The following is a 57,671-nucleotide window of genomic DNA, read 5'->3' as shown; positions in this document are numbered from 1 at the left end:
AGTCGGCGAGACCATCATCGAACATATCAGTCGTTTAAGAATTGAATACGCTTGTAAAATGCTGGTCGAGACCGACCTTTCCATTTACCAAATCGGTGAAAAATGCGGTTTTCAGGATTATTTCTACTTCACACGAATATTTAAGCGGCATCTCAAAATGACACCTACGCAATATAGGGAACAAAGCAATGAAGACATTTAAGAGATTATCCATCCGTACTCAGGTTTTGCTATTCGGGTTGTTTATTGTTGCCATTATCCCAATCATTGTCTCTAGGGTATACCAACTATCAAGTGAGACCATCATTAATCAAAATACGCAATACAATACGGAGCTGGTCTCCCTCCTCAAGCAACGGATTTCTAACAACTATGCCAACGTTTCTTCCATGATGATGAATGTAGGATACGATTCGACCGTCCAAAAGTTCCTAGTCGAGAATGATAAGCTTCGAGGCTACGACCTATCCCAAAAGGTAGAGGGGCTATTGAGTATCGCGCGAAATATGAATACGGACATTTTAGATATTATTGTTATCGGTAGCTCTAACACACGTATTTCATTAGCGGGAAGAACCAAATATGCTGTCGATCTTATGAAGACGGCTGGGGATGATGGAATCGTTCATTATCGCGGATACAGTCCTCCAGACAAGGTCATCGACAAGAGAAAATTACTGTTCGGGATGAACATCTTTGCTTCAGGTGACACGTCCCTATATGGCGAAAAAATTGGCTACATCGCAGTTATTGTGGATATGAAGGCTATTCAAACTGAAATTTCAGAGTACCCTCGATTAGTCGGAACCAGCTTTTTTATGATGGATGATAAAGGGCTGATTTACTCAAATAGTGATGAGCCGGAGGACATGCTCCAGCAGTTTCAAACTCGGGCAACTGGAAGGGATGGAGAGTCAATCGTCGAAACAGTTAACGGAAAGAAATATGCAATTCAGTCCTTTATCTTACCGGAGATCTCTGGAAAAATTATAACCGCTGTTCCTGTCCATAATTTAATGAAAGAACTGGAGAAATTAAAGAAGGTCAGCTATGCTCTTCTAGCATTAATCTTATTGGTCGTCTCTATTCCCTACTCTGTACTCATGATGAATCTCTTAAGACCGTTGTCTAGGCTTATGCGCTATATGAATCAATTAAAAGGCGGAAGTCTTGGAATATTGAACAACAAGGTCGATTTAAAAGGCTATGCTGAAATTGAAATCATCTCTCGACAGTTCAACGATATGACAACGCGGATTCACGATTTGACGGACCAATTAATCGATGCAAACACCCAGCTTTACCAGACAGATCTGGAAAAGCAACGTGCCGAATACTCGTATTTGCAAAGTCAAATTAATCCCCATTTCTTAAGCAATACTTTAGACACAATCAAAGGCGTTGCGATCGTAAAAGGAAATCGGGAAATCTACGAAATGACTACCGCCTTAAGCACAATGCTCAAGTACAGCATCAAAGGCAAAGAGGAGGTAACTCTTGGGGAAGAGCTGAAAATCGCAGAATCTTGTGTGAGGATTTACCAAGGCCGTTTCCCTGACAAGTTCAGTTACAAGCTGTTCTGTCCACATGAATGGTTACACATTCCCGTACCTAAAATGATCCTTCAGCCTATTGTCGAAAATGCGCTTGGTCATGGACTTGAGGCTCAAGGTCAGGGAGTCTTGCTGATCACAGTAGAGAAAAGCGAAGCTGGACTGCTTGAAATCGCTGTAGAAGATAATGGTGTAGGCATCGTTGCTGCGAGACTGGAACAGCTAACCGAGCTGCTGGCTGGTAAGAACATAGAGTCCGGTGATCATATCGGGCTCCTAAACGTCAATAACCGTCTAAATCTTAAGTACGGTGATCCCTGCGGCGTTCTGCTGTATAGTAAGGAAGGTAGCGGGACGAAGACCGTTTTGAGGCTTCCTGGGGCTTTAATTAATCAGCAAGAAGCCAGAGAATAAAAAAAGGAGGTTGCCCATTCAGGGGCAGCCTCCTTCTCAGTTATCTTTCTTTCCTCATTCAAAGGGATAACGTTAAGCATCCTGTGAGGATGAGCTCACATACTCTTTCGCATGATAGGGTCCACCTTCCATAAGTACCGTCCATAATGGATCAATATCACAGTCCATGGAGCTCATCATGTTGTCATGCCATTCATTCAACAGATAGACAGCCTTCATACAAATGTCTTTACGCACTTCGGCGAGATTATGTTGTTCGTAAGAATCATGCTTCAAATCAAACAACATTTCTTTCGGAAATCCATGGTGTCCGTCATGATAGGTGCGTATATATAACCAATCCTCAAATCGGATGCTGCGTTGACACACATGCGCGCATTGTGAGATTACGAGATACTCACGCCCTCCTGATTGTCCCTCCAGAATGGTATCAGCATAACTTTCACCATCCCAAGAAGGGGCCCCTTTTAAATTCAGAAGGCTTGCTAATGTCGGTCCGAGATCAAGATGATAATGTAGCCCATCCTCCACTATTCCTTTCTTGCCGCCTGGCCAGCGAATAATCATCGGAATGCGGCAAGTCGCCTCGTCTGCCGTACCGTGCTCGGAGTAAATCCCTAGCTCGCCCAGGCTCTCTCCGTGATCCGCTGAGATCAAGATAGCTGTATCTTCCATCACGCCAAGTTCTCTCAGCTTAGAAAATACTTTCCCTAGATGCTCGTCCAGATACTTAACTCCAGCATCATAGTTGTCAAAGATAACTCGCAGGTCATCACGATTCTCTATCTCCTGATTGTGCCTGAAATGCTGTTGATAATGCGATTTCGCGAGCGCATTCATATCTTCGATACTGTGCTGTCCCTTCTTCTTTCGGTGAAGCTCAAACACATCTTTAGTGATCCACTCGGGTAAAGCATCCTTCTCAAACGGATTACCATAGCTCCGGGGTGTACGATAAGGTGTATGAGGATCCCAAAAATTCAGGTGCAGAAACCAATTCTCGGACTCCCCATTATCCTCAAGCCATTTAAGTGCCACTGGAAGCACCTGCTCTGCCGTCTCATGCCCCCTTCCACCAACATTGAACACTTCTTGAAAACCGGCATTAAAGGTCCAGGCCGAGTGCCGTTCGGCGAAGGTGCTGATCGACGCGGTTTTCATGGCCGCTTGACTTAATATAGCGGGAAGACTCTCCATTCCCAGCCGGTCATTAAATTCGCGTTTTGCCCCTTCTCTACGCATATCAGCAGCGGTCCCGCCATGTCCTACAATTCCATTATGAATGCCAAATCGTCCCGACATTAAAGCAGAACGGGACGGTAGACACGGTGCATCTGAACAATAGTAGTTGGTAAAGGTGACACCTTCTTTAGCGATTGAATCGATATTCGGGGAGGTATTCCGATGATAGCCATAACATCCCAGATGGTCCGGGCGAAGCGAATCCAAATCCAAATACAAGATTCTCATGAGTTATACCCTGCCTTTCCTTTTAATCGAAATGGTTACGCATCGATTCGGGCAGTTCAGAATGATCTGCTCATGCTTATAGAGTAAATGAACATGGAAAGCTCCGCTATGGAGTAGCGATGTTTGTTTTTGTATATTCGATACTTTTCCGGTACTCTGCCGGCCCCTTGCCGTATTCGCCACGAAATACCTTGCTGAAGTGTGAAGCATCATAATAACCACATCTCTGAGAGATATGCTCGATGGTATAATCCGTATATTCTAGCATTTGTTTAGCTTGCTGCAGCCGCAATTTTCGAAGCATTTGCATGGGTGTCAGTTTATATATTTTCTGAAATGCCCGGCTAAAATAAACAGGATTCATATGATAGAGCTTGGAAAGCTCCTCTCTACTAATCTCCTGATCAAGTCTCTCCTCCATATATTGCAACGCCTCGTTAAAGCGGTCCGTGACATAGGGATCTCGTGATGAGCGGCGCCCGCCAAGCTTAGTGCTCTCCATAATTTCATAAAGGAGAAAAAATGCCAATGAACCGACCTGAAAATTTCTGAAATCCTCCTCCTCCTGTAACCACAGGCTTCGCAGCTCGTCAAACCTTCGCTCATATTCGCTTTGATCCCGAATCCGAATCACCTTGCCTAGCGGGAATAACTTGAAGAAGTCATCTCCGTCTCGCACCTTTGCGTTAATATTAAACAGATAATGTACGCCTTCCATGTTGGAGATCACATTAAAAGGCTCATTAGGACGGTGGATCATCACGTCACCGGCAGAAGCAACATATTCTCCCTCGGAGGATGTCGTCAATACCTCACCTTTTTGGATATAAGAGACGGTATAACAAGACTGGACGTAATCGAATAAGACCCGCTTCTGATATTGAATTTTTATGACGTCCAGCACGGTGATATCAAACTGACTATGAATGATAGAGGACAAAGAAGTTCCTCCTTCTAATGTAGTAGTTTTTATGTATTCTCAACCGGTATAATCAGCCGCACATCGAAAGCCAATATTTCCTGCAGAGCTGTCTGGTGTATTTTTGCTCCTGGCCGCCACCCGATAACGGTTACAATAAGATTTATGGCACAAATACGATCCTCCGCGCATCGACCTTGCTACACCACTTACCGGGCCTTTCGGATTCACGGATTCGGAAGTTAAATGATAGGCCTTAGTAAACCAATCCTCGCACCATTCCCACACGTTTCCTGACATATTATAAAGACCATATCCGTTAGGTAGATAGGATTTCACAGGTGCCGTACCTGCATAACCGTCGCTGGCATGATTTTTATCAGGGAACTTTCCTTGCCAAATATTGCAGCGATGCTCACCGCCCGGTTTTAATTCGTCCCCCCAAGGATATTGTTTCTGAACTAGGCCTCCTCGTGCAGCATACTCCCACTCCGCTTCCGTCGGCAGACGTTTCCCAGCCCAATGACAATATGCATCAGCATCATGCCATGATATGTGGATCACCGGATGATCAAGGCGTTCATCTACATGGGAATCCGGACCTTCCGGATGACACCAATTCGCTCCCTCTACCACCCACCACCAGGGAGTTTGAGTAGCTACTTGGGTCACCTTTTTCCCTGTCTCCATGGAAACAAAAGAATGAAACACATAAGACCAACCGAAACGTTCCGCATCTGTAACATAGTTTGTTTCCTTGATAAAAGCAGCAAACTGCTTATTCGTAACTGCCGTTGCATCAATCAAAAAGGGAGATAAGGTAACATTCCTAGCAGGCCCTTCTCCATCTGCGGGGAACCCTTCTTTGTCATCCGTCCCCATAAGAAAAGTGCCTCCAGGAATAAGGATCATGTCCGAGAAATCTTTATCCCCTTCTGATCTTTGGATAGTTGTTTTCTCCTTACAAACATCGATGGAACCTTGTTTCTCGACTTGATTTCGACTAGCTGAACAGCAAGCCCGTATATTCTCTGACATGAATGACCTCCAATCTGGGATCGTCCCGGCTCTGTCTAAAAAAAAGCTACACCAAGAATGCCAGAGGCAACGATAATGGTGAGCGGATGCAGCTTATATTTCATTAAACCATAAAGTGCAGCGAATACAATGATCAACGTGCCAATGGTCTGCCAAGTAATAAAAGCGTATTCCATGCTATTTAAGCCAAAACGAATCGCAGCATAAGCAATCAATCCTGTAATTACTGGACGCAAACCATAAAATAACGTTTTAATCCACTGACTGTCCCTCACTCGATAAAAGAAGATGGAAATAACTATGATGATGATGAATGAGGGCAAAACCATGCCTAAGGTTGACGCAATCGCCCCTTCAATTCCAGCTACACGATATCCAATCAAGGTTGCACTGTTCGTTGCAACAGGGCCCGGTGACATCCCTGCGATGGAAACTACTTCTTGATATTCCCTGTCAGATAACCAACCACCAGCCATAGCTTCATGCTGAATCATCGGAATGATGGCGTACCCTCCCCCAAAGGAGAGCAGTCCAATTTTTATAAAGATAAAAAATAAATTCCAAATCACATCGCTTCCCCCTAGATGTAATACTCCGGATAATTCGATTCTTCATCAGAAGCTTTCAAGGAATCCTTCTCTGTCCGAACTTGGAGCCCTAAGAGCTGTTTGATTGGCATATATACAAAACCGATAATCAATCCAACTGCGATCACGTAAATGGGATTGATCCCGGAAACTAATAAAACAATCGGTATAAGCAACGCCGTAACAGCCGTAGTCTTGTCAAATATAGCGTTCTTGGCCATTCGATATGCTGCTACTAGGATCAAGGCAATAACAGCACCATGAATCCCCTTCATGGCGGCAATAACTTTTGGTTGGTCGGCCATTTGTGAGTAAACGGCGCTAAGCAAACAAACAATGATAAAGGTTGGAATCGTAATCCCAGCGATTGCAGCAATCGCACCCTTCACTCCAGCAAGACGATAACCAATGAATGCTGCCGCATTTACACCTACCCCACCTGGTGCTGCGCCAGCTAAAGATAGAATTTCATCCATCTCCTCTTCAGCCAGCCATTTCCGTTTAGTGGAGATTTCCCGTTCGATCATAGGGATCATCGCATAACCTCCCCCGAAAGTTACGGGACCGATTCGAACAAATACCCAAAACAACTGGAACAATAGACTTATCCTTAGGTCTGTATTCGTCGTCGCATTTGTTTTCATAGTTGTTCTCATGGTTTCCACCCTTATATTTTCTGTCGTAATTTCATTATATCACTTTTTCCCAAAATGGAATTAAGTTTTTTGAACGGTAAAATACAATCTATGGTTTATGCGTTATACTATATTAATGTTAATAAATACAAACTTTATAAAAAACGATCTTACTTGTTCATCCTATATATAGCTTGGAGGTATATCGTGGAAAAGCGCTCGACACACATTCCATCCCCAAAGAAACTCCTATACGACCGAATCGCCGAACAAGGCACAGTTTCCAAGTTAGATCTTCTACAAACATTTTCACTTACCAAAAGCACAATGACCCGAATATTAGATGAAATGACGGAAGAAGGCTTGCTGATAGAATGCGGATTCGGGGAATCTAGCGGAGGCAGAAGACCTATTTTATACCAAATCAATCCTTCCTACGGCTACATCATCGGTTTAGAGATTTCCAGGCTGTATTCTTCCCTTGGTTTATTTGATATGCAAATGAACCCAAAATCAATTGTTCACTGGCGAATGGATCAGGCATTCACACCTGAAAGATTTATGGATCACATAAGTAATCAAATACGCGCCTTCCTTAGAGACCATCAGCTGAAGGACAGTCAAATTATCGGGATAGGAATAGGAGCCGTAGGACCGCTTGACCGAGAAAATGGTTTAATCTTAAAACCGCTACACTTCCCTTCTTCTGGCTGGAACAATCTCCCTATTTGCAAACTGGTGGAGGAACGAACGGGCTTCAAAGCTTTACTCGACAACGGTGCCAATTCCGCACTCCTTGGAGAACGATGGTCCATCCGTCACGCTAACATTCAACATATGCTCTATGTACATGCTGGAGCTGGACTCCGTTATGCGATGATGTCGCATGGAAGTATTGTTCATGGCACGATGGATATGGAAGATGCCATTGGTCAAATGATCATCCAGACAAATGGACCCCGTTTAAATAATGAAGGGAACTATGGAGCTCTGGAAGCATTTGTTTCTGTGCAGGCGCTTGAACAAAGTGCACGCTCAGAGGCAAAAATGGACAACGATCTGATCCTCCAAAGATATAAAGTGGCGCCTGAGAAGCTGACTTATGATGTATTGGTACAAGCCTTTAGAGAGGGTAATCCATATGCGCGTGAATTATTTACTCAAGCCGCCATTCACTTCGGTATTGGCCTCGCCAACGTTATCAACCTGTTTCATCCTGGGACTATTATTCTAGGTGGTGCGCTCATCCACTCTCACGAGTTGTTTTTCCAAACGGCGGTTGAAGTGGCCCAGCGAAACACTTACCGTTATCCTGAATACCAACCTCACTTCTCCCTAGGCACATTAAAAGAAGAAGCTGTGGTGACTGGTGCGGCTATTATGGTGAGAAATCAAATGGTTCTTTAACATAATAAAAAGGTTGTCCCAAAACATTTGCATGATTGTTGGGACAGCCTTTTTTAATTTGAGCTATAGTGGTTGACAGCAACTCTTAAATTTTTTCCCGCTTCCGCAAAGACATGGATCATTTCTACCTGGAAGTGGTTTGGCACTTTTCCTGAACACCAGCATCTGCTCCGATTTAAGTCGGTTTGCTAGCAGTATCATCCGTTCATAGGCATATGAGTAGAACATTTTATAGCTACGGCAGAAATAATCAACCTCAGTACGATCATGAACATCAAGCCAATTCCGGTTGCGCGGGCACCCCCCATTGCAAAAGCTAAGATACTCACACTTATAGCATGATTCATTCATATTGGGTTTCATTAACAAAAAGTCATCATATATGGGGCTGTTAAGCAATGCTTCAAGGTCGGTATGGCCGATATTTCCTAACCTGTGCTCTTCATCAATAAAGAAATCGCAAGGATAGGCATCCCCGTTCGTTTCAAGCACCATCATCTTCGGGCAGCATGAGTTGTGGACGCATAACTCCGCCTCACGATGCATGAATACTAGAAGCATATTCTCAAAAATACGAATGGGAATCTCCGGATATCCCTCGTTGTACCACAGATCAAATGTACGGCATAAAAACGCTCCATATTGTTCAGGTGTAATTCGAAAACGGCCAGGCATATCACTCTTCTGTGAGACAAAATCCATGCAAGGGATAAACTGAATATAAGGAAATTGTTGTTCCTGGTAGAATGCCATCAATGCGTCTGGTTTCATCACATTATCTTCATGAATCACCGTCAGAATACTATAGTCCACTCCCTCGTTCTGTAGATGGCGAATCCCACGCATAACTAGATCATAACTACCTTTCCCCGAACCCGTTATACGATGTGCATTATGAATGGGCTCAGGACCGTCCAAACTAATCCCAACCAAATAGTTGTACCGTTTAAAAAATTTCGCCCATTTCTCATGAATTAGCGTTCCGTTGGTCTGCAGCGCATTACTGATCATCGTATGAGGCGGTGCGTACTTAGCTTGGAGTGAAATCACGCGTTCAAAATATGGAAGTCCGGCTAAGAGCGGTTCCCCTCCCTGCCAAGAGAAAGTCGCTATACCAGATGATCTTTTCATGTACTGAGCGATAAACCGCTCCAGAAGATCCGTATCCATCACTTGGATCGGATGATGAGGTTGTCCCCCTGCTGTACTGTAATAACAATAATCACAGGCTAGATTACAATCCTCTGAGACGGTTTTCCACATGACATGAAGGGTCTCAGACCTCGAGGTCTGTATGCAAGTTGTCATACGATTCTGCCCCTCCTATATAAATATTACCTTTATGAAACCTATTTCCTATTTCTTCAATTAAATCATAGGTATGGACATCAACGATGAGTAAAACATCATAGTTTGTCGAATATCTAGAGATAAAAAAATACACTCCCCATTGTCTGTCGAGACAATGGGGAGTGTATTTTCTTTGAAGATAAATAGAGCATTACCAGACACTGTTTCTTTAATTACGAACGTATTCCTTATTCGCTGTTTCCAACATGGATTTCCAATCCGCAAATGTAGTCTCTCTAACTACATGACGATCAAAAAGTTCATCAGGTATGTCAGCAACATCTTCTTCTGTCTTTACTTGAAAGTTCCCTTTGATTACAAACTCATCGAAACTCTTGCAATTGGAATACTTACTCATAAACGCTTCATTAAACAACTTCTCGAAAGAGATATGATTGGGATCTTCTTGATACGTTTTCTGACCTTGCAACTCATTCATCAATTCTTCCATGGTCATTGGTTTTTGTCTTCTCAAATTACCACTCCTAATTTTCTGTTATAGTTATAGAATATCATGTTAATCCATAAATCACACGAATCCTAAGCTTAACATAATTTTGACTATTTTACCTTTCGATTTTCACTTTAATACGTAAAAAAAAAGATCCTAATCTCAGAATGAAAATATCGGCCATAACAAAAAGCCTCCCTTATACTTATAAGGAAGACTTCTTAATATTATTTCCTCTAGGACAATTTCACCAAGCTGTAGTTTTTCTTACCCTTACGGATAATGATAAACCGGCCGCCAATAGCTTCGCTAGCTGTAACTTCCAGTGCTACGTCGCTAACTTTCTCACCATTCATGGAGATTGCTCCTTTGGTGATATCCTCACGTGCTTGACGCTTGGACGGCTCGATACCGAGATCAACCAACCACTCTACGATATTTTTAGAATCCAGTGTAGTTTCGTAGGTCGGCATTTCCTTGAAGCCTTGCTCGATCTCATCAGCAGTTAGGGATTTGATATCTCCACTGAACAGAGCAGCAGTAATACGTTTAGCCTGCTCCAGCAATTCTTCACCATGCACGAATCTGGTCATTTCTTCAGCAAGTGTTTTTTGTGCTTCGCGTTTATGCGGTTCAGTCTGTACTTTTTCCGCAAGTGCATCAATTTGCTCTTTAGATAGGAATGTAAAGTACTTCAAGTATTTCACAACATCACGGTCATCGGTGTTTGCCCAGAACTGGTAGAACTCAAACGCAGTCGTTTTGTTCGGATCCAGCCAAATTGCTCCTCCAGCTGATTTACCGAATTTCGTACCATCGGCTTTCAGCATAAGCGGGATCGTAAGTCCGAATGCCTTTGCTTCAGGACCTTCTTTTCTACGGATCAGATCCAAACCGCTTGTAATGTTGCCCCACTGATCAGAGCCACCAATTTGCAGTTGAACATCTTCATGCTGGTACAGATGCAGGTAATCTAGGGATTGCAGGATTTGGTAGGAGAATTCCGTAAAGGAAATTCCGCTGTCCAATCTGCTCGCTACAACATCCTTGGCAAGCATTGAATTGATGCTGAAGTTCTTACCATAGTCACGCAAAAACTCGATAACATTGATTTTATGTGTCCAATCGTAGTTGTTCACCATACGAATTTGATTGTCGCCATCAGTTACGAACAGTTTTTTCATTTGTGCGGTAAGCGCATCTACGTTAGCTTGGATTTGCTCCAGCGTCTGCAATGATCGCTCGGATTGTCGTCCACTTGGATCACCGATCGTACCCGTAGCACCGCCAATTAGCATAACCGGACGATGTCCTGCTAGCTGGAATCTTTTGAGCACCATGAATGGAATCAAGTGACCAATATGCATACTGTCACCCGTCGGGTCTACACCGCAGTACACCGAAACGGATTTCTGGTTGGTTAATTCTCTAAGCCCTTCGGCATCGGTTTGTTGATTGATGGCATCGCGCCATTCTAGTTCATCGATAATATTCATTGCCTAACACCCCTTAAATTAGTAGATATCCTATAACGAATCATCAGTCCGCCAAGCGAATATAAGGATAGTTGATGAAGAGAAACTTATAAATCCTTATATTTAAAAACAAAAAAATCGTCCCCTTGTCTATTGTAGACATAGGGACGATTGAATAACCGTGTTACCACCCAGATTGCACCAATGAAACGCTAATGCTAAGACACAGCATTGATGCCACTCGTGACGAGATATCGTTCGCCATTCCGCTCGGTGTTAGCCGAGATACTCCAAAGTGTAATTCGTACTCTTAGTGTGTACCGGGTTTCATCAACCCCCGGCTTTCTGGAACAGGGACTAAGCTACTACTGGGCTTCTTCAACGTATATCGTATATAAGATTACAGCCAGTATAGTGAAATAATTCTTCAATGTCAACATCTTAAGCTGAGAATACTGAGACACACTCCTGCTGTGACGCACTACTAGGCATTGCCTATTTTTTTCTGTTACAATTACGAAAAAAGAGGTGAACAACTCCGTATGCTTGATCCAATCGATAATCATATTTTAGAACGACTAACTCAAAACAGCAGAATTTCCTACACCGATCTAGCTAAAGAAGTTAATTTATCAAGTGTCGCGGTTAAGGATCGTATTGATCGGCTCGTCAATCAAGGAATTATTGAGCAATTCTCAATCGTCATCAACGCAGAAAAATTAGGAAAGAAAATTTCGGCGTATCTAGAGCTTGAAGTGGAGCCTGCCCATTTAAATCATATTGTCAGAGTCCTAAAAGAAAACGAACGCGTAGCCGTACTTTATGAAATGACAGGGCCTTGCATTCTTCACATTCACATTCTAGTTGAGAACCTTGAAGAGATGGAACGGTTTATGCGTGAATCCATCTACTGCCTGGATGGTCTAGTCCGTGTAGAAAACCAAATCTTATTAAAACGCCACAAAAATCAGGATGGTCTAAATATATAAAAAAAGAACCGACTTTATAAAGACGGTTCTTCTCTGGTTTGGATCTTATTTTGTTTATGAAATGATTGCTAATTCGACCTATTCTGTTTTAGATAACTTAGCTTTATAAAATTTCGTGAAATATTCGCTGACCTGAACCTTCTCTTTCACAACTTCTATTGGAGCAACGAGCTTAACGATCTCTCCATTGTACATTCCTGTCGTCGCCCCGACTTTCATCTCTAGTACATTATTATTGTAGCTTATAGTTACTGTCTGAGTAGTCGGCTTCCAGCTCACCTTCGCACCAAAGCTTTCAAAGCTGCTACGTAATCCCACTGCCTTGCGCTCCAAATCACCGAATTGGCCTTTATCGATCAAAGCATGCACACCCCAGTTTCCATCCACCACCTGTGTAATTCCGAAATCCGTGGACACAGACATCAGTGAGTACGCTTCATCCTCGCTCAATTCCATTCCAGCCATTAAAAAATCTTTTGTTTTATGAGCGGCATCCTTCATTGCTTTGTCGATGGACGAGTTTTTGAAGATATCCGTCTGAGCACTAGCCCCCAGCTCCTCCAAATAATTGGCGTAGCTGAAGCCATGCACAACCCATTCGTATTCATTTTCAAGTAATGGGAAACTTAATCCACTCAGTTTTTGGTTAAGCGTTGCTTTTTTATGAAGAATGACTTGTATATCACCAGTAACTGATGTCTCGATCGCAGTTCCGTTAATCTCGGAATCCCCTTGGCCGGCATGCGGGTCACCAATCGACAGTAGCGCACCCGGTACGGATACAGGATAATACATCGTTGCACCTTCAGTAATCCTCCAATCATCAACGTTGCCACCATTGTATGAAGGAGGTACTGAATCTACAATATCCGCTTCTTTAGGCGCCACACCCATCGTGCCGAAGTGGAGACGTACTGGAATCTTTATACCTTTCAATACATCGAAGTTCTTATCAATTGTATTATGGTCTACAATTACACCTGGGTAGTCGATTGTCGGGTGCACTTGACCATCCGGATCGGTTTGCACTGTCCATTTGTAGTTATAAACAGCTGTTGCATAATCCGCCCCACCTTCAGTATCCATCTCATAGATGGTGACCACTTCACGTTTTTTCGGCTCCTCAACCATATCTCCGTATAGATAACCCCAGTTCGCCGCGGCATTCACACCATAGGTTTTACCTGCGTATTTGTCATTTCCATTAGGTCTAAGCTTCATGTCCAGAATCTTCACTTCCAGAACATCCCCTGGCTCAGCGCCTTCTACTGCGATAGGTCCCGTCATAATATGTACGCCTGGTCCACGAAGCGCTTCGTTCTTCTCCCCTTCTATCCAGTGAAAAATATCCTCAACACCCGCATCCCCTTTAATCATCCGATCGTAATCATCACCGGAATGATGAGTAATGGCCTCGACTGTTACAATATCTCCCGATTGTACCGTTAAAGCTGGATCACCTTTACCAATATTCCCCCAGCGAACAGTCTCCGAATTCGCCTTTAGAACATGCGTTTTCGGTTTATACGCACTTTCCGAGATGTCAGCAAAAATAACACCAACTGACGATCCAGCTAACAAAACCACCGATAAAATGACACTGACCTTCAGAAATGTTTGTCTTTTCATAGTAAAATCCTCCTCAACTCAATTCAATGTTATATTTCATAACATTTTGTGTTTTTGAGTATAACAGAAGAATTCCAGATTAACAATATAAATATTTATACGCTTCTAGGTTTAAATAATAAATCAGAACTATTATATATCTTTAATTATCCAACCCTCCTTCTTCGGTACAATAAAAAAACGCCAACACTTATTAGCTAATTAGCCATAGTGTTTGACGTTTATCTTCCATTCTAAGCAGCACTTCATTTTCAACGTAGAGCAGTAATACTCCTTGTAGCCCGAGTTACAATCCGTTTCGTTTCCTTGGAATCCGAAGAAATTAACCACCTCTCACTAAGCTGTTCCACCCAGTCTGGATTACTTTTACTCGCATCGTTCAACCAATTACTTACAGAATCCTGAACGTATTTTGACGGATCTGACTTAAGTGGTTCTAATAATGGAAGTGCTATTGCTGGGTTTTCTTTTAGCGCAGTAATATGCTTCGCCCATACCCCATGTGGCCGCGTCAATTCGATTGCATATCTCCTTATGTTCGTATCTTGATCATGAACCCAGCTCTCTAAGAACTTAATGGAATCATCCAATTCTGCAATGACCGATTCCCTTAAAGCCATCCATGAAATCTCACGTACCCCAAAATGATCATCCGCTGCAAATGGACGGATATCCATTAGCTTTTGCGATAGACTTAAAGATTGATTTAGACCGATCATATAGGCAGCCCAACAGCGGACACTATCGGAACGATGCTGCGCTAAAGCTGAGAATACTTGGACTTGTTCCAACTCTGATTTGCACTCCAATACCTGTTGCCACTCCCGTGCGATAGCCGGTATGAGCTTCATGATTTTCTTTTCCGATGAATCGCCAAGCCTTTGTAAAATTGGTTCGGATTCCTGTCCAAAACCTAGCTCGTCCAGCACATTTTCCAACAAAACCATATGGTCCACAGCAAGCCATTCCGTTAAATTTACAGTCTGTAATTGTCCTTTATGCAACAGTCCTACAACATCAGCAGGAATATCGCTAACTTTTCTAGCTCCCTTCCTATGCTCCATATAAATCTTCCCTTCACCTATGATTTTAAAGGCTTGGATAACCTTCTTCTTATATCTAGGATACGGATATTTCTAACCATAAAGATGTAATCTCATTTACAACTCATAATCTTTATAAATTTCTTTCCAAAATCTTATCATGGTGGATACGTATAGTTCTGAACCCAGTCTGAAGCACCTCAGCTTTTACCAATTCTTGCAATGCCACAGTAACCGCTTCTCTGCTCGCACCAATCAAATTGGCGATTTCTTGATGTGATAGTGGAACATTGATTTTATAATAATTATTCTCACTTTTAACGCCTAGTTGATCCGATAGCTTTAAAAGAACGCACAATATTTTATCATGCAGATTTCCGATGGCTAGGTTTTGAGTTAACTGACTCATACTTTTTATACGATCGCTCAATACTTGCATTAATGACATCAAAAATCTAGGTCGAGTAGCTACGAATTCTTCAAATCTTACAGGATCAATTGTACAGATATGACACTCTTCCATGGCTTCAATGTAATGATCTTTGGTTCCAAACGAAATCACGTTCATTTCACCAAAAACATTACCCTCACTCAGAATATCCGAAGTAAATTGCTTCCCATCCGCATTCAATCGGTATAAACGCACCTTTCCTTTTTTCACAAAAAATAATCCTTCAGAGAAGGTTGTCGGTGTCTGGATATATGTATTTTTCGGGACTACTGTTATTCGAGTTAACTCTTCCATTTCCATTAGATCTTCCAGCGCTAACGATTGAAGCAAATTGAATTGAGATAAATAATGAATAGTCTCCATTGCCCCTCCCTTAGATAACGTTATTCGTAATTTTAGTATACCGCACAAAAAAAACCACGTCCTAAGGACGCAGCTTATTCGTTAACGATTACTTGCTTCCCAGCGCGCTACTTCTTCACGAACACGAGGAGCTACTTCCGTTCCCAGCAGTCTAATCGCCTGCATAACATCCTCATGAGGCATTGTACCGTGGGGCATATGTAAAAAGAATCGCGTAATTCCCACATGCTTGCGAAGATGAATGATTTTGTTCGCAACGGTTTCTGGATCACCTACGTACAGAGCGCCATCAAAGCTGCATGCCGCATCATAATCGGAACGATGGTATGGCGGTGTCCCTTTTTCCTTCGCCCGCACATTGGTCCGAGCATGCGTTGAAGGGAAAAATTTCTCCAATGCTAACTCATTAGTCTCAGCAATAAACCCGTGTGAGTGTGAGGCAATAGGCAGGCTTGAAAGATCATATCCGGCTTCAGCCGCTGCTTTTTTGTAGAGCTGTACATGCTTCGCATAATCAAGCGGCTGAACATTTCCAATAATAGCTAATACAAAAGGTAAACCTAATGTTCCAGTGCGGATCGCAGACTCTGGACTACCTGCACTCCCAATCCAAATCGGTAACGGATCTTGAACCGGACGCGGGTAAATCCCCAGATTGTTTATGGCTGCTCGATGTTTGCCACTCCAGGTTACTTTTTCTGACTTTTGGATGGCTAATAACAATTCCAGTTTCTCATTAAAGAGTTCTTCATAATCTTTCAGATCATAGCCGAATAAAGGAAAAGACTCTGTAAACGAACCGCGGCCGATCATAATCTCTGCACGTCCATTCGAAATGCCATCTAGCGTTGCAAAATCTTGAAATACACGTACGGGATCTGCTGAAGACAGGATCATCACGGCACTGGTCAACCGAATCTTCGAAGTCAACGATCCAGCTGCCGCTAACACAACCGCAGGTGATGAAGCCGCATAATCATTACGATGATGCTCGCCCACTCCGTATACATCTAGTCCCACCTCTTCAGCAAGTACAATTTCCTCCACTACTTCACGTAGTCGTTCTGCATGACTTATTGTCTCACCCGTTTGGACATCGGGCGTTGTCTCGACAAAGGTACTTATTCCAAGTTCCACTCTCGTTTCCTCCTAAAGTTCTGCACGATGCATTATTCTCTGGATGTAAATGTTTGAATATTCATAATTACATTTAATCAAGAAACCCATTATAATAGGATTCACCGATAATTCCAACTATTTCAGATCCCCTCGATTATTGATCGGTCTGAGGAGCCCTTATTTTAATGGTTTTGTCCATTTTGCGAGATTATCGGACTCAGATGCTGCTTTTTGCTCAAACCCACTACCAAAATGTGTGTTTTTATGGAAATAAGAACTAAACGGTCCGAAACTAGTGCGATGTAAGAGCCAAGACAATATTAAAAGACCACTAATCACCTGAAAAACGGAAGTTTAGTGGTCTATTTTTAACTAGTTCATGTTCCCTATACTCGAGCTTATGGGCTTATCCAGCGGTTTCGGGGGTTTCCTCTGATTGATTCCAATCCCCACTCGACCAAACACAAAGGCTCCGCCTGGAATACGATTCGCTATGTTCATGATGATCGCCGATCCTACCACACATCCGACAAATTGGAGAAGCACACTGAATAGTCCAAGGTTTTGCAACACCAACGAAGAAGGAAGTTTGACGAATAAAGCCAACAACAACGGGTGAAGCAAATATATGCCGAAGGAGTATCTACTGCTCCACTCCAGCACACGCGGCACTTTTTTCAATGAAGAAGCCACTGTGAAGAGTAGTAGAATCATGCTCATGGCGAAAAGTAACATATCAATCCTCTTGGAACTATGTGCCGTAATCCAGCCTTGCCCATTCACGAATAGCACAAACGCGCCTGTTACAACTGGAAGCACGTAGACAGCTAAACGGAACTGTTTTAATTTTTCCCGGAACCAAGCCTCATTTCGCCCCAAGTAATAAGCCATAGTAAAGTAGAAAATCCACCCCGGAGAGAAAACCCAATACAATTTATCCCAAATATATTGAGCAGCTACCGTATCTACGGGTATGGTGAAATTAAAAAAACCTAAGTAAGCCACATTAATAACGAATGACGCAATCAGTATAGATCGTGGAGTGAATTTTTTGGCATGCTTTTGAAATAAGAGGAACAAGGCATAAAACTGAAAGATAATTAGGATAAAGTAGCCATGAAAATCGCCAAGTAACCAATGACGCCAGAGGAAGTACCAAAAAGCCTGAAGAAGCGGAATCCCCTCACTGCTCGCCATATCCAATCCTTTTAACCCTGCGTACAAAGCTCCGAAAAAAAAGTAAGGAAGCAAAATATACTTGATCCGTTTCTCCCAAAATTTCGCGGGAATTCCGTCCGGGTATGCAAAAGACAATACGAATTGCGAGATAAATACGAATACCGGTGTGCCAAATGTAAGCAGCAGACCCACTGACTCTACCCAAGGCGTGTTTCCATCGTCATAGACTCGATATAAAGCATGTAACAGCGCTATACTTAAGCAGGCTATACTACGTAGAACAAACATTTCCGAATTTAATTTTCGTTCCATGGGGATGACCCCTTTCGATATTTGCGATTAATGGTCCACAGCACTGCCTACAGTCAATCGGGCTGCAATCGTCTTCTTGAGTCCCTGGTGAAGATCATGGTGAGGAAACCAGGACATCAACTCGTTTGCTTTGCTATTGTTTAAATAGCTGTGAAGAATATCTCCCGGTCGAGCCTGTTCATAGGTTGTCTGGGATTCCCGGCCTGTAATACCGCCTATCATTTCTACAATCGTATTAATGGAGGTCGCCACCCCACAGCTAATATTTATGATCTGATTATCCGCATTCTCATCTGTACAAGCCGCATTTACAAACGCCTGTGCAACATCCTCAACATAGACAAAATCCCTGGTCTGTTCTCCATCCCCATAAATCACAAGCTCCTTGCCTTGCTTTATGCGATCCAGAAAAATCGAAACGACACCAGCTTCACCATGCGAGCTTTGTCGAGGTCCATATACATTCGCAAGACGAAGAATCGTGTACTTCAGCCCATGCATGCTGGCAAACATCCGAATATAAGACTCAGGAACACTTTTTGATACCCCGTAACAAGATTCTGGATTTAAGGGATGTTTCTCGTCAATGCTCAAATATTCAGGATTACCGTATACAGCGGCCGACGAGGCGTACACGATCTTTTCAACCTGATGCTCCTCACACATCCGCAGGACGTTAAGTGTGCCAACAATATTCACATTCGCATCAAACAATGGATTGCGCTGAGATTCTCTTACGTCAATCTGTGCAGCCAGATGAATGACCACATCCGGTTTCTCACGGATAAAGACTTCACCCAGAGTCTCGTCCCGAATATCGTATGGATATAAAAGTGCGGAAGGATTTCTATAGAATGAGCCGGAAGCACCCGATAAATTATCTACAATTACAGTTTCGATCCCCTCTCTTATAAGCCGGTCAACAACATGTGACCCAATAAAACCAAGCCCCCCAGTTACTAATACCTTCAAATAAAAAACTCCTTTCGCCCTGTAAAGTGCTCTTTGTACCATGCATCTGTAGAAAAGTTCACATAAAATACTTAAGAAGAAACGATGTTGTCATCCTTTATGGACGACAACCGTTACTCGTAGAAATATAAGGATGATTTATAACGTGAAACTTAGCCTTATATTTCAAATCAAAAAATAAAGGAGTGAAGTATATGGCAACCGCACCTATTCCAGATAATTCTGTAACAACGTCCGTTATTGCGGACGGAGCAGTCACTTCTATTAAATTAGATCCTGAAACTAACGGTTACGTGAATGTTCGATCCTATGGAGCTACAGGGAATGGTACCAAAGATGACACCGTCGCAATTCAAAATGCAATTAATGCTGGAAATGCTAAACGCAAGGTTGTTATTTTTCCGCCTGGTGTATATAAAGTCTCTTCCGGCCACATGCGTAACCCTTCAGTTCTAGATTGGTGGTGTCTTCGTATTCCAACCGGAACTAACCTAAGCTTTGAAGCCGGCTCAAAATTGGTGCTTGCCCCTAACCCACCATCAGATACTCGAGTTCTTGTTATGTTAAATGCCTCAAACATCACGATATCCGGCAGCCTCGAAATAGACGGAAGTGCTTCGACTGTTAAAACAGCTGTCAACGATCAACTTCATGGCTTGTTCATTTCTTCTTCGCAAAATATAACGATCGAATCGGTGTACTCTCATGATTGCTATGGTGATAATATTTTTATTGGAGGGACAGAAGATATCCCATCCGTTAATGTGCATATCGGATATGCGTACTGTGAAACGGCTGGTCGAAAAAACTTTGTAGTCCATTTCGTAGACCAGCTTCATGTCAACAGAGCGGTATTAAATAACAGTCGCGGTGGTGCACCTGGGTTTAATGGCGCCAATTCACTCGATGTAGAACCCGACATCTTCAAGGGAACGCGTAGCTTTTATCAGCGATTCGACTCTTTGACAACAATTGGTTTCGGCAATGATATGACAACTGGACTTTCAGATGAGATAACGAAACTCTGGACTCTCGACATCGGTTCACTAGATATGCGTGTAAGTGGATCAGTAAGTCCAGCATTGCTGTCCTATGGATTGACGCTAAAAATCAGCCATTTGTCTATTCGCTCGACGGATCATAAAGCTAATTACGGTATACAAACGATCTATTCACAATTTATTGATATCGGAAGCGCAAAGTTCGATGGAATCGGCGGCCCTGCGATCTACGCTGCGTTTAATGCTGCTGGAGGAAAACCAAGATTGCATATCGGCTCGTTAGGGATGTACGGCTCGGGTTCCACCTTAGCAAGCGGAGTCCGAATCGACGGAGGAGATCTTTATGTGGGGACGATAGATGCACAGGACTTAACGGGCAGTACCTTACAATTATTCACAACAGAGTCTGACGCGATGGTTACTGTCGACAATATGATTGTCCGTAACAGCGGGACCAATCAAGTCGTGCTAGCCTCTTCATATGGTGCAGCTAAGCCCTTCCTGCACCTGAACAATGTAGCAGTGTTTGATACCCGTTCTGTAAAGGTAAAACGCATTCTAGAATTCGAAACATTGGTTGCCATGCAGGGTACTTCTCTTGGTACCTTGTATAATCCGTATGCTTTAACTGAATGGTTCTCTACCTATGGCAACTTCAAACGGGCAGTCCGACTCGTTGGTGGAACATTACTTCCTGCAGTATTTATCGTGGAAGGATCGCCTGAGGGAACGATTACCGCTCCGATTGGCAGTCTGGCTATGCGAACAGATGGTGTAGCGAAAGCCACTTTTTATGTGAAGGAAAGCGGAACCGGTGCTAACGGATGGATTGCTAAGTAATTTTTCAGCGGTTCTGAATACAAGATTCTATCGCATCCATTACGCGTACCAGATCATCATCCGATAAAGAGCTACCGGAAGGTAGACATACACCTTTTGTGAACAATTGATCAGATACACTATGTCCCTCCATGTATGGATAATAGAAGGTGTTCTCGAACAGCGGTTGCAAATGTAATGGTTTCCATACAGGTCTAGCTTCTATATTGTTGAATTCCAGGCACTTTAAGAGTTGATTAGCGGAGAAGCCTGCGATTTCTTCATCAATCGTTAGCGCACTTAACCAGCGTGTACTGCGACAATTTGGCGCTTCCGGCATGAAATGAAGACCCGGAATGGATCCCAATCGATCTGAGTACACTTGAGAAATATATCTACGTCGTTCAACCTTTTCCTCAAGTAGCTCCAGTTGCCCTCGTCCTATGGCTGCCAAAAGGTTACTTAGCCGGTAGTTATAACCCATTTCGGAATGCTGATAGTGTGGAGCAGTGTCACGTGCTTGGGTAGACCAGAAACGGGCTTGATCTAATGCATCGGTATCATCCGACACAAGCATACCTCCACCTGAGGTTGTAATAATTTTATTCCCGTTGAAAGAATAGATTCCGAAGCGGCCCCAAGTACCACTGGCCTTTCCGTGATAAAAGGCACCGAGGGATTCCGCAGCATCTTCTATTAGAGCAATACCGTAACGATTCGCGATTTCTACAATTGGTTCCATGTCTGCGCTCTGTCCGTACAGATTGACAACAACAGCTGCTTTAGGCAGTACCCCTCTATCATTCAAATCCAGGCAGGCCCGCTGAAAGGCTAGTGGACACATATTCCATGTCTCTGGTTCTGAGTCGACGAATACAGGTGTAGCCCCCAAATATAAAATAGGATTGGCACTAGCTACGAACGTGAGCGTCGAACAAATCACGTAATCTCCTTGAGAAACGCCAGCAAGACGTAGTGCGAGATGAATTGCCGCTGTTCCAGAGCTTAACGCAAGTGCACCCTTTGATCCTGTATAGTCGGCCATCTCCCGCTCGAAAGCATCGACTTGTGGTCCGATGGGAGCGATCCAGCCAGAGTGAATTGCATCCTCCAAATAAGCCTGTTCACGTCCACTTACATGCGGTGGGGATAACAAGATTCGTGGTAGAATGCTTGGTTGACGAATACTCATGCCTTGCTCCTTTCTCCATTTGGATGCTTTAATCCAAATGGAATACATATCTTATTGACTTACTTCAGAGCGTGGTCCATGATATTTTGATTCAAGAGAGATGGATGCCGGTAAAGCGGAAAGTAATTCCCCGCAACCCCAGTGTCACAGAGTGCTATCATTCGTTCATACACCTCGGGGAAAAATATTCGCTTACCCAAGTAATAGTCCAGTGGCTCTAGTTGAGTAGCGAATCTTAACTTGAACTGAAACAGCTCGTCATTCCCCTTATATCCCCCACCGAGATGGAATTTTTCGTATCCATTCTCCATCCCCCATACGGCTGCTGCGTGAATGAGAAATTTGGTAGGTGACCACTGCAGATAAGCTCGATCCCAACCGCATAAGTGATAATGCATCCATGGTCGATCAAGGAGTACAATACTTGCCCCTACACTCCTCTCCCCATCCATCGCCTCAAACAGTGTTACCCGTCCGTCTGGCAAACGGCTTGTATCTTCTATAAATTTTTGTGGGAAATAATAAAAGGGATCTGCTTGTAAATCATTTAACGTCCCGTAATATAACTCGATGAAAGGCTCGATCCGATCCTTAAGATCCGACTTTCGAATGGTGAATGGAGCTGACTTTAATTTACGGATATTTCTTTTATGATTGCTGCCATAGTTCTGGATTAGCACTGACTCTGAGCCAACTGTCAAATCCATGTAAACTGTATTCCGATTGAGCTCCGTAGTAAGCCCTTTTTGGTATTCAGTGGCATTGCCTATGAAAGGATGGAATCTTACAAACTCGGTCATGATCTTTTTCTCTCTACAGTAATCTGTGAACGTTTCACTGAATTGTCGGTACAACTCTGTTCGTTCCGCTCCTATTGGCACATTAGATATCGGCCCCCCGTATCCATAAGGTGTGCTGATGTCATACCATTCTCCTTCAAGTCCCAGCTGGATGACTGCGGGAAGATGGCTAATGCAGCGAAGTAAGTAAGGATAAATGATAAGCTTCTCACCCTGCTTAAAAACAAACAGCTCTGCCTGTTGATGATCATCATCCTCAAACAGCCGAAAAAAATCTGCAGAAAAATAGATATCCTTACTATTCATCTGATTCAAATAAGCATCCCATTCTTCAGAATGCGAGCTATTAAGCACAATGAAATCACTCATACGTCACCTCCTAAAAGTTATGTTAGCGTACGCTTCCTTGAGATACTTCGACAAAACTTACTTAGGAAGCATTCGCTGCTAATCCAATATTTTGATCATACGTATACTTTCAGTGCTTAAGCTTAGCGCTGGGTCTCTCTCTCGTAAGAATGCATCGGATGAAAGCAATAACAGCTTTCTCTCTCGGTCAAGGTCGAGTAACACATCGGTTAGTGGATACCCACCGTCCCACTCTCCACTTTGCAGTTGGATGCGAAAATACTGCTCGCCGAGCCGGCCTACAACTGAAGTCTTCTCCTTCGTTCTAATCCTAAATGAAGAAAATCCGTATTTCAGATGATGTGCCTCTGCCATTGGGTAATCATCAATAATGTAAGTCACTTCTTCATCATCTATATCCGCTCCAGCAGCAACAACATCTGCGCTAGCCATTAATGAACGATCCAAATCCCTCACATACCAATAAGTGCGTCCTTCTTCTACAAAGCCAAGGCGAAGGTACCAAGCATGCGCCTGTTCATTCCATGAGAACACATCCAGTACCAACTTCTTAATATCGTCCTTCTTGGCTAATTTCTCGCCGTACGCCATGAGCATTCCGCCAATGCCATCTTTGCGAAACGCCGCATCCACGTTTAAATTATTCAGAACCAATATTTGTTCCATTCTTCGCCATTCCGCGAATCCAATGAGCACTTCTCCAATATAGGCTCCAATCAACAATGTGGCCGAATGACCTCCACATTTACAAGCCGCTTGTAGATATGCTGGATAACCCGTACAAGCAAATATCGTTTGATTGTACACATGCTCCGGTAAGTTGCTCTTCAAGAGCCGGCATGCATGATGTATATCGTCTTCATGCAGCGGTCTAAACTGCACACTCATGCCTGGCCCTCCTTTTTATTCAGCCTATACTCATCCAGAGGCAGGCTATGCCGACCTGGATTGGCTACAACATCATCCTGGCGAATCACCTTCAAGACGGTCTTACATAATATCAGCGCATCAAGTCTGAAACTTAAATTCTCGACATAGGTAACATCATACGAAAGCCGGTCTTTCCACGACGAAGTATTACGTCCTGACACCTGTGCTAATCCCGTAATTCCTGGTCTTACTGAGAAACGCAGCCTCTCCTGTTCAGAATAATATGGGCTATAACGCATGAGTAAGGGTCTTGGACCAATCAGACTCATTTCTCCCTTTACAACATTCACCAATTGTGGTAGTTCATCCAGACTTAGTTTCCGGATGATTCCGCCAAATTTGATATATCGTCGCTCATCTGGTAACGGCTGACCCTGCATGTCATACAGTTCAGCCATGGTCCGAAATTTGTAGATGAAGAAGGGTTTCTCTCCCCGTCCTGGTCGTTGCTGCTTGAACAAGATTGGGCTTCCAAGCTTCATTCGAATCAACAACGCCACCACAGCCATGACTGGACTAAAAATACATAACATAACGATCGCTCCCACAAGATCGAAGCCTCGTTTCATATGGCGATACATGTTAGTACTCCTCCCGCCTTTCTCTTAATCCGTAAAAAGACGTTCCTTAAGTGAGTTCACCTGTTTTAAATCAGCACTCCAGTAGTACACCTTTGTTCCGACTAGCGGATCAGAACCAAAACTGTTGTTACCTGGAATCTGTTCGTATTGAAAGTCCTCAGAAGTAATCCCCTTGAATAACCAAGCTAAGCTGAGTAAATCACTGTCACTGAAGCTTGTATCGATAATGTCCTTCTTTTCATGGAGTAATAATCCCGCCAGATCTGGAAGATGCTCAGGGCTCAACAACTTATTAGCCACAGCTCTAACGATATTGAATTGCTCCTCTTGACGACTAAAGTCACCGTTTGGAGTAGAATACCGCTCCCTAGCAAGGTAGAGTGCATGTACGCCATCCAGATGCTGTTCGCCTTTTTTGATGGTAATCTCTGGGGTTATTGTGACGTCCTGATCGATTACCATGTCGATCCCACCGATTGAATCGATGAAATCACGAACTCCAGAGAAATTCGTCTTGATGTAATGATGAATGGGAATATTCATAAAGTCGCTCACCGCTTGAATGAGCGTCAGCGTTCCTTGCTCATTCCCACCTTTGGACTCACCAACAATATGAGCATGATTAATTTTGGTGTATCCAACATTTTGTACATAAACCCTTGTATCGCGCGGTACAGATACGATGTTCACCTTCCGCTGTTCCGGCATTACATGCACAACCATGATCGTGTCTGCACGCGAGATTTCCCCACCCCACGTATCTGTTCCAATTAATACAACATTAAAGGCTGAAGTTTTTTTATCGGCTGCACCTGGCGATGCTGCTGGTTCTGTCGATGGTAAAACCACGCCGTCCGAATTTGCTGTACTTTTCGGAATCCCATCCGACTGTGTCTTCCCCACAGGCACTACAGAAACTTTCGAGTTAGGTATCGTCAATGGATTAAGGGCAGCCTTTTGAAATCGCTGCTCAGCATTTAACACCCCTCTAATCCAAATGCCACCAACTACAATCACAATCAGAAAACAAATCAGGGCGAATCTTCCAATTCGCCGCATGACTATTTGCTTTCTTGTGAATTCCTTGTCACTCTTACCACGCAAACGCAATTTTTTGTTCCATCTACTCATAAACGACTTCATCACTTAGATCCCCGCATGAACTTCAGATTTGATCCGTTCAAGCTCATGAGTAGCCACCTGTGGTTCTTCCTGAAAGCCCGAATAGCTTGGAATAAGCTGCTTTAATAATTTCTTAATCTGATAACTGCTTGGCACAAATTCGTACCGTTTGCACAAATTCTCCAGAACACCAAGAACCAAATTCAATTCGGATCTGGAAACACTTTGAGGCCGACTGATCATGATGCGATAGTTATTGGTGACCATCAATCCCTCCTCTTCTGTCAGGAGTTCCTCAAATAATTTCTCTCCAGGACGAATGCCCGTGACCACGATAGGGATATCTTTATCGGGTTCTAAGCCCGACAGACGTATTAAATCTCTTGCTAGATCGTATATCCGAACCGGTTTACCCATATCAAGCACGAACACCTCGCCACCTTGTGCCAGTACGCTCGCCTGAATAACCAATTGCACTGCTTCAGGGATCGTCATGAAATACCGCACCATATCCATATGGGTAACCGTAACGGGGCCACCACTCTCAATCTGTCTTTTGAATAACGGAATAACACTCCCCCGACTACCGAGAACATTACCGAAACGGACAGCAGCAAAAACTGTCTTGCTAGATGAATTCTGATCATTAATAATCATTTCTGCCGCTCGCTTCGTAGCTCCCATGACACTTGTTGGATTAACCGCTTTGTCCGATGAGATCAGAATGAACCGCTTAGCACCATATTTGGCACTCGCTTCCGCTACATTCCTTGTTCCGATCACATTGTTCTTTACCGCCTCTACCGGATTCATCTCCATAAGGGGCACATGTTTATGCGCAGCGGCGTGATACACAATCGTAGGTCGGAAATTCTGAAAAACACTATCGATCCGCGACACATCCTGAATATCAGCTATGATGGGTTGAATCTTCTGATCAGGATATAACTGACGTAGCTCTTGTTCAATCAGGTAAATGCTATTCTCACCATGACCAAGCAGCAACATTTCCTTCGGACGATATGCAGCTAGCTGACGGCACAGTTCTGAGCCAATGGAGCCTCCTGCACCCGTGATGAGAATACACTCACTCCCTAAATTCTCACGAATCTCTTCAGTATTAATCTCAACAGGAGTTCTACCCAGCAAATCATTTACGGACACTTCACGGATTCGATTGACCGCCATTTTCCCGTCCAAAATTTCTGTCATACTAGGCATTAGCTTAATCTGTGCTTTTGTTGATTTGCAGATCTCGATAATCTCCATTAAGTCGTTATGTGGCGCTGTCGGAAGGGCAATAATAATGAATGCAATGTCCAGTTGTTTCACGGCCTCGGGAATGAAATTTCGGTTACCCACAATCGGCAGCCCCATTACTTCCAGCTTTTGTTTAGAGGCATCATCATCAATGAAGGCAACGGGATGCATAAATTTGAACCTTGAATGCTTGATATCTTTCGTAACGAGGATTCCTGCTTTACCAGCCCCAACGATTAGAAGATTACCTTCGAAGGCATCCTTCACACCCGTTGTCTCAAATCCATCATTTAGAAGACGTTTAACCATTCGTAACCCAACTATGCCCAGAAACACATAACCCGCTGCAAAATAGATAGAAATCGGTAGTCGATAGGAAGGAATTACTGCATGGGTGGATAGGTTGACAGCAATCACTCCCACGAGGGTTAATACACTCACTTTTAGAAGCTGCAGTAACTCTCTCATTCCGGTGTATCGCCAGATATTGTTATACACTTTGAATCCAAATGAGAAGGCCGCATACACCGCAATGTGAATCAATATTGCCCACGGAAGCATCCACACGTACATCTCAGGGATTTGAAAATCAAACCGAAGTAAAAACACAAGCCACACTGAAGCCGCAATAATCCCTGCATCCAACATGACCAAACGGACGATCCGCATTTTCATCACTTCTTTCTCCCTAATTAACTAAAAATTCATTTACTCGCCTTTTAAGAGTGTGAATATTCAATCCCCCGATAGACTGGCATGCATTTCAGACGGAACCCGCTTTCTTTCCTCCTTGTTTAGCGCTTCTATATAGATCGAGTCCATTTCACGGAGCACAGCAGGCAACCCGTAACGAATGATCCTCTCCTTGTTTGCTTCTCCCATTGCCGTAGTTAATGCTGGATCATCACGTAATTGAGTAAAAGCCTTAGCGGTAGCGGCAATATCACCAACAGGAACCAACATGCCTGTTGACTCATGTTCGATCAAATCATGAATCCCCCGAATATGCGTACCTATAACGGGTTTTCCTACTGCCATCGCCTCCATAATCGCCCGAGGTAGCCCCTCGCGATAAGACACAAGTGCAGCAACATCACATGCTCTGAGTAGATCCGGAATATCTCTACGGTACCCAAGCATATGCACCCGATCGCTGACACCCAGCCGATTAGCAAGTTCCAATAGAGTCTGCTCGAACGGTCCTGTACCCGCAAAAGCCAGATGGATGTTTCCTGCTTGAGACCCCAACTGACCCAGCGCTTCAATCAACTGCTTCTGGTTCTTGTTGGCGTTTAATTCAGCAACGCATAGGATGACAAAGGGAGGTTCATCATGCTCACTCTTCGGCAGATCAAACAGTTGGCGTCGCCTATCTGCCTTCTCCGACGCAGTTTCAGGATGACCCTGTTCACTGCCGTAAACCTGGAGATCAAGTCCTACACCACTCACATAAGTTACCTTTTTCCGTATAGAAAATTTCTGGGCGCGTTCATAATCTTCTCTATTTATGGTGATTAAGACATCTGTCCAGCGAGCCATTAACCTCTCGAGCGGATAATAAAGCATCCAGTTGAGAAGAGGGGCTCCCTTGAAAAAATGAAAACCATGCGCTGTATACAATGTGCAAGGTACACCTGCTTTCTGGGCCGCAATCCGTCCGAGAATCGAAGCGACTGGCGTATGTACATGGATGAACTGGAACCCCTCCTCCTTGAAGCTTTCTGTTAATATCCCTAGCGCCGCCCAGTTCTGCATCTGTAATGGGCTACGCTGAATGGGCACATCATGGCACACGATCCCCTTCTCTTCTAACCGTAATCTCGCTTCCCCGGGCTGCGCGTAAGCATGCACTTCACAACCTTTTTGCTGCAATAACGCCATGTAAGGTAGATGGAAACTCTCAAAATGCCCGAAAATGGAGGCTACAAAAGCAACTCTTACCGGCCTACAGTCTTCAGCAGGTATGCTCCCGGACCTCTTGTTATTGAGCTTGTTGCGCTTGTTGCGCTTGTTCTGTTTGTTGTCGTAGTTTCCTACCCGTTGACTTTTCAGTGCCCTTGGTTCGATATCGCTTCACTCCTTTCCATCCCGTATTCGTTAATCGGATGCAAGCTGCGTTCATAGCCATCATGAACCACCAATATCGCTGGAATAAGGCTTCAATACCCATCGAAAGTCCAATCATCGCTGCGTGAGACAGCAGTAATGCCATAATGATCGGTCTGTTCGCCCTATCTGCCGCGCGATAAGAACGGATCCCAACGATGAAGAACCAGATCATGAATCCGCCGTACACAATTAAGCCCAATAAACCAAATTCTGTCATAAACCAGATCGGAGTATTATGGATAATAATCCGCAGTTCATAGTTATAGCTACCGAGTCCAATCCCTAATAATGGACTTTGAGCGATCCACTCCACAGCCTTCCCGATGATGTCAAGGCGCGACTGAATCTGCGAGGGTCTGCTGGCCATATTCCCAAGCACATCCAGATAAGCTGTACCTTTATACAACAGCAATGCTCCAAACGCGACGCTAAAGCCCATGCCGATCTTGAGAAGCCGGGAAGGATTAGTCAGCAGTAGTGTAAGCAGGACAAGGAACAGACCTATCCATGACGAACGTGAAAAAGTCATTATTATGCCCCCGGCTAAGGTGATCGTCGCTAGCGTACTCCCCCATCCCCTAAGCAGCTTCACCCCGTCTCCACTCGTCATGATATGAATGGCAAAAGCCGTAACTAGTAATCCGCCGTATGCATTCGGATCAATTAGCATCCCGGAAAGGCGACCGTCTTGCACCATAAACGGAACCTTCACTCCACTAAAAAAATCGAACAAAGCGACGCCATTGAAGATCAGCACACTGATCAAAAAAGCTCGTAGCATTTTATATAACCGATCCCAGCTGTCTACAGCCTGAACAAGCATGATGTAAGTCAGCAGTAGGAGTATAAACCCAAAATCTTTTTGCAATAGAGCGTATTGCGTAATGAATCCATTGCGCCAAATGGATACAAATGAAGCGAGGACGAAAATAAACAACATCCCCCAATGCCATGAACTGAACTGCCTCGGGTCCAATTTGAGGTATAAACCTGCTGCAAACAAACCAAGCATTAAGAAAAGGTCAGAGGGTGCGATTCGAAATGCGCCACCGAAATCAATTTGAGCCGGAAGGCAGATGATGTAACCCATAACCGCAAACAGAAATAAATTACGCATGGTGTAGGGTTTCCCTACAACGAGTACAGATGTCATACAAGCCCCTACTTTCCTATGAGAAATTGCCTCTATGCGGCCAATTCCTGTTGTACCTGTTTCCTTGCCTGACGGATTACCAAGAAAAGTACGATCACACTCCCTATCATCTGAACGAATAAGGACAAGCTAGCCCCCACCGCAGCACCTATTACCCCGAAAATAGGCACGAATATTAGACAAGAAAGCCCATTAGTGATCACGGAACACAGAAACAAGGGAATCTGCGCTTTGTACTTCCCGGTAGCCGTTATGGCATACCACAGGTAAGACGTTACAAATACCAATAGGGTAGAAATGAGCAACCAATGAAATAAACCTATCTCAGCAGCCACATCTGGACTGAATAGAAGAGTTAGTAGCTGATGACCAAAGATCCACCCAATCAAACAAGCGATCGCACTAATTCCTATACCCACTGCAATCATTCGACTGAGTAAAGAGATAAACTCCTTATGTCGTCCGCTAGCGTGCCAACGGGCAAGACGTGGTGTTATCGCTTCACCGAGTGCAGTAACAACAACATTGCAGGCAACGATCATGTATGAGAGCGTAGCGTATATGCCTAAGTCATGTTCTCCTTTAAAATATGAAATCGCGTATAGTGGGATATTTGTATTTAGTGACATCAACGCCAGCACCACGCCAAGGGGTGAGCTTACGAGCAGCAAGCCCCATAATCGTCTTTTGTTAAAAAGTGGCCTGAGTGACGTATGCACTCTCGCTTTGCGAGCATCATATCCAATGGTTATTGCTAACCATCCGATAATCATGACTAATAACGCTAGAATGAGACTCTGAGTAGGGATAAATACGAGGGCGAAGACAAGTATGGAGAACAATCCTTTAGCAGCTCTCGAGAAAGAGATTTGATCTAGCCTTTCCTGCTTCTGAACGATTCCCAATAAAATATCGCTGACCGACTCAACAATTCTATACAATCCTATGAAAAATATGACTAAAGCTGTATTCCAATCAGCACCACTAAGGATGCAACAACCTGCTGTAACCGTGAATGCAACTGCAGTTGTCACGAGACGAAGGCCAAAAAAATCTCCAAAAAGATATTTTCCAGATGTATCAACGATCAAGACCGAACGCAGATGCAGATGCGACAGCATGAAGATGGGGGCAGTCACCGCAAGCCCTAACGAATATTGCCCAACGATTTCGGATGAGCCAAATTTATTAAGCAAAATTACAATCACGAATTGAGCGCCTGCGTATGTGATATTTCCGAATAAATAACGAAGAGAAGCAAGTGTCATAATGCGTTAGACCAACCCTGAAGTTGAGGCCCAATCGGCAAAATCTTCACCGCGAATCTTGTAACGTTTGCTACTTTTTCGATAATTCAAAACCGCTCCCAAAATATGTGCTCCTTGCTGCTCAAGGATCTGTTTTGCAGAGTTGGTATGCTTTAAGAGCACTTTCCCGGATTTTACGACTAACAGTACCCCTTCGGTCATCTTTGCCAAGATAAGGGCATCCGAAAAAGGCATTAACACCGAAGAAGAATCGATGACAATCGTATCAAATCTCTCACTAAGCTCTGCAAATAACCTTTTCATTCCTGTTGATCCTAGTAAGTCGGCTGGATTTGGGGAGATCGGACCCGATGTCATTACAGAAAGTCCTTCTGATCCCTCAATAGGGAAAATACAATCATCCACACGGGTTTGATCCACTAGGATACTACTTAATCCGATCCAATTGGGTAGATCGAATGCCTTATGCACCGTTGGTGTACGCAAATCCCCATCGATCAGCAGCACAGTTCTTCCCGTTTCTGCCATCGCTATGGCCAAGTTCATCGCCACTGTTGATTTACCTTCATTCGGAAGTGAGCTTGTAACTAATAAAGATCGAATTTCTCCACCAACTCGGGTATAACGAATATTAGATCGTATCGTTCGGAATTGGTCACCATTAGATGATTTCGGTTGTTCCAGGCAATACAATCTTGGCGTTTTCTTCTTCATGTCTGCTGTCTCCTTCTACTGAATTGGATTTCGTCTTCTCCCGCCGTTTCCGCGGCTTCAATTTTCCCACCGTTCCCAGAAGAGGAAGCTGCAAATCCAACTGAATATTCTTGGCGCTTTTCACAGGTTTCTCCGCCAATTCCCGTAGAATGGAAAATGCGATCCCAGCAATCAATGCAAGTCCGAAAGCAACGACCATATTGAATACTGGCTTGGGTGAGATCGCCTCGAAAGGAACCTTGGCTCGGTCAAGAAGCACAACATTCTCTACCCCCATAATCGCTTGGATGTTCTCATTAAAGGCCTCACCAAAGCCATTCGCGATATTCGTTGCCCGGTTAGCATTAGAATCCGATACAATTACTGTCGTCACGAGTGACTCGCTACTTGTTCTCGTCTTCACTTTTTCTAATAGTTTTTCAGGGGTCATGTTTAATTGCAGTCTTCTAACGACCTCTTCAGCGATTCTACTGCTTCGGATAATTTCTCCGTAAGTGGTTACTAGTTTTTGCCCAGCCATAATGTCATTGATTGCTTTCTGTTGCCTATCCCCTTGAATAAGAATAGAAGCCGTCGCCTCGTATTTCGGTTTCAAGACATAGTAGCTAACGAAGCTAGCAATTCCGACCGCAACAATACATAATACAATGATGAACAGCAGCCTACGTTTCACTAGTTTCAAAATGCTGCCTAGTTCGAATTCCATCGTTCATTTCTCCTAACCGTTAATGTATTTTCCTCTTCTTCAACAAGTGTTTTATTGTATAGTTATATTCTCGTTAGCCCAATATATGTCCAAAAAAAGTTGGGAATTTATAAGCCTTCTTTTAAAAAAACCCACCCGACTCTCTATTAAATCCCAACAGAAATAGGCCGTTTACTAGTATGATTCTACTGGTAGACAGCCTTATATATTCACTTCGTTACTACTACCTAATAATACATCGTGCTAGTTGGGGCTTAAGTAGCACTTTTTTGATCACCTTTCTATAATCCAATTATATGGTTTATCTTCGTATTGAATCTTAATGAAATCTTAACGGATAAATGAGATTTATTATGCATTCAAATCCGCCATTGCTGGAATATGAATTTCTTTGACACAGGAAGCGCTAGAGAGGTTAACGATACATTTCACAATGGAGACTATGTCCTGAACAGGAATTCTTGTGCCGCTATATTCCGCAATCGCTTTGTCTGCGCCATCCTCATAAGGAATTTCTGCTGCCAGCTCACCCGGATTTACACAAGTTACTGCAATGCCATCCTTACGAACATGTTCACGTAATGAATGTGTAATGCCACGCAGACCGAACTTGGAAGCTACAAATGATACCTGGGTGTTATTGGTATGATCCAGTCCTGCTGTGGAGCCAATTAGAATAATTTTCCCTGCTTCCGATTGGCGTAGATTAGGCAGTACAGCCTGTATGCAGGTAATTGTTGAAGTTATATTCACCTTAATAATGTTGGCAATATCACTCGTCTCATCCTTGTCAAAAGTATAGTGATCCTCAAAACCTTCTTTCTCCCAAATACCTACGTTATAAACTAGAACATCAATCTTCTCCGTTTGAATTCCCTTTGATAAGACTTGTGCGGCATCTGCCTGCGATAGATCTACTGCAATCCATACCCGCTGTATGCCATCATTAAGATCCAGACTGCCCGGTCTGCTTCTGGAGACGATCCACACTCGATCACCATACTCAGGTAAACCTTTTACAAATGCATCTCCCAAACCTTTACTTGCCCCCAAAATTAGATAGTTTCTCATACTGTCGCCCTTTCTATATGTATCATTCTATTTTTATATCATAGTACCATCGAAGGACGAGAAGAAGTAAAGTTAAAATTCAGAGTTAGGCAATTAACTTTTAAAAAGCCGCTATCATGGAGTAGTCCATAGATAACGGCTCTTTATTTTAATGTCCAGCGCATATAAGCACGAACTGTGATTGGTACTTAGTGTCCAAAGTTAGCAAGTTGTCGTACAGCTGAAACGTGGCGTTTACATCATCGAAGCAAAATGTTGACTTATTAATGTCTAGTACGGAGCATACGTCCAACTAAATAAAGCATTTGTTTACGTGTGAAAAAACGTGACATTTGAGCTGAAATATAGTTTGTAAATCCTGGGACAGCAAATACTTTTCTAGCTTGAAGCGACCGAAGAGCGACTTGAACCACATTTTCTGGAGTATCTCGTTTCCCTACTGAAGCTTCATCGGCTCCCACAACATTAAAAAATTCTGTTTCAGTAGACCCCGGACATAACGCAAGAAATTGTACTCCCCGTTTCCGATTTTCCTCCCATAGAGCTTGTGTAAATGATAATACAAAAGCTTTTGTCGCTCCATATACAGCCATATTGGGAAGAGGTTGAAATGCTGCTGTTGAAGCAACGTTTATAATCACACCACTTTTTCTTTTTAACATACCTGGCAAAAATAAATGGGTCAGATCTACAACCGCCAAAACATTTAGCATCACCTCTTCATGTTGTCTCGAACCAGATAGTTGTTCAAAAAGCCCATACGTAGCAAAACCTGCATTATTAATCAGAATATCAACGTTCAAACCACGTTCCACACATTGTTGATAGAGCCTGCTAGGAGAACCTTCTTGCGATAAATCAGCAACCATAACCTCCGCTTGAATATGAAATTCTCTTTGTAATTTTTCCGCTAAAGCAATCAATTTATCTTCGGAACGGGCGACTAATATCAAATGACTTCCTTTGGCTGCAAGTTCTCGAGCAAACGCTTCACCTATCCCCGAAGAAGCACCTGTAATTAATGTCCATTTATTTTGAATTGTAATCATGGCTATCATCTCTCCCTTTAATGACCATTTAGAAACAGTGTTTCAATATGAATCATTGTATCCAAGTGAGGTTGCGTTGTCAAATAAAATTCTACATTTAATTATTGGCTATTTCTCTTCTACATCAGTAAAATAAGGTTTAGAAATAACGGCTATTTGAAAAAAGCTAAAGTAAAGTTCTAAGGAAGTGAAACTACATGCAAAAATCGTCCAAAATATCTTCTATAGATGCTCAATCCGTTACAACCTATCCAAAAGCAAAACTACAGCATGCAGAAATATTAAGACTGAATATTATCGAAGCCGCTGCGGCCATTATGCATGAATCCGGACCTGAAGGTGTAACCATTCGCAAGGTTGCTGAAAAAATGGAATGTCCCACAAAAATCATTTATAACTTGTTTGGAAACAAGGAAGGTTTAGCGAAGGAGCTTTTTCTGCAAGGGTGTAAATTGTTGGCCGCTACCTTTCAAGCGGTTCCAAAACAAGACAATCTAAATTTATATCTTCGCGATCTTGGACAAGCGTATTGGGATTTCTCACGGAATTATACCAGCTATTATATGGTTATGTTCGGAGGGGCTTTTAGCGAATTCAAACCGGAGGAGGAAAGTTTACATGCCATCTTTACGGCACTACAACAAGTGGTAGCCCTTATTACAGAAGCCATCGAACAAGGGTTTATTAACGAGAAAGACCCCCTCCTTGTTGTAAACCTGGTGTGGGCGTCATTGCATGGCGTCATTCATCTGCATTTGGGGGGACATATTCAAAATGAAGAAACTGCTAAAACATTGTATGATAGATCAGTATCCAATTTAATTCATACGTTCTTTAGAAGCGATAATTAAAAAAAGAGGATTTTTGCGGCTAATACAAAAAAACGGCATTTCTGCCGTTTTTTCATTTCATATTTACGTCCGACGCATATAAGCACGTACCGTAATAGGTGCAAATATTGCGACGATGACAGCTGCTCCGATCAAAGAGATAGTGAAATCCCAACCTACGGTTCCAAAGTTAGTAAGTTGTCGTACGGCAGAAACGAGATGTGAGATTGGATTGACTTTAACAAACCATTGTAACCAGTTAGGCAGCGTATCGACAGGCACGAAGGCATTAGATAGAAACGTAAGTGGGAACAACACAATCATTGATATCCCCTGTACACTAGAAGCAGTCCGTGCAATCACACCGAAGAAAGCGAAAATCCAGCTAATCGACCAAGCACAAACAATAACCAGAAGCGCAGCGAATGCGACATGTTCCAGACCACCATCAGGACGGTAACCCATAATGTAGCCCATGGTAAATGTAAGCACAGTAGCAATCGTGTATCTAATCGTGTCCGCCAATAAAGCTCCCGCTAACGGAGCTATACGAGCAATTGGCAGTGACTTGAATCGGTCGAACACGCCTTTATCCATGTCCTCACGTAATTGGACGCCAGTAACGATGGAGGTAGTGATTACAGTCTGCACAAGAATACCGGGGATAATAACAGGCAAATAACTTACCACGTCACCAGATATAGCCCCTCCAAAGATATAGGTAAACATCAGCGTGAAAATAATTGGCTGAAGTGTAACGTCGAATAATTGCTCAGGGGTACGTCGAATTTTCAGTATCCCACGGTAAGCCATCGTTAACGAGTTGCGTACAGATTGCCGAAAACTCGTATGGTTTTTCAATGGGCGGTTAACACCCGAATTTATTGTAGTGGTTCTCATACTCTTGCTGCCTCCTTAACATTTGACTCTTGGGACGCTGTTGACGTTTCATCCGTAGCACCATGACCTGTAATCGTTAGGAATACTTCATCAAGCGTCGGTTTCTGCACACTCATCTCAGCCAAGTGAATCCCTTCCTCACGAAGCGCAATAAGTAGGTCTGTAACTAAATCAGCGTCCGCCATTGGTGCCGTTATTTTCCCGGTTTCGTACGATACCACGGACTGAATTTGGAGCACATGTTCCACACGCTGACGTGCTAGTTCAATATCTTTTAGATGTTGAACCTTCAGGTGTAGTGATGTGGTACCCACAGACGCTTTCAAATCATCCGCCGTCCCCTCTGCAACGACTTGCCCACGATCGATAACTGCGATCCGATCAGCCAGTTGATCTGCTTCTTCAAGGTACTGTGTAGTTAGAAGAACCGTTGATCCCGTATTCACCAATCGACGAATGGTATCCCACATCTGTGAACGAGTGCGAGGATCAAGCCCTGTAGTCGGTTCATCCAGGAAAATTAAAGGTGGTTGTGCAATAAGGCTAGCTGCCAAATCCAGACGGCGACGCATACCGCCAGAAAAATTTCGAAGAGGCCGTTTAGCCGCCTCAGTCAGACCAAACTCTTCCAGTAATTCTGTTGCTTTTTTCCGCGACTCTGCGCGCCCAAGCCCTAATAGCCGAGAGAAGATAATAAGATTCTCTGTAGCACTTAATGACTCATCGACTGAGGCATATTGTCCTGTCACACCAATTAATTGCCTAACAATCTGCGACTCCTTCACCACATCATGCCCGAAGATTCGCCCAGTACCTGCATCGGGACGAAGTAAGGTTGCCAGCATCCGAATGACGGTAGTCTTTCCTGCCCCATTCGGACCAAGTACGCCATAGATCGTACCTGCTTTCACGTTCAAATTCACGCCATCCACCGCACGATTGTCACCAAAGGTTTTGACCAGTCCACGCGCCTCGACGGCCCACTCATGATCGTCTGGTGAAATGATCTTGTTCTGTACATGCACCATTGTAATTCCTCCAACGTTTCAGATTATATTGTGATGATAAACGCCATTTATAAACTGAATTTAAACGAAGGTTTAAACTTAGTTAAACTTAGTTAAACTTATCCATTTATTTAGTTGCTAGAAGAACAAACAAAAAAACCGGGCAGCGCGATCCACGCTTACCGGTTTTATCACTTTTCGTCTGAGTCTGCTTCAACATATTCTTTAAGTGCAAACAGTTTATTAGCCCAGTATTGTTCAAAAAAGGTAAGCCAATCTTGAAGCTCCAGTAGAGGCTCTGGCTGAAGCTTGTACCGAGTCTCCCGACCGACTTTCTGACTGCTAACAAGCTGCGCATCGGACAATACTTGTAAATGCTTGTTAACAGCGGTTCGGCTGATCGGGTAGCAGTCCGAGATGGATGCTATGGACATTTCCTTATTAGCAAGCAGCTTTAGCAGACTGCGGCGGGTAGGATCTGCTATCGCTTGAAATACATCATGTCCAGATTCAGCGACTGGCATCTTAAGCCTCGATATAAGCAGGAAGTTTTTCTTGGACGATTTTCTCCCAGCCGCCGTTCATAAAGCCACGAACGATTGGATGCGGTTGACCAAATTCAGTTACCTTTTCAGGGTCCCATCCAGAGTGAATCACGGTGAACTCCGTCTTCCCATCAATTTCTTTCAATTCAAAGGCAAGATGCCAATCCTTCCCCCAATTAAAACCGACACGGTTCGGCTCATCAATCTCCGTAACTTTACACGGGGAATCCCCGAATTGTCCAGCATGTAGAATGAACTCATGGCCTACCACTGGCTCGAATGTACTTGGCATCCACCAGGCAGCTATTCCTTCAGCAGTGGAAACAGCTTTCCATACTTTTTCAATTGGCGCATGGAGTGTAATTGTTTGACGAATATCTTGTAGTGGTCCTTGAGTTTGCATAAATTTCCTCCAAAATTCATTTTAATGTAACACCTTCTGGTTTCATTTTTTATTATAACACCATTTGGTGTTATGTCAATTTGCAGAAACCTTAAGGGAATAGCGGAGGAAAGCCTTAACTAGATCCAAGTATCATTGGCTGCAGTTAATTCGGACTCAGTACCGCCAGTGTTTACTACGATTCTAGGCTCCACCAACATGATATGGCATTCCTTTTCGGCGGAAGGCTTCATCTCGACTCCCTTTGGGAGAATAAACATCTCACCTTTGGAGATTGTAACTAGAACCATCACGGAAATCAATGATCATCTCCCCTTCGATTCAAATTATGATTGGTCTGGTTGCCCTTGCCTATATTATGTTCCTTTTCGTTTCCTTGATGAATACTTCCGTACCCACACTGCCAATTCTAACCTGTGCGTATACACAAGGATCACAAAACTTCCAAACCATACCCATAAGATAGGAGCAGACCTATTACTAATGTACAAAAAAACGGAAAGAAGCAGCATTCCGCTAACTACTTGCACACCATCCGATACAGGTGAATTCCCTCTGCTTTTGAACCAACTGCTGAGCATTTTCAGCACTGCTAAAATGACTGCTAGCGCTAAAGAAGCTTTGAATCCTGTCAATGCACTCCATACCCCAAAGGTTACGGCAATTGCCTTCCCACCTTTTCCTTTAAGAAAGGGAGAGAAGGCATGACCCGCAATGGGAGCTAAGGCTAACGGAATAATGAAATACCCCTGACTATAATGACTTCCCATTACCCATAGAAGTGGTAGATACCCTTTTAAAAAATCCAATATAATCCCCAAAATGCCGAATTTATAGCCTGACGACTTCCATAGATTCAAAGCCCCCGGATTACCGTCGCCAATGTCTTTCAGGTTCTTTTTACGCGCTAGACCAAGCCAATAGGAAAACATAAGAGATCCCGACAAAAATAAACCCGCGACCCACAATATGATCATTAGTCCCTATGGCCTCCCACCTGGATATGCCTTCCTTTCCAGCTTACATGCCTCAGAAAAACAACCTGATAAATCGAATACAGCATGATCAAGATAAAGAAAACAGTTGCCACCACGTGAAATACAGGAATAACGATGCCAAATACACCTACATATTTTATAAAATAAAAGAGCTGGAACATATAAAGGAGATAACCGATCAATAAAGGCATAAACCATGAAGTATTCGCAAAAATAAACACGGTTTCTGAGATGATGAGTCCGATCACCCAAAGCGCGATTGGAATAATTGTCCGCGGACTTATCGTTGAAGTGCTTAAGACAGCCCCTTTACTGAACCCTTCAATTTCACTTTTGATTCCCTTCGGATACATGCGAAACGATACTAAGCCATACCCGATATAATTGGTGATCGGAACACCTGCCGCAATAAATTTTTCTCCTAAAGACAAATCATCCAGCACTTCAGATCTAATGCTTTGATGGCCATTAACTTTTTCATAATCCTGCCTTAATGCTAGAATACACGAGCCGTACAGTCCTTTTTTGGCGTTATTCCTTTCAAAAACTGAGGTGAACGTGAAGATCCCCAGCATATTCATGATTAGAGCGAGCCTCTCAAACAGCTTTTCAGTATGATGAAAAGGAACTACCGAAATGACGCCTTTCGATAGCTCCCTTGCTTTTAATAATGAAGCCAAGGCGTTAGGCTTTAATCGGATATCCGCATCCAAAAAAGCAAAAATATCGCCCGAGGCCTGTAAATATCCATTCCATACTGCCCAGCTCTTACCCGTCCACCCCTCAGGGAGACTGCTGTTCACAATAACCTTAACCCCATAGCTTTCGGCAATTTCTTTGGTCCGATCCTCTGAGAAGTCATCCACCACAATAATTTCATAGGGTGTAAGGGTCTGAGACTGAAGTGAATCGAGCAGATAACGCAAATTATATTCTTCATTCCTTGCAGGAATGATAATGGACAATTTCTCCGGTCCTTGATTAGGATCGTGATAAGTGGTCAAGGTATTTTTTCTGAACAAAATAAAACCAGAGAGACATCCAACGCCTAGAACCATTAACAACCACATTACGGTTCCCCCCTTCTACATCTATATATATGAAGGGTTAGTCCGTAATATATTCAATTCAAATTTAACCTACATTTACTTTAGCTGAGTATTTATTAAGCTTTTCTGTACATAAAAGCATGATGATAGCGAAAAAAACGATCATCGCAGGAAAAATACCCAACGTAAAATTCGAGGCCAGTAAACCGATAAATGGCGGTACCAGCGTGGTACCGGTATAAGCTGTTGCCATCTGAAAGCCCATAATCGACTGGGCATGCTTCTTCCCGAATCGTACAGGGGTTTCATGTAGCATACATGGGAAAATAGGGGCTAAACCCAGACCTATAATCATAAAGCCTACCAGCGAAACTATCGATGGAAGCGGTAATACTAAGAGCACTGTACCAATTAAAGCAATGAGCTGGCCATATCGAATTAGCTGTTTATTACTCATTCTAAACGTAATGAATCCCGTCACCATTCTGCCGAAGGTAATCCCTAGATAAAAAACCGATACCCATGTCGCTGCAGTGGATGCAGGGATGTCTTTGATATTTACTAGAAAGCTACTCCCCCATAACCCCATACTCGTTTCGATGGCAGAATAAAATAAGAAGGTTAACATCGCAAGCTTAACCCCTCTTAGCTTCCAAGGTTTTGTGTTCTCAGCAGCTTGCTCTAGCTCCGGATGATTGAGCTCATGTTCACTATCAGCGTTCAGGTTGCTATTGTTTCCAGCCACTCTATCCCATAAAGGCAGCGTAACGAAGAGAATTACAACTAAGCTCAATTGAATATATGCAACCGTAAGATAACCTTCTCGCCATAGACCTTCACCAGAGATAAAAGACCCCATAATAATCGGACCCAGCGTCGCGCCCACTCCCCAGAAACAATGTAACCAGCTCATATGATGGGCTTTATAGTGCGTAGCAACATAACTGTTTAATCCAGCATCTACAGATCCCGCACCTAAACCGAGTGGAATCGCAGCAACAATTAGCCATACTAACGAAGGTGACCATGCAAAACCAAATAAAGCTACAGCCGTCATAATACAGCTTACAAGGGTCACTTTCCCCGTACCAAAACGTTTAAGGATTGTACCACTCATCAAACTGGAGACAATTGTGCCTACTGCAATAACCATCGAAAGGATACCAGCAGTACCTAATGAGGCATTTAGATCTAATCTCATTACCGGCCATGCGGATCCAAGCAATGAATCTGGCAGTCCTAAACTAATAAATGCTAAATAAATAATAATAAGAAAAAAAGTAGCCATCGTTATCTCCTTAAGGGTTCTAATCTATTTGTTGTGAAACTAATAAACCTAATCCAAGACTTTGTAATCCATTCAGATAATCACGCTTCAAGTCACTTAACGCTAATTCCGGAAGATGTTCCTTAGGAACGTATGTAGCAGTTCGCTCAGCGATTTGATTAAGCATAGCTGGAGCTAATTCATCCTCACAAAAAATAATATAATGCGGATTCAAAATAGAGGTCATAGTAGCCACTAACCGACTAATCGCATCTACTTTATGATCCGGCTGCATGCTTGATCCACCCTGATCTCCAGTTAATGCTTCTATGAAATTTCTATTGTCATACTGGGGCATATATTGAACTTCCCCTGAAAAAAACGTCTTTCCCCGAACAATTTCACCATTAACGGCTATCCCAGCTCCCGGTCCGTTTTTCCCTAAATACAGATACATCAGAGAAATATTCTCCTTCAAATTTCTTTGCGCCATATAACCGATTACAGCGGCATTCATATCATTTTCCACGATTGTCGGGATAGAGAGCTGATCTTCTATATATCTTTTCAAATCTAGATTCTGATATTTCGCATAACCTGGGATCAGAAAAATCTTCCCGTGTTTCACCGCGCCTGGAACACCAATCGCCACAGATTGAATCTTGGGATTGGCTTTTTTTTCACCTTCGATAAGCGAGACCAGTGTACTAACGTCTTCCTCAAGAATACTAGGCAAATCCCCTTCTTTTACAACATCGCCAATGCAATTATAGATCGTATAGTTTGTTTCATTTTTTTCCAAAAAAATAGCCATCCCTAATCGGTAATTCGGATTATAGGCATATCTTATTGCCCTTCTTCCGCCACTAGACTCATCAAGGCCAATGATCGTTACTTCCCCAGTCTCTTCCATCTGCATTAGAAATTTACTGATCGTTGGAAAACTGTATTGTAATCTTTGACTTAACTCCGCCTTCGTAGCCCTTCCTAATTCTAATAATGCTGTTCGAATCTTTCGAATAATTTCAGATTTGAGTTGCTGTGAAGGAAGTCTTTTATCACTTGCCATGGCTCTCCCACCTATAGTCATATACTGACTTATTAAATGCATTTAATAAGTCAGTATGACAATAGCAGGAATACTTCTTAACGACAACATAATTTTTGGATGCGGCCCCTTCTGAAACTCCAACATGAATAAAGGGGCATGAAGCCCCCCCTAATTATCAACAAATTCAAAGCCTTTGCAGGATTCGTTCCCATCTTCCAGGATGGCTTTCATCCAAGTACACAGGCTGAAATCCTAATTTCAAATAAATGCGGATGGCGGGCAGTCTGAAATCATCGGTTTCTAAACATGCCGCCGTTCCCCCTGAATCTCTTATTTTGTGCAAGACAGCTAGACTCACAGCATAGCCGAGACCTTTACCAGAATATTCTGGAAGAACTCCAACCATATGCAAGTACCAGTTCTTATGGTCCTCACTACCCGACTCCCAGGCCGTAGCAGTAGCTACAGGTTGATCCCCGCGGCAAATGAACAACAAGCGATCCGAATATAAGGGTACATGATCACTGATTTTATGAGCAAATTTAACTTCCCTTGTAAAAGAATGGCGTATAAGCTCTTCCCAGTTCCGTTCATCATCCGGCTCGAAATGACGTATTAGATACCCGGCAGGACAGTGAAAAACAGGCAAGTCGGACAACATTTCTTTTTTCATTACAAGTTTGGAAAGGGCCTGATCCACCGTCAATTCCTCACTCTCGTTCTAAAATCAGGAAAGGCTATTGCTTTTCCACCATTCTCTACAGATTCCATAGACAATGTAAACACAGAGCTCCAAGTAACGGCATCATATACGTCCACTGAAGGGGTTCGATCCTCCTGAATGGCAGAAATAAATTCTTCAAGCACCATAAAATCGCCTCCGCCATGTTTCGTCCCAGCGGCATATTCGCCCCATTTCATCCATGTCGGGTGATCATAGAGTGGTTGATAACTGCTTAAAGGCTCCCACATTTCCTCTCCATCCGCTATATTTTTGGGTGAGAGATTCTTGAACCAGATCAAATCCTCTTCGTACTGATGGCGGCCCGTAATATACGCTCCCTCAGTTCCTTGCAGCAAATAATGAGTTTTATTATGCGGTCTAACGGAGGACCAGTCTACACGCAGTTCAATCAGTACACCCTTTTCCGTTTGAATGACCGCAACCGCGCTATCCCCTTGCCGCCAGAATCCCTCCCGTGCTGCTGGGTGATCTTTTCCATAATGCTCTCCGAAATAATATTGTAAGGATCTAGATTTGGAAACAAAAGACGAGACGCTTTTAAATCGATCACCCTCAGGCTTATTGAGGTTAATCCATTGCGCAACTGGACCTATAGAATGTGTCGGATAATTAATCCCGTTATACTGCTGATGTAATTGCCCCCGCCAAGTCAGAGCACCATCCGGATGATGAGTCAAATGACGTAAATCATGGATATATCCGCCTTCCAGATAAGTAATTTCACCGAACATGCCTTGATCCGCCATATGTTTAATCGTCAGATTGGAGCGTGAGAAGCAGTAATTTTCAGACATCATATATTTAAGTCCGGTTTGTTCTACAGTTTCGATAAGCTCCCAAGCTTCCTCTAAAGATTGGATCGAAATCACTTCGCTTAGGACATGCTTACCCGCTTTTAAAGCATCAATAGATTGTCTGGCGTGCAAATGCATGGGGCTTAAGATAAACACTGCATCTATTGCCGAATCTTTCAACATTTCATGATAATCCCGATACGTTCGGATTTCTGGAAATTTCTCTTTCCATTGGTTAAGCACCCACTCATTCAAGTCACAAGTGGCGGTCAGATGTATGCGATCCGATAGAGAGTACAGTGCATTCATAAAACTGGCTCCGCGATTTCCACCTACGATCGCTAATCTTACTGGCTGACGATTCATTGCTGGTCCACCTGCTTTCTATCCATTTGAAGTCGATTGATGATTAGTTCCTGATCTCTTGTCTCCCCTTCAGCCTGCGGATATTTTTCATAATCAAAAATGCTGAAGGTAAATAATGAAGACCATTTACTCAATTGCTCACTTGCCAGATTCACCATCTCTAACCTGATTTCATCTTCAAGCACAGTAAGGATTCGAGCAGCAGGAATATCCAGGATGGAGGCTGTTTGAATGAAATGCCAGTTTTCTTTTCTAACGATAGAATGCACATGATTATGCCCGTTGAAATAGAAACCCACACCTTGCCATTGCTTCAATATCGGCCAAATGTCCAAGCTGGGATCCAGTGACATCATTGGCTCAGTTGATCTAGCCGTCGTATTATACAAGGGATGATGACCGAAGACGAATAGAGGCTTTTCCGATTTCCGCTTCATTTGTGCTTCGAGCCAAGTCAGCTGTTCATCATCAAGCGTTCCGCTCCAATCGTCACGATTTTCCCGTGCGGTATCCAGCAAAATAATGATCGCATTCGTCTCTTCAATAACACTGTATCGCTGCTGCCGAGTGACTGAAAGGATTTCTTCCTTAGGATAAGTGTACGTATCATGATTACCAAGAACATGAAGAAAACGTCTAGAATGCTTGCTGTCCTTAATCTTACCCATGATATAATTAAATTCGCTAAATTCTCCTGCATGCACCATATCTCCCACGGAAATATGATAATCGGCTGGGATGGACAAGAATAGATTCATAAATTGCTCGTAAAAAGCATCTCGTGCCTCTTTAATCAAAACCTTGTTATTTAACAATTCGTCCGGATAATGTAAGTCCCCAATAATCGCCAGCCTCATAAATGCCTCCTCCTAACCTTTAATGCCAGAGCTCATAAAACTACCTATCACTTGCCGCTGGAACAATAAAAATCCAATCATTAAGGGTGCCGATACAATCAACGTAGCCGCGCAGACATCAGACCACTGTGCACCCGATTCCGTGGCTTTTGCGAACATCGCCAAGCCTACGGTTAATAAGCGATTCTCCTCCGAATTGGTTACAATTAGAGGCCACAAGAAATCATTCCAATGAAAGCTGACCGACACAATCGCAAAGGACACATAAATCGGGCGTGACAGTGGGACATAGATTCTTGAAAGAATATGCAGGCGTGAGGCGCCTTCTACCCGGGCAGCTTCATCCAGCTCATAGGGTAATTGCTTGAAGGACTGCCTTAACAGAAACACACCAAATGAGGTGGCAAAGTAAGGTAGCATAATCCCCAGCTTGGTGTCCAGCAGACCCATTTCGTTCAACACCTGATAGTTGGAAAAGATAAGTACATCCGGCGGTACCATAATTTGCACCAAAAATAACATGAATAACAGATCTTTTCCGAAGAATCGTACCCGTGCGAACGCATAAGCAGCCATCGTCATTGTAACTAGCTGCACAGCAAGCACAACACCGCACACAAGCAATGTATTCATAAAAAATCGTATAAAAGGCGCTCCATTCCAGACATGAATCAAATTCTCAAACGTGAAGTCCCAAGACCATCCCGCATCGATAGCGACGTCTTTGGGGAGAAAAGCCGTTCTGACCACCCATAGGAAGGGAATGATCCAAGCCGCGGTAAACGTAAATCCAACCGCATGCCACAGTATCTGCCCGATTCGGCGCTTCGTTCTTTCGGAGTTCAGCATGTGCTCCTCTTCTAAAGCTTTGCGTGTATTCTGCCTTAATACTAAGGGCAGCTTTAGTGGATTATCCTCCATGGATTCCACCTCCTATTCATAATGGATTTTCCGATCCCAGCCAAAAAACTGCAAAGAGGAAATCAGGAGCAGCAGCACAATCATGACCACTGTCATCGATGCGGCCATCCCTTGATCGTAGAAATTAAAGGTGGACTCGTAGATATAATAAAGCAGCAGGTTACTTGCATTATTCGGACCGCCCTTTGTCATAATCCAGAGATGGTCTACCAGCTTAAAAGAATTGGTTATCGCCACAACAGCCACGAACAACGTAGTCGGCATCGTGAGCGGAATTGTGATTCTGCGGATGGAAGTGAATGTACCGACTCCGCTTACTGAAGCAGCTTCATATAAATCCTTGGGAATCTGCTGCATTCCTGCTAAATAAAAAATCATAAAATATCCGGCTTCTTTCCAAATCATCATGATGACTAATGCGCCCATCACCGTATCAGGTGTTCCCAGCAAATTCACAGGCTGATCCGCGATCCATGAAGCCAGTCTGGCAAAGAGCCCAAAATGAGGGGTATACAGAAACAACCAGATGTTCGCCACAGCGATCATCGGGATCATATTCGGATAGAAAAAGGAAAGACGTGCCAGTCCCCGCCCTTTTATCGCCTTGTCGGCAAACAATGCCATCAAGAAAGCCAAAGCTAATGAAGTGGGTACTGTGCCAATGGCGAACCATATATTGTTACTGAACACCTTCATAAAGACATTGTCTTGCAATAGATTAGCGTAATTGTCAAAACCGACGAACAAAGGCTCAGGAGTCGCCAAATTTTTCTCATAAAAGCTAAGCCAGAACGATTTAAACATAGGGTAATAAGTAAACAAGCAAAGAAAGAGCAGCGAAGGCAACACTAGTCCCCAGCCGAATCCGTTTCGTCTAAGCCTCTCACTCCATCCGGCATTCATACCATTCAATCCTTCCATGATTAAGGTTTCTACGATTAATGATTAAAGTAATGACGCCAGAACAAGCTATCGAGCCGTCCTGGCGTATTCCATACCTCAAAGCTTACTTATTGAAGGGAGCAAGTGCCTGTTCTGCTTCTGCTTGAGCCTTTTTAAGTGCACCTGCTGCATCAATCTCTCCTGCCAATGCCGCTTGAATCTGGTTCGTAATTGCCGTCGATACTTTACCATGATTATGAGTGGACAATTCCCGGAACGCATATTCCAATTGATCTCTCGCTACCAATGCTTGCGGGAAATCCGCCGTATACTTCTTCATAGCATCTGTATCGTATGCAGATTTTCTTACACCAACATAACCGGATGAGCTGCTAAAGAGGGCAGCTTGTTCTGAAGCCGTCATGTATTTGGCAAATTCCCAAGCTGCAGCTTGTTTTTCAGGAGATGTGTCCTTGAAAATATACAGGTTACCTCCCCCAGTAGGTGATCCAAATTGCTTTTGTGCGGGTGGGAACGCTACGCCGAATTCGAACTTCGCGTTATTTTTTACATTGGTTAAGTTGCCGCTTGTATGCATCATCATGGCTGTTTTGCCTTGAATGAAATCTGTCGGAACGGTTGCCCAATCAATAACACCTTCCGGCATCGCCTTGTATTTATGGGACAAATCTAACCAGAATTGCAATGCCTCCACATTCTCCGGCGTATCGATCATCGCTTTTTTGCCATCGGAGGACATTATGTTTTGCTTCGGATCGGAAGCATTTTGCCGTGCAAGCATTTGAAACATCCAATACGAATCATCATTGCCCGGAATTTCCAGCCCCACGTGACCGTCTTTGTTCAGCTTCTTAGCATAGGTTACAAGCTCATCCCATGTAGTGGGTGGTTTCTCTGGATCAAGTCCTGCGGCTTTGAACATTTCTTTGTTGTAATACATAACAATCGTGCTCCGCTGAAAAGGCAGGCTGTATGTTTTACCTTCAGACTGTGTATCCTCTACAAAGGCGGGATAAAAATCAGCCATCTGAATATCCGTGTCCTTCGCAATAAAATCATCCAGCGGAATGATTGCATTCATATCGAGCATACTGTACAGCTCTGTTGACATCATGACCGCGACATCCGGTGGCTGTTTGGCCTGCACACCTGCTTGAATTTTCACGGTATTGTCACCGTAATTACCTGTGTACACGGGATTAACCTTAATTTCCGGGTGCTGCTCCATGAATGCACTAGCCATCCCATCGATTACTTTGGTAAGGGGACCACCAACATTAACCGGATAATAAAATGTAATCTCCACCGGCTTAGCGGCTGGAGTCTCTGTGGATTCCGGAGTTGCAGCGATTGCTGTGGGTTGAGCGGTATTTTCTTTGGCTTCAGCCGTACTGTTATTAGATTGTCCGCAGCCCGCTACTGCCAGCATTGAGACGGATAGCAGAGTTAGAATAGTTTTGGTTTGCTTTAGCATTTCTGTTAGCCCCTTTTTTCGCTTGGATTTGAATTAAAATGCATAATGGCGAAAGTTCACACTAATGCGATTCGAGCCTACATCAAGAATATGGAGCTGTGCACCATCAGCGGTAGGCAATACAGCAATTCCTTGGGCTTCAGTACCATTAGGCAGATTGCGATCAAAGGCAACAGATACGTTTCCAGTCTCCGGATCAATCTGATAAACCGTTTGGGTTGCGTTATCCGTAGAAGCATACAGAACACCGTTGTACACTTCGGCACCTTGAATTCGATCAATACTTTGGGAAAGTGGAACGGTTGTGATCACATGCATATCGTCAAGACTTAGTACATTCAAGACGCTTGCATTACTCCACTGAGCTGTGTAGACCTGACCGCGAGCAGCATCAACGGCTACCCAAGGCACACCGCCAATATGCAGATTCAACGGTAAAGCATAGGATGTACCCGTATATTTCAAAGTGTTCACATCATAGAGGGCGATGTAAGGATGCTGATAGTTTTTGCCGTCTTCAATAGGAGCGTATATTTTACCGTTATAGTAGGAAATATCACCGATATGGTCTCCACCTTGGGAGGCAATCTCCAGTGGAATAGCCAATTCATTTCGTGCTTTTACAGATTTTCCATCAAGTCCAGTCCGTAAGAGCCCATACGAGGAATTAAAGATCCATGAATTCCCGTCTGTAGCCACCCCTTGTCCCCGTTCCAGGGCATCAAGTAACCAGAAGGTTTGCTTAGATACTTCATGCCAAGTTCCAGCAGTTGTTGCTGAAGTCGAAGTTGACTCTGCACTGATTTCTACCTCAGTGTTTACTAGGTTATCCGGTCCGGCTGGTGTGGCAGATGCTACTAAAGATAAAGAACTGGTCGTAAGTACCCCCGCGCAAATCAGACTGAATAATCTCTTTAATCTCATGTTTTCTCTCCTCCTAATAAGGTTGTAGTTCGGCATTTGTGCGCCTTACTTCAACCTTATTATAGGAGCTGGCAACAGCTCTCTAATTGAACAAAACACTTCTTTCCTTGAACAAAACTCTCATTTGCAAGAATAAAATCAATAAATCATATGATTAGGTTTGGAGGAGCTTTGATTCGCATACAGCTTTGGGGTTAGGCCGGTTTCTCGTTTGAATAATCTAGTAAAATGACCTTGATCGGCAAAACCAACCTGAGATGCAATTTCCTTCAAACCAATTTTTCCGGAACGAATAAGAAATTTAGAACGTTCGATTCTCAGGCGAATTAAATAATTATGGGGAGTATATCCTGTCTGTTGTTTAAAAATCCGAATAAAATGCGACTGGCTCATATTAGCCATGCCAGCGAGATCAGTCAGTTGAATCTCATCTTCTAAACACTCCCGCATAAATTGAATGACCTGAAATATTTCTTGATTGGCTGGCGTTTTTCGGTTTGAATGCTGGGGAATCACAGAAGAATAGTGTTGTAACAAGTGAATAATTAACATGTTGGATAAAGAGTCGCTATATATCTTCCCTTTGGCACCGCCATTCTGCAATTCCTCCAGCATCCAAAGCCCTAATTGCAGCAGCTTGGAATCCTTGACATGAAATTTGCGGTCCAATTGGATATGGCCTTCCTTCAGATAACCTGATTCACGAGCAATCTCTTCGATGACCGCTGGTGTAATTTCAATTTTCAAAAAATAGAGCGAGGTTCTGCCCCAAGGGCAAAGAAGGCTCTCATTACAAGGGGTAATATGAATGGTGTAATAGTTTTCGTAGTAGGCTGTGCAGTGAATCCCAATTAAATATTTTGACTCCGAGGACGGGGTGAAAGCTTGCTGCGGACTATACCATTGTGAAACCTGAAGCTTATCCCAACCATAAGTATCGCTTGCAAGAACAGGCTGGGTAGCGGTAAAGGACGATTCTTCCATTTCTCTCATATTTCATCCCCCTTTTCCCCTCAATATAACAAGCCTATATACGCTCCGCGTCAATGAGCTGTAAAAGCTATATTAATTTCCTCTCAGATTCGAAAGTTGTATACGTCGAAACAACAAAAAAGAGGGGTAGCCCCCTCTTAAATATTTTACATATTCTTTTTCTATAACTCTAAGTCTGAACATCTATTCCAATTTAAACTGATTTACTAAAGCACGCATCTCATTTGAACCCTCTTGGAGCTTGCGAGCAGATGCGGCAATTTCCTCCATAGATGCAAGCTGCTCCAGGGTGGCAGCAGATACTGTCTGTGCAGCCGAAGCTGAGTGCAATGAAACCTGCTCCACCTCCATCACCGCAGCAGATATTTGTTCGGAGCCCGTGTACATCTGCTGTGCAGCGGTCGAGGATTGCTCCACCTGATCTACGATGGTCCGGGTGGCCTGCAAAATACGTTCAAATGCTTTACCCGTATCATCAATCGCTTGAACCCCTGCTGCGACTTCATTTTGGCCTTTACTCATCGAATGATGGGCATGACCTATACTCGTAATAATTTCTTCAACCATGACTGAAACCCTTTCAGCTGCTTCACTTGTTTGTCCTGCCAGCTTACGGACTTCACTAGCTACCACTGCAAATCCTCTGCCTTGTTCTCCTGATCGAGCAGCTTCAATTGCCGCATTAAGCGCTAATAGATTCGTTTGCTCAGATATTCCTTTAATAGTACTGACGATGGTGCCTATTTGTTGAGACTGGTCATTTAAACTAGTAACGGTGATCCCTAAATCATCAACAGTATTACTTACTGCGTTCATTTGCTCGGAAGAGTTAATGATAAGGCTGTTTCCTTTATCAGCCTCTTCCAGTGTTTGCATGGACAGCTGATAGGCATGTGTAGAGGCTTCAGCTACTCGCTGAATCTCTTTTACCATCTCCTCCATCGATTGGGAAGTCTCCTGCGTTGAGGAAGCTTGTTTCTCACTATTGTTCGCCACTTCAGTCATTGAGGATGAAGTCTGAACAAGTGCCGCTGTGGTTTCACCTAACGTTGAAGACAACTGTTTGGAGGAGGAAGCTAATAACTCCGAGCTTATAGTTAAATTCCCAACCAATTGCCGAATATTACCCGATAATTGATTAAAGCTGATTCCGAGCTGTCCGATCTCATCCCGATTGCGCACAGTCAATGCTTTACCGCTTAGATCCCCTTGAGCGATCCGTTCAGCTTCACGGGCTATGCGTACAATCGGTCTTGAAATATGTTGTGCAAATATGTATATTACTGCGATTCCGATGACAACGCATACAATCAATGTAGTAATAATTCCCTTTAGAATAGTTTGTTGCCCGGTATTATAGTCTTGCATATAAGAGCCTGCTGCTACGACCCAGCCCCAAGAGGGCGATAGTTTAGCATAAGATATTTTCAACGCTTCTTCTCCTATAGCGTTTCCAGTACCATCCGATTTAGGTAGCGGCCATTTATAGTAAGTAGCTCCACCACCGTTCTGTGCTGCTTTAATCAAATCCTGTATGTAAAAAGTACCGTTTGAGGTTTGTTTATCCCAAATATTATCTCCCTCTAGTTTGGGATGAGCAAGAAGTTTCCCTTTATTATCTAATATAAAGAAGTAGCCGTTTGGACCCAAATCAATTGATTGATTAATAGACCTAGTACCATCCTCATTTTTGTTTCCAAGTAGTAAGGTCCGTACTTGCTCTTGGGCTTCCACTTCAGTCAACTGCCCCGATTGAACGGAATTTTCCAAATTCTCAATTAAGGCGACAGCCAGGTTTACGCTTGAACTCAGTTTACTCTCAATGAGCTGATTCGTTTCTTTGACTGAAATCTGATAAATAACTGCTCCTAATATTCCGATGGGAAGAATTAGTAGTGTGAGTGACATCATGAGCAGTTTTTTCCGAATTGTTAGTCGCAACCTTGTACGTGTAACTTTTACCATATACACCGCTCCGCATCCTAATAGAATTAATTACAAATTAATACTATAGTACTAGTTTTGGGAATATAAATCAAAAAAATAAATTCATAATTTAACAAAAAAAGCAAACGACCCCCTAATAAGAGGTCCGTTTGCCATTTATTCAATGAAAATCCAAATCCCTACTTCTCGTCCAACCACAATATCGCTGTTACTCCACGAGGATAATATTTACTGCCTGTAATCTCCCCGGAAATAATTTGATCACTCCAGCTGAAGATCGATAATTCTGGATGGGTAAGCCATGCCACATGAGCGCGATCTGCTGCCGCTCCGCGTTCATCCCATTCCAGTCCCAGAATGTTGCGGGCGATGAACTGCGAGAGATAGATTTTGCTAAGCCAGCTGTTATTGCTAGTGGATGAGATTTTCCAACCGCCATCATCAAATAAGCAAACGCCCGGCTTCAACACCGCATGAAGATGCTTCTCGAGTGCGCCGATATATGCGGCGAACCGTCCATTGCGATCAAGTGCTTCCTTACAACCAGTATAGTATGGGAATACAAGACCCTCGATAGCTGGAATGATCTTGGAGTCGTTACCTTCTCCAATCACAGCCGGGATATATCCATCTGCAGCAACGCTTTCCACCATCGTTGCGGCGCATTTCTCTGCTTGAGCCCCTGCTGTTTTGGACAGCTCCGCACGCTCATACTCTGCAAATATTTTCTCCATAGCTAAGTAAGCCGCCCAGCATTTTCCTGCCAAGTAAATATTGTTGCGAGCCTGACCTAAAGAAACATCCAGACTGTCATAGGTAGTAATCTCTGCTCCACCCATCGTACGTGAGCTATCTAGCGCCATAACACCGTTTCTTTGCTCAGGATCTGGATGATCCCGATTTAACATACTATCCAAGCACTTCTCCAAGATACTCAGATTACGTTCCATCCAGCTCCGATCACCTGTGTGTTCAAGATAAGTTGCCGCACTCAGCACCCAGTTTACCAATTGTTCATGTGTCATATGAGAGAAGCAACCATCAATGCCATATAACTCATAGGAGGAATAGCCCGGACGTGAAACTACGTTGGCTACACCCATATCATGTGTGAAGCTAATCCCACCTGGATACTCTGTATCATCCCCAGGGAAACGCACCGTATCTTCATAGCTGAATCTTTCTACGAACATATCCAGCTCATTACGAACCGTCCAAGGATTCAGACGCAGCTCGTAGAATAACTGATCGACGGTCAGATCAAAGGTATTCATCATCCGGTATTCGCCTTCGTTGACGATCCAGAACGGCTTATTCTTATTATCCAGTAATTGTGTGGAACCATAATAACTACGAATCGCATGCGCTAGCATAAAGGTTTGATCTTCGGATAGTTTTGCATGATTAAACATCTCGTTAGCTTTCTCCGCTGCTTGTTTAAGCACATCGAATTTAGCTAATGCATATTCGGCTACGGCTTCAACATTGTTGAAATAGCGATTATAGTAATAGGAAGCATCCATACCAGAGGTAACATAACCAGAACGGTGAAAGCAAATCGCAAACCGGTACGTTTCTTTTACTCCGGCTGGAACATCCATGATCAATGCACCCACGCGGCCCAGTCCAAAGGTCCAATTTTCCTGAAGCTCCTCACTTAGAATATCCTCCATCGTGAAATGAAGTGCGGACTTTGTAGTGCCTTTCTCGGCAGCAATCGCGATAAATCTTCCTTGTCCAACGCCTGTAATTTCAGATGACACATCATCCAGTCTTCTCATTCCGCTATACACATCTGTTCCCTGAAAACCAAAGAACGCACGACGTGAGGTAGCTGATGAGGTGTTATCCACTTCGAGCTCAACCAGTACTGCTGGCAGCAACACTTCCTTCATTTCTTCCACAGACGCAGTTTCAGGATCTGGTACTGATCGAACTGGCGAGAGAATCCGAAAGGTCAGATCCCCCGCACTCCAGCTGTCTGTAGCTACTTGAAAATCTCTAGAAATCTCACGATCTTGAAAAGGGAACAGAATATTCTCCTTGTCTGGATTGGGGTCTGGATTCTCGATGTCATAGCGTTTGCTCTCGTCATCTCCGCCAATCTCGTGAAATGGTAGTGTGTCATACCCTTTCCCATCCGTGCGTTCTAATCCTATGAATATATTCTGTCTAGGAGGTTTGGCTATCTCCAAATCGAAACCACCACTAGCTCCTTTAAATCCTAAGGTAAAACTCGCAAATGCACCGATTGGTGAATGATGAGCATTAAAGAATTTATTATGTGACATAAATAAATGCACTCCCTCCAACATGATCCCGGATACCTCCGGGCTATATGTCCATGTTATCGATATTTCTGGAAGTGCAACAGGGCTAAAGCCTTCTATTATTTGGGCAAATCAAACATCGATAACAACCTATGATATAATTAAGCCAAATTTTATTGTAAAAGAGGATTGAAATGATCTCGAATGATCCCGCCTTCCATAATTCTATTGACGGTCAGATGTCACCAGACATTCAAGCAGCCTTTCATATCTTCGCCGCACATTGGAGAAAAGTAAATTCGGGTTGGCAATATCCTGTACACACTCATCCGATGTTTGAGATTAATATTGTCCTTCAAGGTGAGCAACAAATGACGGTAGGCAATAAGTCTTTTATACAGAAAAGCGGCGATATTTTATTCATTCGCCCCGGTGTTGAGCATAGTAGTATGGGTTCAAATGCTGACTGTGACATGACTTATTACTGCCTGCATTTTGATATCGATGATCTGATTTTGCGGCGTGCCTTACTTACAGCAGATGCTGTTAGTCTCAGCGGAAACACCCCTGAACTGCTGGCCATCCGTTCCGCGCTAGATGTAATCATTAACTCTTCCATCTTGTCAGAGTCTAAAGACACACATAGAAATCGCTTGATCACACTGCATGCTTCACTGCAGCTTCTGACCGCGCTCAGCGGTTGGGTGCTTTCGGAAATGCCTCTCCCAGCAGATACAGAAGCTACAGAAAATACAGTTGCCCTGGCTAACGCTATTGAAGGACTATTGCAGGAATCCGTCTCTACCGCTGCCAGCACAGGCGAAAGAGGTGGCGGTATTGAGGACATTGCTGCCAAGCTCGGATATAGCACTACTCACTGTAATCGTGCTTTTCATCAAATCTATGGGATGTCACCAAGGCAATATTTATCACGCTTAATCATTCGACACGCCAAACTGCTGCTGATGGATAATAGTCTATCTGTCGAATCGGTGGCTCAACGACTGGGGTACCGTGATGTGTCCCATTTCAGCAAGCAATTCAAACGCTGGACAGGTCTCCCGCCAATGGGCTATCGCCGTTTAACTGCGAATCCGAATTCGCTTAAAAAATCAAACACAAACAAAACCCCACTGTTCACTAAGTGAGATCTAACACCGATAGCGCACAGAAAAGTGATCGTCGTAACTGCGGGAAATGTTTGGACTTCTGCCCGCTGTTGTCTCCAGATTTTATTAATGAACCGTACTATCGGTTGAAATTCGGAGACGACAGCGGTTGCTAACGCTCCTACAGCTCCAAATAATCTTCCCCTTCGTTACTGCTACCCTATTACTCTTTTCAATGCCTGATGAAAATAATTTTTTAGCCTGCCGCCGGTTTTTTGAGCTAACATTCCCCGTTAGCGTAACACCCAATCGGTTTAACCTTCATCTTTAAAATGAAAATGTTCATGATGGATCGCATCCATTCAAACTAACTTACTACTCTTACTTTGGTAATATGGGAAGTTATTATCTAGCGGCATTCGAAGTAATTGATAATTTTTGATCTCTTGGCAAAGCCTCGACTTCATTAATGGCTAACTCACGTATGGTGTAATACCTATTGGAAAGAAATTTGGAAACCCAGTTGAAGCATCAGCAACGAAAATCCCCCAAACATAATCATTTGTCACATAATTCATCCTTATTTTTAGTCATTCTTCTAAAACCTGAGTTAAGTATTCCGTGACCATTTGGATTATCCTGCCTGTTAGTTAAACATAGACAGCCGATCCATTGACCGGCTGCCTTTGTGTCTTAATTGAGCTATTGTTCCCCGTTTATAAGAATGTGCTTTAAAAGTAATAAGGGATATCAAGCGATATAGAGTCAACATCATTTACTTTTGAGTAATACATACACTTTCCTTATATTTTTGATTA

At 43.4% G+C, this 57,671-nt stretch carries 52 protein-coding genes, 1 pseudogene and 1 other annotated feature (1 of these 54 running past the window's edge); of the genes and pseudogenes, 7 read left to right on the top strand and 46 right to left on the bottom strand.

Translation table 11 applies throughout. From position 1 onward, the window contains the following. A protein-coding gene (locus ACWNM1_RS15735; RefSeq protein WP_449601690.1) for a response regulator transcription factor crosses the window boundary here: on the top strand, nt 1–202 show its 3' end. The gene continues 1,238 nt to the left of window position 1, outside the view; 202 of the gene's 1,440 nt are visible here — the last part of the coding sequence; its start codon lies beyond the left edge, outside the window; its stop codon occupies nt 200–202. Then, on the top strand, nt 189–1,967 hold the full coding sequence (locus tag ACWNM1_RS15730) for a cache domain-containing sensor histidine kinase (RefSeq protein WP_449601689.1): 1,779 nt from the start codon (nt 189–191) through the stop codon (nt 1,965–1,967). The genes ACWNM1_RS15735 and ACWNM1_RS15730 overlap by 14 nt, the downstream gene beginning before the upstream one ends. Nucleotides 1,968–2,039: 72 nt before the next feature. Here ACWNM1_RS15730 and ACWNM1_RS15725 read toward each other — a convergent pair whose 3' ends face one another. The 5 genes from ACWNM1_RS15725 to ACWNM1_RS15705 form a co-directional block, all read right to left on the bottom strand. Next, nucleotides 2,040–3,437: a sulfatase gene (locus ACWNM1_RS15725; RefSeq protein ID WP_449601688.1), complete on the bottom strand. Its 1,398-nt coding sequence runs from the start codon at nt 3,435–3,437 to the stop codon at nt 2,040–2,042. Nucleotides 3,438–3,543: 106 nt separating this feature from the next. Then, nucleotides 3,544–4,377 (bottom strand): helix-turn-helix domain-containing protein, encoded by an 834-nt coding sequence (locus ACWNM1_RS15720; protein WP_449601687.1) that lies wholly within the window; start codon nt 4,375–4,377, stop codon nt 3,544–3,546. A gap of 39 nt (nt 4,378–4,416) precedes the next feature. Next, complete coding sequence (locus tag ACWNM1_RS15715) at nt 4,417–5,394, bottom strand: formylglycine-generating enzyme family protein (protein ID WP_449601686.1); 978 nt, start codon at nt 5,392–5,394, stop codon at nt 4,417–4,419. 35 nt (nt 5,395–5,429) lie between these two features. Further along, nucleotides 5,430–5,963, bottom strand: a complete 534-nt coding sequence (locus tag ACWNM1_RS15710) for a chromate transporter (protein WP_449601685.1) — start codon at nt 5,961–5,963, stop codon at nt 5,430–5,432. Nucleotides 5,964–5,974: 11 nt separating this feature from the next. Continuing rightward, a complete protein-coding gene (locus tag ACWNM1_RS15705) occupies nt 5,975–6,637 on the bottom strand; it encodes a chromate transporter (protein ID WP_449601684.1) in 663 nt (220 codons plus the stop codon). A gap of 186 nt (nt 6,638–6,823) precedes the next feature. Between ACWNM1_RS15705 and ACWNM1_RS15700 the strand changes: the two genes are divergently transcribed. Next, nucleotides 6,824–8,023: an ROK family protein gene (locus tag ACWNM1_RS15700; protein ID WP_449601683.1), complete on the top strand. Its 1,200-nt coding sequence runs from the start codon at nt 6,824–6,826 to the stop codon at nt 8,021–8,023. Between the two features lie 63 nt (nt 8,024–8,086). Here the strand turns inward: ACWNM1_RS15700 and ACWNM1_RS15695 are convergent, their stop codons facing one another. The 3 genes from ACWNM1_RS15695 to tyrS form a co-directional block, all read right to left on the bottom strand. Further along, a complete protein-coding gene (locus tag ACWNM1_RS15695; RefSeq protein ID WP_449601682.1) occupies nt 8,087–9,331 on the bottom strand; it encodes an anaerobic sulfatase maturase in 1,245 nt (414 codons plus the stop codon). Nucleotides 9,332–9,542: 211 nt separating this feature from the next. Beyond that, nucleotides 9,543–9,830 (bottom strand): hypothetical protein, encoded by a 288-nt coding sequence (locus ACWNM1_RS15690; RefSeq protein ID WP_449601700.1) that lies wholly within the window; start codon nt 9,828–9,830, stop codon nt 9,543–9,545. A 230-nt stretch (nt 9,831–10,060) separates the two neighbouring features. Then, nucleotides 10,061–11,320, bottom strand: a complete 1,260-nt coding sequence (gene tyrS, locus ACWNM1_RS15685) for a tyrosine--tRNA ligase (protein WP_449601681.1) — start codon at nt 11,318–11,320, stop codon at nt 10,061–10,063. A 139-nt stretch (nt 11,321–11,459) separates the two neighbouring features. Continuing rightward, nucleotides 11,460–11,690 (bottom strand) — a binding site (T-box leader). Between the two features lie 151 nt (nt 11,691–11,841). Between tyrS and ACWNM1_RS15680 the strand changes: the two genes are divergently transcribed. Further along, nucleotides 11,842–12,288 (top strand): Lrp/AsnC family transcriptional regulator, encoded by a 447-nt coding sequence (locus tag ACWNM1_RS15680; RefSeq protein ID WP_449601680.1) that lies wholly within the window; start codon nt 11,842–11,844, stop codon nt 12,286–12,288. A 78-nt stretch (nt 12,289–12,366) separates the two neighbouring features. On the opposite strand, the gene ACWNM1_RS15675 is transcribed toward ACWNM1_RS15680, so the two are convergent. The 6 genes from ACWNM1_RS15675 to ACWNM1_RS15650 form a co-directional block, all read right to left on the bottom strand. Continuing rightward, nucleotides 12,367–13,917: an acetamidase/formamidase family protein gene (locus ACWNM1_RS15675; protein WP_449601679.1), complete on the bottom strand. Its 1,551-nt coding sequence runs from the start codon at nt 13,915–13,917 to the stop codon at nt 12,367–12,369. Between the two features lie 251 nt (nt 13,918–14,168). Then, nucleotides 14,169–14,981, bottom strand: coding sequence for a DNA alkylation repair protein (locus ACWNM1_RS15670; protein ID WP_449601678.1), 813 nt, complete (start codon nt 14,979–14,981; stop codon nt 14,169–14,171). 112 nt (nt 14,982–15,093) lie between these two features. Then, a complete protein-coding gene (locus ACWNM1_RS15665; protein ID WP_449601676.1) occupies nt 15,094–15,774 on the bottom strand; it encodes a Crp/Fnr family transcriptional regulator in 681 nt (226 codons plus the stop codon). 81 nt (nt 15,775–15,855) lie between these two features. Next, on the bottom strand, nt 15,856–16,911 hold the full coding sequence (locus tag ACWNM1_RS15660; RefSeq protein ID WP_449601674.1) for an LLM class flavin-dependent oxidoreductase: 1,056 nt from the start codon (nt 16,909–16,911) through the stop codon (nt 15,856–15,858). Nucleotides 16,912–17,265: 354 nt separating this feature from the next. Then, nucleotides 17,266–18,384 carry an acyltransferase family protein gene (locus ACWNM1_RS15655; protein WP_449601673.1) on the bottom strand — a complete coding sequence of 373 codons (1,119 nt, stop codon included), beginning with the start codon at nt 18,382–18,384 and terminating at the stop codon, nt 17,266–17,268. Between the two features lie 27 nt (nt 18,385–18,411). Continuing rightward, complete coding sequence (locus ACWNM1_RS15650; protein ID WP_449601672.1) at nt 18,412–19,356, bottom strand: NAD-dependent epimerase/dehydratase family protein; 945 nt, start codon at nt 19,354–19,356, stop codon at nt 18,412–18,414. Nucleotides 19,357–19,550: 194 nt separating this feature from the next. Between ACWNM1_RS15650 and ACWNM1_RS15645 the strand changes: the two genes are divergently transcribed. Next, a complete protein-coding gene (locus ACWNM1_RS15645) occupies nt 19,551–21,197 on the top strand; it encodes a glycosyl hydrolase family 28-related protein (protein ID WP_449601670.1) in 1,647 nt (548 codons plus the stop codon). Nucleotides 21,198–21,201: 4 nt separating this feature from the next. Here the strand turns inward: ACWNM1_RS15645 and ACWNM1_RS15640 are convergent, their stop codons facing one another. From ACWNM1_RS15640 to ACWNM1_RS15580, 13 genes are all read right to left on the bottom strand, one after another. Then, entirely contained in the window at nt 21,202–22,368 is a 1,167-nt protein-coding gene (locus tag ACWNM1_RS15640) for a DegT/DnrJ/EryC1/StrS family aminotransferase (RefSeq protein WP_449601669.1), read from the bottom strand. Between the two features lie 59 nt (nt 22,369–22,427). Beyond that, nucleotides 22,428–23,537 carry a GNAT family N-acetyltransferase gene (locus tag ACWNM1_RS15635; RefSeq protein WP_449601668.1) on the bottom strand — a complete coding sequence of 370 codons (1,110 nt, stop codon included), beginning with the start codon at nt 23,535–23,537 and terminating at the stop codon, nt 22,428–22,430. Nucleotides 23,538–23,615: 78 nt separating this feature from the next. Continuing rightward, nucleotides 23,616–24,425: a GNAT family N-acetyltransferase gene (locus tag ACWNM1_RS15630; RefSeq protein ID WP_449601667.1), complete on the bottom strand. Its 810-nt coding sequence runs from the start codon at nt 24,423–24,425 to the stop codon at nt 23,616–23,618. Beyond that, nucleotides 24,422–25,048: a sugar transferase gene (locus ACWNM1_RS15625; protein WP_449601666.1), complete on the bottom strand. Its 627-nt coding sequence runs from the start codon at nt 25,046–25,048 to the stop codon at nt 24,422–24,424. Before ACWNM1_RS15625 ends, ACWNM1_RS15630 begins: the two co-directional genes overlap by 4 nt. 24 nt (nt 25,049–25,072) lie before the next feature. Beyond that, nucleotides 25,073–26,191, bottom strand: a complete 1,119-nt coding sequence (locus ACWNM1_RS15620; RefSeq protein WP_449601665.1) for an LCP family protein — start codon at nt 26,189–26,191, stop codon at nt 25,073–25,075. 3 nt (nt 26,192–26,194) lie between these two features. Continuing rightward, nucleotides 26,195–28,105, bottom strand: coding sequence for a polysaccharide biosynthesis protein (locus ACWNM1_RS15615; protein ID WP_149647123.1), 1,911 nt, complete (start codon nt 28,103–28,105; stop codon nt 26,195–26,197). A 60-nt stretch (nt 28,106–28,165) separates the two neighbouring features. Next, entirely contained in the window at nt 28,166–29,347 is a 1,182-nt protein-coding gene (locus tag ACWNM1_RS15610) for a glycosyltransferase family 4 protein (RefSeq protein ID WP_449601699.1), read from the bottom strand. Between the two features lie 64 nt (nt 29,348–29,411). Beyond that, complete coding sequence (locus ACWNM1_RS15605) at nt 29,412–30,692, bottom strand: O-antigen ligase family protein (RefSeq protein WP_449601664.1); 1,281 nt, start codon at nt 30,690–30,692, stop codon at nt 29,412–29,414. Nucleotides 30,693–30,724: 32 nt separating this feature from the next. Next, nucleotides 30,725–31,960 (bottom strand): oligosaccharide flippase family protein, encoded by a 1,236-nt coding sequence (locus ACWNM1_RS15600; protein WP_449601662.1) that lies wholly within the window; start codon nt 31,958–31,960, stop codon nt 30,725–30,727. Between the two features lie 6 nt (nt 31,961–31,966). Further along, on the bottom strand, nt 31,967–32,674 hold the full coding sequence (locus tag ACWNM1_RS15595; protein ID WP_042189094.1) for a CpsD/CapB family tyrosine-protein kinase: 708 nt from the start codon (nt 32,672–32,674) through the stop codon (nt 31,967–31,969). Further along, complete coding sequence (locus tag ACWNM1_RS15590; RefSeq protein WP_449601661.1) at nt 32,622–33,380, bottom strand: YveK family protein; 759 nt, start codon at nt 33,378–33,380, stop codon at nt 32,622–32,624. Before ACWNM1_RS15590 ends, ACWNM1_RS15595 begins: the two co-directional genes overlap by 53 nt. A gap of 351 nt (nt 33,381–33,731) precedes the next feature. Further along, the gene (locus ACWNM1_RS15585; RefSeq protein ID WP_449601660.1) at nt 33,732–34,451 is read right to left on the bottom strand and encodes an SDR family NAD(P)-dependent oxidoreductase; all 720 of its coding nucleotides are present in this window, start codon (nt 34,449–34,451) and stop codon (nt 33,732–33,734) included. Nucleotides 34,452–34,714: 263 nt separating this feature from the next. Then, the gene (locus ACWNM1_RS15580) at nt 34,715–35,500 is read right to left on the bottom strand and encodes an SDR family NAD(P)-dependent oxidoreductase (protein WP_449601659.1); all 786 of its coding nucleotides are present in this window, start codon (nt 35,498–35,500) and stop codon (nt 34,715–34,717) included. A gap of 197 nt (nt 35,501–35,697) precedes the next feature. Between ACWNM1_RS15580 and ACWNM1_RS15575 the strand changes: the two genes are divergently transcribed. Next, nucleotides 35,698–36,351 (top strand): TetR/AcrR family transcriptional regulator, encoded by a 654-nt coding sequence (locus ACWNM1_RS15575; protein ID WP_449601658.1) that lies wholly within the window; start codon nt 35,698–35,700, stop codon nt 36,349–36,351. Nucleotides 36,352–36,414: 63 nt separating this feature from the next. Here the strand turns inward: ACWNM1_RS15575 and ACWNM1_RS15570 are convergent, their stop codons facing one another. The 19 genes and pseudogenes from ACWNM1_RS15570 to ACWNM1_RS15480 form a co-directional block, all read right to left on the bottom strand. Next, complete coding sequence (locus ACWNM1_RS15570) at nt 36,415–37,230, bottom strand: ABC transporter permease (RefSeq protein WP_042128598.1); 816 nt, start codon at nt 37,228–37,230, stop codon at nt 36,415–36,417. Beyond that, nucleotides 37,227–38,258 (bottom strand): ATP-binding cassette domain-containing protein, encoded by a 1,032-nt coding sequence (locus tag ACWNM1_RS15565; RefSeq protein ID WP_094868812.1) that lies wholly within the window; start codon nt 38,256–38,258, stop codon nt 37,227–37,229. The genes ACWNM1_RS15570 and ACWNM1_RS15565 overlap by 4 nt, the downstream gene beginning before the upstream one ends. Before the next feature lie 170 nt (nt 38,259–38,428). After that, entirely contained in the window at nt 38,429–38,761 is a 333-nt protein-coding gene (locus ACWNM1_RS15560; protein WP_449601656.1) for an ArsR/SmtB family transcription factor, read from the bottom strand. Between the two features lies 1 nt (nt 38,762). Further along, nucleotides 38,763–39,185 (bottom strand): SRPBCC family protein, encoded by a 423-nt coding sequence (locus ACWNM1_RS15555; RefSeq protein WP_449601655.1) that lies wholly within the window; start codon nt 39,183–39,185, stop codon nt 38,763–38,765. Nucleotides 39,186–39,304: 119 nt separating this feature from the next. Continuing rightward, nucleotides 39,305–39,506 (bottom strand): annotated as a pseudogene (locus ACWNM1_RS15550) (cupin domain-containing protein); the annotation flags it as partial. A gap of 35 nt (nt 39,507–39,541) precedes the next feature. Beyond that, nucleotides 39,542–40,162, bottom strand: a complete 621-nt coding sequence (locus tag ACWNM1_RS15545; protein WP_449601654.1) for a glycerol-3-phosphate acyltransferase — start codon at nt 40,160–40,162, stop codon at nt 39,542–39,544. Further along, nucleotides 40,162–41,253, bottom strand: a complete 1,092-nt coding sequence (locus tag ACWNM1_RS15540) for a glycosyltransferase (protein WP_449601653.1) — start codon at nt 41,251–41,253, stop codon at nt 40,162–40,164. The genes ACWNM1_RS15545 and ACWNM1_RS15540 overlap by 1 nt, the downstream gene beginning before the upstream one ends. Nucleotides 41,254–41,317: 64 nt before the next feature. Further along, nucleotides 41,318–42,520, bottom strand: a complete 1,203-nt coding sequence (locus ACWNM1_RS15535; RefSeq protein ID WP_449601652.1) for an MFS transporter — start codon at nt 42,518–42,520, stop codon at nt 41,318–41,320. A 19-nt stretch (nt 42,521–42,539) separates the two neighbouring features. Next, nucleotides 42,540–43,568, bottom strand: a complete 1,029-nt coding sequence (locus tag ACWNM1_RS15530) for an ROK family protein (RefSeq protein WP_449601651.1) — start codon at nt 43,566–43,568, stop codon at nt 42,540–42,542. 166 nt (nt 43,569–43,734) lie between these two features. Beyond that, on the bottom strand, nt 43,735–44,250 hold the full coding sequence (locus tag ACWNM1_RS15525; protein WP_449601698.1) for a GNAT family N-acetyltransferase: 516 nt from the start codon (nt 44,248–44,250) through the stop codon (nt 43,735–43,737). 2 nt (nt 44,251–44,252) lie between these two features. Next, on the bottom strand, nt 44,253–45,455 hold the full coding sequence (locus tag ACWNM1_RS15520; RefSeq protein ID WP_449601650.1) for a Gfo/Idh/MocA family protein: 1,203 nt from the start codon (nt 45,453–45,455) through the stop codon (nt 44,253–44,255). After that, entirely contained in the window at nt 45,452–46,312 is an 861-nt protein-coding gene (locus ACWNM1_RS15515; protein WP_339286959.1) for a metallophosphoesterase family protein, read from the bottom strand. Before ACWNM1_RS15515 ends, ACWNM1_RS15520 begins: the two co-directional genes overlap by 4 nt. Before the next feature lie 12 nt (nt 46,313–46,324). Then, nucleotides 46,325–47,161 carry a carbohydrate ABC transporter permease gene (locus ACWNM1_RS15510; protein WP_449601697.1) on the bottom strand — a complete coding sequence of 279 codons (837 nt, stop codon included), beginning with the start codon at nt 47,159–47,161 and terminating at the stop codon, nt 46,325–46,327. A gap of 84 nt (nt 47,162–47,245) precedes the next feature. Next, on the bottom strand, nt 47,246–48,136 hold the full coding sequence (locus ACWNM1_RS15505; protein WP_449601649.1) for a carbohydrate ABC transporter permease: 891 nt from the start codon (nt 48,134–48,136) through the stop codon (nt 47,246–47,248). 103 nt (nt 48,137–48,239) lie between these two features. Then, complete coding sequence (locus tag ACWNM1_RS15500; protein WP_449601648.1) at nt 48,240–49,610, bottom strand: ABC transporter substrate-binding protein; 1,371 nt, start codon at nt 49,608–49,610, stop codon at nt 48,240–48,242. Between the two features lie 33 nt (nt 49,611–49,643). After that, nucleotides 49,644–50,534: a DUF6923 family protein gene (locus ACWNM1_RS15495; protein ID WP_449601647.1), complete on the bottom strand. Its 891-nt coding sequence runs from the start codon at nt 50,532–50,534 to the stop codon at nt 49,644–49,646. 138 nt (nt 50,535–50,672) lie between these two features. Further along, the gene (locus tag ACWNM1_RS15490; protein WP_449601646.1) at nt 50,673–51,527 is read right to left on the bottom strand and encodes an AraC family transcriptional regulator; all 855 of its coding nucleotides are present in this window, start codon (nt 51,525–51,527) and stop codon (nt 50,673–50,675) included. Nucleotides 51,528–51,710: 183 nt separating this feature from the next. Beyond that, entirely contained in the window at nt 51,711–53,492 is a 1,782-nt protein-coding gene (locus tag ACWNM1_RS15485) for a methyl-accepting chemotaxis protein (protein WP_449601644.1), read from the bottom strand. A gap of 161 nt (nt 53,493–53,653) precedes the next feature. Beyond that, entirely contained in the window at nt 53,654–55,765 is a 2,112-nt protein-coding gene (locus ACWNM1_RS15480) for a glycoside hydrolase family 52 protein (RefSeq protein ID WP_449601643.1), read from the bottom strand. Nucleotides 55,766–55,938: 173 nt separating this feature from the next. Between ACWNM1_RS15480 and ACWNM1_RS15475 the strand changes: the two genes are divergently transcribed. Next, nucleotides 55,939–56,892, top strand: coding sequence for an AraC family transcriptional regulator (locus ACWNM1_RS15475; RefSeq protein WP_449601642.1), 954 nt, complete (start codon nt 55,939–55,941; stop codon nt 56,890–56,892). Nucleotides 56,893–57,671: the final 779 nt, after the last annotated feature.

The sequence above is a fragment of the Paenibacillus sp. Marseille-Q9583 genome (assembly GCF_976954365.1).
The sequence above is the reverse complement of the archived record's forward strand: the minus strand, read 5'-3'. Positions and strand labels throughout refer to the sequence as shown.

Excerpts from the sequence above, each read along its gene's own strand:
- ACWNM1_RS15605 (WP_449601664.1), bottom strand. The coding sequence starts at position 30,692 with ATGACATCTGTACTCGTTGTAGGGAAACCCTACACCATGCGTAATTTA.
- ACWNM1_RS15570 (WP_042128598.1), bottom strand. The coding sequence starts at position 37,230 with ATGAGAACCACTACAATAAATTCGGGTGTTAACCGCCCATTGAAAAAC.
- ACWNM1_RS15585 (WP_449601660.1), bottom strand. The coding sequence starts at position 34,451 with ATGAGAAACTATCTAATTTTGGGGGCAAGTAAAGGTTTGGGAGATGCA.
- ACWNM1_RS15520 (WP_449601650.1), bottom strand. The coding sequence starts at position 45,455 with ATGAATCGTCAGCCAGTAAGATTAGCGATCGTAGGTGGAAATCGCGGA.
- ACWNM1_RS15615 (WP_149647123.1), bottom strand. The coding sequence starts at position 28,105 with ATGAAAATGCGGATCGTCCGTTTGGTCATGTTGGATGCAGGGATTATT.
- ACWNM1_RS15725 (WP_449601688.1), bottom strand. The coding sequence starts at position 3,437 with ATGAGAATCTTGTATTTGGATTTGGATTCGCTTCGCCCGGACCATCTG.
- ACWNM1_RS15545 (WP_449601654.1), bottom strand. The coding sequence starts at position 40,162 with ATGATCATATTGTGGGTCGCGGGTTTATTTTTGTCGGGATCTCTTATG.
- ACWNM1_RS15475 (WP_449601642.1), top strand. The coding sequence starts at position 55,939 with ATGATCTCGAATGATCCCGCCTTCCATAATTCTATTGACGGTCAGATG.
- ACWNM1_RS15590 (WP_449601661.1), bottom strand. The coding sequence starts at position 33,380 with ATGGAATTCGAACTAGGCAGCATTTTGAAACTAGTGAAACGTAGGCTG.
- ACWNM1_RS15705 (WP_449601684.1), bottom strand. The coding sequence starts at position 6,637 with ATGAGAACAACTATGAAAACAAATGCGACGACGAATACAGACCTAAGG.
- ACWNM1_RS15690 (WP_449601700.1), bottom strand. The coding sequence starts at position 9,830 with ATGACCATGGAAGAATTGATGAATGAGTTGCAAGGTCAGAAAACGTAT.
- ACWNM1_RS15670 (WP_449601678.1), bottom strand. The coding sequence starts at position 14,981 with ATGGAGCATAGGAAGGGAGCTAGAAAAGTTAGCGATATTCCTGCTGAT.
- ACWNM1_RS15485 (WP_449601644.1), bottom strand. The coding sequence starts at position 53,492 with ATGGTAAAAGTTACACGTACAAGGTTGCGACTAACAATTCGGAAAAAA.
- ACWNM1_RS15680 (WP_449601680.1), top strand. The coding sequence starts at position 11,842 with ATGCTTGATCCAATCGATAATCATATTTTAGAACGACTAACTCAAAAC.
- ACWNM1_RS15640 (WP_449601669.1), bottom strand. The coding sequence starts at position 22,368 with ATGAGTATTCGTCAACCAAGCATTCTACCACGAATCTTGTTATCCCCA.
- ACWNM1_RS15580 (WP_449601659.1), bottom strand. The coding sequence starts at position 35,500 with ATGATTACAATTCAAAATAAATGGACATTAATTACAGGTGCTTCTTCG.
- ACWNM1_RS15695 (WP_449601682.1), bottom strand. The coding sequence starts at position 9,331 with ATGACAACTTGCATACAGACCTCGAGGTCTGAGACCCTTCATGTCATG.
- ACWNM1_RS15620 (WP_449601665.1), bottom strand. The coding sequence starts at position 26,191 with ATGAAGTCGTTTATGAGTAGATGGAACAAAAAATTGCGTTTGCGTGGT.
- ACWNM1_RS15540 (WP_449601653.1), bottom strand. The coding sequence starts at position 41,253 with ATGTGGTTGTTAATGGTTCTAGGCGTTGGATGTCTCTCTGGTTTTATT.
- ACWNM1_RS15655 (WP_449601673.1), bottom strand. The coding sequence starts at position 18,384 with ATGGAACGAAAATTAAATTCGGAAATGTTTGTTCTACGTAGTATAGCC.
- ACWNM1_RS15575 (WP_449601658.1), top strand. The coding sequence starts at position 35,698 with ATGCAAAAATCGTCCAAAATATCTTCTATAGATGCTCAATCCGTTACA.
- ACWNM1_RS15665 (WP_449601676.1), bottom strand. The coding sequence starts at position 15,774 with ATGGAGACTATTCATTATTTATCTCAATTCAATTTGCTTCAATCGTTA.
- ACWNM1_RS15635 (WP_449601668.1), bottom strand. The coding sequence starts at position 23,537 with ATGAGTGATTTCATTGTGCTTAATAGCTCGCATTCTGAAGAATGGGAT.
- ACWNM1_RS15480 (WP_449601643.1), bottom strand. The coding sequence starts at position 55,765 with ATGTCACATAATAAATTCTTTAATGCTCATCATTCACCAATCGGTGCA.
- ACWNM1_RS15715 (WP_449601686.1), bottom strand. The coding sequence starts at position 5,394 with ATGTCAGAGAATATACGGGCTTGCTGTTCAGCTAGTCGAAATCAAGTC.
- ACWNM1_RS15500 (WP_449601648.1), bottom strand. The coding sequence starts at position 49,610 with ATGCTAAAGCAAACCAAAACTATTCTAACTCTGCTATCCGTCTCAATG.
- ACWNM1_RS15565 (WP_094868812.1), bottom strand. The coding sequence starts at position 38,258 with ATGGTGCATGTACAGAACAAGATCATTTCACCAGACGATCATGAGTGG.
- ACWNM1_RS15530 (WP_449601651.1), bottom strand. The coding sequence starts at position 43,568 with ATGGCAAGTGATAAAAGACTTCCTTCACAGCAACTCAAATCTGAAATT.
- ACWNM1_RS15505 (WP_449601649.1), bottom strand. The coding sequence starts at position 48,136 with ATGAATGCCGGATGGAGTGAGAGGCTTAGACGAAACGGATTCGGCTGG.
- ACWNM1_RS15515 (WP_339286959.1), bottom strand. The coding sequence starts at position 46,312 with ATGAGGCTGGCGATTATTGGGGACTTACATTATCCGGACGAATTGTTA.
- ACWNM1_RS15630 (WP_449601667.1), bottom strand. The coding sequence starts at position 24,425 with ATGAGTGTGCAGTTTAGACCGCTGCATGAAGACGATATACATCATGCA.
- ACWNM1_RS15675 (WP_449601679.1), bottom strand. The coding sequence starts at position 13,917 with ATGAAAAGACAAACATTTCTGAAGGTCAGTGTCATTTTATCGGTGGTT.
- ACWNM1_RS15600 (WP_449601662.1), bottom strand. The coding sequence starts at position 31,960 with ATGACACTTGCTTCTCTTCGTTATTTATTCGGAAATATCACATACGCA.
- ACWNM1_RS15555 (WP_449601655.1), bottom strand. The coding sequence starts at position 39,185 with ATGCAAACTCAAGGACCACTACAAGATATTCGTCAAACAATTACACTC.
- ACWNM1_RS15510 (WP_449601697.1), bottom strand. The coding sequence starts at position 47,161 with ATGCTGAACTCCGAAAGAACGAAGCGCCGAATCGGGCAGATACTGTGG.
- ACWNM1_RS15730 (WP_449601689.1), top strand. The coding sequence starts at position 189 with ATGAAGACATTTAAGAGATTATCCATCCGTACTCAGGTTTTGCTATTC.
- ACWNM1_RS15625 (WP_449601666.1), bottom strand. The coding sequence starts at position 25,048 with ATGTATCGCCATATGAAACGAGGCTTCGATCTTGTGGGAGCGATCGTT.
- tyrS (WP_449601681.1), bottom strand. The coding sequence starts at position 11,320 with ATGAATATTATCGATGAACTAGAATGGCGCGATGCCATCAATCAACAA.
- ACWNM1_RS15490 (WP_449601646.1), bottom strand. The coding sequence starts at position 51,527 with ATGAGAGAAATGGAAGAATCGTCCTTTACCGCTACCCAGCCTGTTCTT.
- ACWNM1_RS15645 (WP_449601670.1), top strand. The coding sequence starts at position 19,551 with ATGGCAACCGCACCTATTCCAGATAATTCTGTAACAACGTCCGTTATT.
- ACWNM1_RS15560 (WP_449601656.1), bottom strand. The coding sequence starts at position 38,761 with ATGCCAGTCGCTGAATCTGGACATGATGTATTTCAAGCGATAGCAGAT.
- ACWNM1_RS15595 (WP_042189094.1), bottom strand. The coding sequence starts at position 32,674 with ATGAAGAAGAAAACGCCAAGATTGTATTGCCTGGAACAACCGAAATCA.
- ACWNM1_RS15495 (WP_449601647.1), bottom strand. The coding sequence starts at position 50,534 with ATGAGATTAAAGAGATTATTCAGTCTGATTTGCGCGGGGGTACTTACG.
- ACWNM1_RS15535 (WP_449601652.1), bottom strand. The coding sequence starts at position 42,520 with ATGGCTACTTTTTTTCTTATTATTATTTATTTAGCATTTATTAGTTTA.